Source organism: Anaeromassilibacillus senegalensis, assembly GCF_001261775.1.
Classification (GTDB): domain Bacteria; phylum Bacillota; class Clostridia; order Oscillospirales; family Acutalibacteraceae; genus Anaeromassilibacillus; species Anaeromassilibacillus senegalensis.
On sequence record NZ_LN868536.1, the window covers coordinates 227,851 to 285,521 of the forward strand.

Annotated in this window: 33 protein-coding genes (2 of these 33 only partly in view); 21 read left to right on the forward strand and 12 right to left on the reverse strand. The window is 54.6% G+C overall.

Features of this window, described 5'->3' with window-relative positions:
* Together cysS and ybaK are read left to right on the forward strand one after the other, a co-directional pair.
* Positions 1-615, forward strand: partial view of a cysteine--tRNA ligase gene (gene cysS, locus BN2106_RS03510; protein WP_050697190.1) — the 3' portion only. The gene continues 792 nt to the left of window position 1, outside the view; only the last 615 of its 1,407 coding nucleotides appear in the window; its start codon lies beyond the left edge, outside the window; it ends in the stop codon at positions 613-615.
* A gap of 53 nt (positions 616-668) precedes the next feature.
* Positions 669-1,160: a Cys-tRNA(Pro) deacylase gene (gene ybaK / locus BN2106_RS03515; RefSeq protein ID WP_050697572.1), complete on the forward strand. Its 492-nt coding sequence runs from the start codon at positions 669-671 to the stop codon at positions 1,158-1,160.
* A 371-nt stretch (positions 1,161-1,531) separates the two neighbouring features.
* Here the strand turns inward: ybaK and BN2106_RS03520 are convergent, their stop codons facing one another.
* Entirely contained in the window at positions 1,532-3,004 is a 1,473-nt protein-coding gene (locus BN2106_RS03520; RefSeq protein WP_050697191.1) for a helix-turn-helix domain-containing protein, read from the reverse strand.
* A 155-nt stretch (positions 3,005-3,159) separates the two neighbouring features.
* Between BN2106_RS03520 and BN2106_RS03525 the strand changes: the two genes are divergently transcribed.
* The 6 genes from BN2106_RS03525 (at position 3,160) to BN2106_RS03550 (ending at position 7,545) form a co-directional block, all read left to right on the forward strand.
* Positions 3,160-3,900, forward strand: a complete 741-nt coding sequence (locus BN2106_RS03525; protein WP_050697192.1) for a coiled-coil domain-containing protein — start codon at positions 3,160-3,162, stop codon at positions 3,898-3,900.
* Between the two features lie 88 nt (positions 3,901-3,988).
* On the forward strand, positions 3,989-4,192 hold the full coding sequence (locus BN2106_RS03530; RefSeq protein ID WP_050697193.1) for a DUF6514 family protein: 204 nt from the start codon (positions 3,989-3,991) through the stop codon (positions 4,190-4,192).
* Between the two features lie 441 nt (positions 4,193-4,633).
* Entirely contained in the window at positions 4,634-6,166 is a 1,533-nt protein-coding gene (locus BN2106_RS03535) for a cytochrome c biogenesis CcdA family protein (protein ID WP_050697194.1), read from the forward strand.
* Positions 6,167-6,172: 6 nt separating this feature from the next.
* Complete coding sequence (locus BN2106_RS03540) at positions 6,173-6,502, forward strand: hypothetical protein (RefSeq protein WP_154666415.1); 330 nt, start codon at positions 6,173-6,175, stop codon at positions 6,500-6,502.
* A 173-nt stretch (positions 6,503-6,675) separates the two neighbouring features.
* Complete coding sequence (locus BN2106_RS03545; RefSeq protein WP_050697196.1) at positions 6,676-7,041, forward strand: hypothetical protein; 366 nt, start codon at positions 6,676-6,678, stop codon at positions 7,039-7,041.
* A gap of 300 nt (positions 7,042-7,341) precedes the next feature.
* A complete protein-coding gene (locus tag BN2106_RS03550) occupies positions 7,342-7,545 on the forward strand; it encodes a DUF6514 family protein (RefSeq protein ID WP_050697197.1) in 204 nt (67 codons plus the stop codon).
* A gap of 347 nt (positions 7,546-7,892) precedes the next feature.
* Here BN2106_RS03550 and BN2106_RS03555 read toward each other — a convergent pair whose 3' ends face one another.
* Positions 7,893-11,726, reverse strand: coding sequence for a carbohydrate-binding protein (locus tag BN2106_RS03555; protein ID WP_050697198.1), 3,834 nt, complete (start codon positions 11,724-11,726; stop codon positions 7,893-7,895).
* Positions 11,727-12,535: 809 nt separating this feature from the next.
* Between BN2106_RS03555 and BN2106_RS03560 the strand changes: the two genes are divergently transcribed.
* Together BN2106_RS03560 and BN2106_RS03565 are read left to right on the forward strand one after the other, a co-directional pair.
* Positions 12,536-21,262 (forward strand): NPCBM/NEW2 domain-containing protein, encoded by an 8,727-nt coding sequence (locus BN2106_RS03560; protein ID WP_050697199.1) that lies wholly within the window; start codon positions 12,536-12,538, stop codon positions 21,260-21,262.
* A gap of 308 nt (positions 21,263-21,570) precedes the next feature.
* Entirely contained in the window at positions 21,571-27,162 is a 5,592-nt protein-coding gene (locus BN2106_RS03565; RefSeq protein ID WP_050697200.1) for a glycoside hydrolase family 2, read from the forward strand.
* Positions 27,163-27,383: 221 nt separating this feature from the next.
* Here BN2106_RS03565 and BN2106_RS03570 read toward each other — a convergent pair whose 3' ends face one another.
* The 6 genes from BN2106_RS03570 to BN2106_RS03595 all read right to left on the reverse strand — a co-directional run bounded on the left by BN2106_RS03570 (position 27,384) and on the right by BN2106_RS03595 (position 36,911).
* On the reverse strand, positions 27,384-28,226 hold the full coding sequence (locus BN2106_RS03570; protein ID WP_050697201.1) for a carbohydrate ABC transporter permease: 843 nt from the start codon (positions 28,224-28,226) through the stop codon (positions 27,384-27,386).
* Positions 28,223-29,095: a carbohydrate ABC transporter permease gene (locus BN2106_RS03575; RefSeq protein WP_050697202.1), complete on the reverse strand. Its 873-nt coding sequence runs from the start codon at positions 29,093-29,095 to the stop codon at positions 28,223-28,225. The genes BN2106_RS03570 and BN2106_RS03575 overlap by 4 nt, the downstream gene beginning before the upstream one ends.
* Positions 29,085-30,308 carry an ABC transporter permease gene (locus BN2106_RS03580; RefSeq protein ID WP_050697203.1) on the reverse strand — a complete coding sequence of 408 codons (1,224 nt, stop codon included), beginning with the start codon at positions 30,306-30,308 and terminating at the stop codon, positions 29,085-29,087. Before BN2106_RS03580 ends, BN2106_RS03575 begins: the two co-directional genes overlap by 11 nt.
* Positions 30,305-32,083 (reverse strand): HlyD family efflux transporter periplasmic adaptor subunit, encoded by a 1,779-nt coding sequence (locus BN2106_RS03585; RefSeq protein ID WP_050697204.1) that lies wholly within the window; start codon positions 32,081-32,083, stop codon positions 30,305-30,307. The genes BN2106_RS03580 and BN2106_RS03585 overlap by 4 nt, the downstream gene beginning before the upstream one ends.
* An 86-nt stretch (positions 32,084-32,169) precedes the next feature.
* Complete coding sequence (locus BN2106_RS03590) at positions 32,170-34,437, reverse strand: extracellular solute-binding protein (protein ID WP_050697205.1); 2,268 nt, start codon at positions 34,435-34,437, stop codon at positions 32,170-32,172.
* 209 nt (positions 34,438-34,646) lie between these two features.
* Positions 34,647-36,911 carry an extracellular solute-binding protein gene (locus BN2106_RS03595; protein ID WP_050697206.1) on the reverse strand — a complete coding sequence of 755 codons (2,265 nt, stop codon included), beginning with the start codon at positions 36,909-36,911 and terminating at the stop codon, positions 34,647-34,649.
* 923 nt (positions 36,912-37,834) lie between these two features.
* On the opposite strand from BN2106_RS03595, the gene BN2106_RS03600 reads away from it, so the two are divergent.
* Both BN2106_RS03600 and BN2106_RS03605 read left to right on the forward strand, forming a co-directional pair.
* On the forward strand, positions 37,835-38,506 hold the full coding sequence (locus BN2106_RS03600; protein WP_050697207.1) for a response regulator transcription factor: 672 nt from the start codon (positions 37,835-37,837) through the stop codon (positions 38,504-38,506).
* A gap of 18 nt (positions 38,507-38,524) precedes the next feature.
* Entirely contained in the window at positions 38,525-39,838 is a 1,314-nt protein-coding gene (locus BN2106_RS03605) for a sensor histidine kinase (protein ID WP_050697208.1), read from the forward strand.
* Between the two features lie 125 nt (positions 39,839-39,963).
* Here BN2106_RS03605 and rbr read toward each other — a convergent pair whose 3' ends face one another.
* The 4 genes from rbr to BN2106_RS03625 form a co-directional block, all read right to left on the reverse strand.
* Positions 39,964-40,506: a rubrerythrin gene (gene rbr, locus BN2106_RS03610; RefSeq protein WP_050697209.1), complete on the reverse strand. Its 543-nt coding sequence runs from the start codon at positions 40,504-40,506 to the stop codon at positions 39,964-39,966.
* Positions 40,507-40,824: 318 nt separating this feature from the next.
* Positions 40,825-41,859: an ROK family transcriptional regulator gene (locus tag BN2106_RS03615; protein ID WP_050697210.1), complete on the reverse strand. Its 1,035-nt coding sequence runs from the start codon at positions 41,857-41,859 to the stop codon at positions 40,825-40,827.
* Positions 41,860-41,871: 12 nt separating this feature from the next.
* A complete protein-coding gene (locus BN2106_RS03620) occupies positions 41,872-42,753 on the reverse strand; it encodes a PHP domain-containing protein (RefSeq protein WP_050697211.1) in 882 nt (293 codons plus the stop codon).
* Between the two features lie 869 nt (positions 42,754-43,622).
* A complete protein-coding gene (locus BN2106_RS03625; RefSeq protein WP_195891773.1) occupies positions 43,623-49,520 on the reverse strand; it encodes a glycoside hydrolase family 97 N-terminal domain-containing protein in 5,898 nt (1,965 codons plus the stop codon).
* Positions 49,521-49,929: 409 nt separating this feature from the next.
* Between BN2106_RS03625 and BN2106_RS03630 the strand changes: the two genes are divergently transcribed.
* From BN2106_RS03630 to BN2106_RS03670, 9 genes are all read left to right on the forward strand, one after another.
* On the forward strand, positions 49,930-50,520 hold the full coding sequence (locus BN2106_RS03630; protein ID WP_050697213.1) for an HD domain-containing protein: 591 nt from the start codon (positions 49,930-49,932) through the stop codon (positions 50,518-50,520).
* A 29-nt stretch (positions 50,521-50,549) separates the two neighbouring features.
* On the forward strand, positions 50,550-51,239 hold the full coding sequence (gene vanR, locus BN2106_RS03635) for a VanR-ABDEGLN family response regulator transcription factor (RefSeq protein WP_050697214.1): 690 nt from the start codon (positions 50,550-50,552) through the stop codon (positions 51,237-51,239).
* Entirely contained in the window at positions 51,229-52,386 is a 1,158-nt protein-coding gene (locus BN2106_RS03640) for a sensor histidine kinase (RefSeq protein ID WP_050697215.1), read from the forward strand. Before vanR ends, BN2106_RS03640 begins: the two co-directional genes overlap by 11 nt.
* Positions 52,383-53,396, forward strand: coding sequence for an ABC transporter substrate-binding protein (locus BN2106_RS03645; RefSeq protein ID WP_050697216.1), 1,014 nt, complete (start codon positions 52,383-52,385; stop codon positions 53,394-53,396). The genes BN2106_RS03640 and BN2106_RS03645 overlap by 4 nt, the downstream gene beginning before the upstream one ends.
* On the forward strand, positions 53,380-54,381 hold the full coding sequence (locus tag BN2106_RS03650) for a FecCD family ABC transporter permease (protein ID WP_050697217.1): 1,002 nt from the start codon (positions 53,380-53,382) through the stop codon (positions 54,379-54,381). Before BN2106_RS03645 ends, BN2106_RS03650 begins: the two co-directional genes overlap by 17 nt.
* Positions 54,329-55,099: an ABC transporter ATP-binding protein gene (locus tag BN2106_RS03655; RefSeq protein ID WP_050697218.1), complete on the forward strand. Its 771-nt coding sequence runs from the start codon at positions 54,329-54,331 to the stop codon at positions 55,097-55,099. The genes BN2106_RS03650 and BN2106_RS03655 overlap by 53 nt, the downstream gene beginning before the upstream one ends.
* 26 nt (positions 55,100-55,125) lie before the next feature.
* Positions 55,126-56,079, forward strand: coding sequence for a (4Fe-4S)-binding protein (locus BN2106_RS03660; RefSeq protein ID WP_050697219.1), 954 nt, complete (start codon positions 55,126-55,128; stop codon positions 56,077-56,079).
* Between the two features lie 195 nt (positions 56,080-56,274).
* A complete protein-coding gene (locus BN2106_RS03665; protein WP_050697220.1) occupies positions 56,275-56,976 on the forward strand; it encodes a response regulator transcription factor in 702 nt (233 codons plus the stop codon).
* Positions 56,961-57,671, forward strand: partial view of a sensor histidine kinase gene (locus BN2106_RS03670; RefSeq protein WP_050697221.1) — the 5' portion only. 1,089 nt of this gene lie beyond the right edge of the window; 711 of the gene's 1,800 nt are visible here — the first part of the coding sequence; its start codon is at positions 56,961-56,963; its stop codon lies off the right edge, out of view. Before BN2106_RS03665 ends, BN2106_RS03670 begins: the two co-directional genes overlap by 16 nt.

The window sequence follows — 57,671 nt, forward strand, 5'->3', positions numbered from 1 at the left end:
AAGATGAGCAAGTCGTTGGGGAATTTCTTTACAGTGCGCGATGTGGCAGCGCAGTTCGGCTATGAGCCGGTCCGTTATCTGATGGTAGCTTCCCATTACCGCAGCCCGATCAACTACGGTGTGGAGGTCATTGAACAGTGCAAGGCAGGGCTGGAACGATTGTACAACTGCCGTGACAACCTGGAATTCCTGCTGAAAAATGCCCCCGAAGGCGAAAAAGAAGGGGAAAAGGAAATCCGCCGCCGGTTCAGCGGCCATCAGGACCATTTCATCGAGGCGATGGAGGACGACCTGAATACCGCCGACGCGCTGTCCGCGCTGTTCGATCTGGCGAGGGATATCAATTCCAGTCTGAATGCCCAAACTGCGCCCAGCAGGGAGCTGTGCGCCTATGCGCTGGATTTGTTTAATGAACTGGCGGGCGTGTTGGGCCTGCTCTACAATAAAAAGGAAGAGCTGGTCGACGAGGAGATTGAGGCGTTGATTGCCAGGCGCAACGAAGCCCGCAAGAACAAGGACTGGGCGACGGCCGATCAGATCCGCGACGAGCTGAAAGCACGTCACATTGTGCTGGAAGATACGCCGCAGGGCGTCAAATGGAAGATCGAGGAATAAAAAATCCGCCCCTGCCGGCAGGCGGGGGCGTTTTCTTTGAAAGGGTGGGAACGATGGCGAAAGAAAAAGAGATCAAAACGAATGTGATGCGCATTCTGGACAAGGAGAACGTGCCGTACCGAGCGTATTTTTACGAACATGAAGACGGTGCGATCGACGGTGTTTCTGTGGCGCACAAGCTGGGGCAGAACGTGGAGCAGGTGTTTAAGACGCTGGTCACGCGCGGTTCCAGCAATGATTTCTTTGTGTTCGTCGTGCCGGTCGCAAAGGAGCTGCAGCTCAAAGCGGCGGCGAAAAGTGTGGGAGAAAAGTCAGTGGAAATGATCCATGTGAGCGAGATCAACAAGGTGACGGGCTATATCCGCGGCGGCTGTTCACCGGTCGGCATGAAGAAGCAGTATCGGACGGTGATCGACAGCAGCTGCGAGACGCTTTCCACCATGATCGTCAGCGGCGGAAAAATTGGCACGCAGGTGGAGCTTGCGCCGCAGGACCTGCTGCGGTTGGTGCGGGGCAGGACGGCGGAGATCACCACGGAGGGATAAAGCGGGACCTGCGGTCGGCATGGCCCACCCTTTTCTTTTTGCGGGGTCGGCTCCGCGCAGTGGTGGGACGGACGAGACAAGCTCCCGGGGCTTATTTTACCTTGCAGGTCATGATCTCCGATGTGTTTTTCCGCTTTTCAGAAAAGCGGCGGGATGAAAGGGCAGCGGACTTGCAGTCGGCATGCGCCTCCGGCGATAGTCGTTTAGAACTTCGAGCGAGGCTTTCGCCTCAAGCGAGCGTCACGACCGGAGGTCAAGAGCGAGTGAGAACGAGTGAGATTGTTCTTTACAGACCTTTTGTGCTGCCAAGCAAATTTCCAAGGCCGTTGCAGAAAAAACTGCAACGGCCTTGGTTTTATATTGATACTGTTTTATGGATTCACGTCAAACTGCTTCAGCTTTTCCCGGATGCGCTCGATGCTCCAGTCGACGGGATGGACCATGTCGGTGGATTCGATGGATTCGAGAAAGTCCCAGATAGCATAGGAAACGCTTTGTTCGTTCAGCAGGAACAGCATGGCGCCATGTTTCGTATGGTTGTATGTAAAAATCAAATTGGATTCATCAAACGCCGTAATTTCCAGATCAGTGGAAAAGCGGAATTTGGATGGATTGACGATGTGTGGGATATACTTGCCGCTTTCCGCCATTTGTAAGATATTTTCCAGCATTTCACGCCGGATCCTGGGCGGGAAAGCAAAAGAAAACTGTGCGGGTACCTCATGCAGGCTTCCGGTGGAGAGAAAGTCGTCTAACCCCTGTTCTGTGAAGTAGCAGATAACCTTGGCGTTGTTGGCGAGGCAGGCCTCCGCCTGTTTGGCGCGTGCGGCAAAATATTGGCGGATTTCTTCAAAGCCGGGGGCCTCCGGCTTTATGATGCGAAGCAGCAGCTGTTCATTGTAAAACATTGCCATGCACGGCTGATTTTGCAGGGTGTAATGGGCTGGACACGGCGCATTCTGGCTTTTTTCGCTGCACATAAATGCGGACAGAAATTCCAAAGGGGAATTGGAACGCGCCACGGCGCTGTGGCAATTTTGCAGCAACCGGTCAAACGTAAGGTTATAAAACGTGATCGCATCCGGGTCGAACAGGATCAGCGCCGATTCATCGTCATAGGAAGTGAGCATAACGGCGTCGCGCGTCAATAAAAGGTTGGGCGAAATCGTCGTGCTGTTGATATGTGAGGAAATTGTATCGTAGTAAAAATAAGGCTGATAACAGCAGCCGCAAAAAATTAACGGAATAATTGCGTTGATGTAGTCCACGTTGAAGGTGTCGTCCTCCCGGTGCCGGGGTGTGCTGTTCAGGCAAAAAATATGCTCGATCTGCAATTCGGGGTGGCATCGGCCGGTAAGCAGCAGGTTTTCCATGGGAACGTTGCAATCCGGCTGGACGATGATGCGGATGCGTGGCGTTTCCCGTGCCAGCTCCGCGTCCAAAAGAGCCTTTCCGGCGGTGGTGATGTCGTTTTTGCCGTAGACTGCACAGACCGGTTTGTTCTTGTCCAGCTTGCTGCAGGGAATTTTAATCGCGGTTGTCTGCGGGGTGGTGCAGAGCGCCGCAACGTCCTCCAGCATTTCTTTGATGTGCCGCCGGCGATAGTAGACGGCTTCCCCAATTTTAACGATGTCATACTTGGTCAGCAGATCCCGCCCCTGCTCCACCGTCAGCATCAGCGCTTTGGAAAGCTGCTGCACGGTTTCCCGCTCCGCCGGAAAGCGGTTGCCCGCCAGAATTTTTTGCAGATAGCTGCGCTCAATGCCCGATGCTTTGGAGAGCACGGTGATTTTGATCCCCGATTCAGCTACATATTCTTGCAATTTTTCTGAAAAAATGGACATATCCACTCACACCTTTGTTGATTTATACTTTATTATAGCATAATAATTACCAATTTGGAATATCGTTGCAGTAAAAATATAATTGGGGAAGAAAAATTTGCAAAGCGGCGGACAAGCCAGTATAATAAAAAAGATAATAACAAGGAGGGAACGGTATGACGGAAACTTCGCTGTTACAGGCGATTGAATCGATGATAGACCGGAAGCTGGAGCCGATCCGGGAGGATTTGTCCCGCGTCAAACAGGACCTTTCCGGAACGCGGCAGGACATGCTGGTGATCCGGCGGGATATTTCTGCAAACGCGCAGGGCCTGACGGGAATGAAACAGGACCTGGCGGAGGTCAAACAGGGACTTGCCGCAGCCAAACAGGAAATGAACGGCTTAAAGCAGGGAATTGCGGAACATAAGCAGAAGCTGACAGGGCTGGAGCAGGATTTCTCCGGCGTCAAGCAGGCGCTGGCAGCACTGCGCCAGGCGGCGATCGATCAAAAGCAGGAAATCGGCGGCATCGGGCAGGATACGACGGGTATTAAGCAGGGTGTTGCCGGGGTTAAGCAGGAGATCGCGGGCATCCGGCAGGAGCAGGTTACAGCAAAGCAGGCCCTGGCAAACCTCGACCAGAATCTGGCGGCGGTGGTGCAGGAAATCACTGTGGTACGGCAGGATATGGCGAAGGAACGCAAGGCGATCGAGCTGTTGGCGCAAAAGGCTGTGCAGGCGGAAGTTACGCTGGAGAACCTTACCAATCCGAGGCTGCAAGACGTTTTGGAGGGGCAGAAGGCGATGCGTGACCGCATGGAAGCCCTGAGCGTGCTGGACGACAAATTGGAAAAAATACAGGTTACGGTAAACGTGCTCAAGGCGATCAAAATCAACCCGCAGTATATGGGATAGAAGCAAAAAACTTTTTTACGGTCGACAGCGTTCGGACCCTTTCTTTCTTTCCGTATGGTAAAATAGCGGAGCAAAGAAGGGGAGAGCCATGCACTATGAAATCTGCTCTGCGTACTGTTCCAACGCGGAGCAAAAGCAGTATCTTACATACGGGATCCAGGCGGACGGCTGCCGCATCGACGATATCTCCACCTGCCGGCAAACGGTTCAGCGGCTGGAAAGCCTTTTGAACCGGAACCAGGTCCTGCCGGAGCACCTGTGGGATATCGTGGATGACTTTTTAGCAGAATAAGCACGGAACGGCGGGGGCGCGTTGTGTCCACTTCCTGGGGGCGGTGGGAGCCCCTCGCTTCGCCACGGCGGCTTGGTGGCAGGCGTGGGGGGGGGGTGGGTGGGGGGCGGGAGGTGGGTGGGGGGTGGGGGTTAGGTTCTTTTGTAATGAAAAGAGGGAGATAAAAAAAAGATACAGAAAGGGGGGGGGGGGGGGGGCCCCTTTTATCAGAAGTGGGGGGGGACGGGCGCCCCCGCCTCTTTGCGGCAGTACGGGCAGAAGAAACGTTTATGGGAGAAAAATATTGGGCATGTTGTGCGCATAAGTTCTAGATTGGATTAAAATGTAAGGCAATCTTGTTTATAATGTGAATAGTTTTTGCCGGTGAAGGTGCAGCCTTGCCGGTTCAGGAGACGGCGCCGATTCAGAGGACGCCGGGAGGGAATTTGAAGGAGGAAACGAATGATGTCCCAAAAAAATGCGCGGGCGGGAACCGCTCTGATTCTTTTGCTTTTTTTATGCAGCTTGTTTGGCGTGCCAGCTGCCGCAGAGCAGCAGCTGGCACAGCGGCAGCCGATCCAGATTACATATTACTATGTTTCATCCTGTGAAAGCTGCGAAGACGACGAAATCTATATGGCCTCTATGGAGCAGCAATGGGAAGATGTCATTGACAAGGACGAATACGAAATCCATATGAAGGACATCTACGACGACGGGGTGTTGGAAGAATTTACAGAACGAACCAAGGATATGGCGACGGATGATTTTACGCCTGCGCCACCGCTGATGGTCATCAATGACCACTATCTATTTGGGATCGACGATATTACGGAAAAGGCGCGCGCTGTCCTGGTGGAAGAAAAGGATAAATGGATTGACAGCGCGGAAAAACGGGTGGAGACCTTCCAGAACATCCCGCCGGATCAGTCATATTTCGTCTATTTTTATATGCCTTCCTGTGACAGCTGCGAAAAGGTGCAATCCTATTTGACCCACATGGACAAGTCCTTTGTCGTTGAGCAGGGACAGACGTCCAAGCTGCAGATCAATTATATGAATATGGGGGACTTGGACAATGTGCCGCTGGCGCAGTGGTTCTTTGAAAAATACGAGGTGCCGGAGGGCCGCCGGAAGGCTCCGATTGTATTTTATCAAAACGGCTATTTTCAGGGATACGAGGAGATTGTCTCCGGCATGCCGAACGCCATTATAAATGGAGACGCCATGCATTGGGAGAACATTGACTATCGACCGGCGTCCTCCGGAAGCTTTGATTGGAAAGACTGGCTCTTCCTGATTTTTACCGGTTTTGTCAGCGGATTCAGCCCCTGTGGGATATCGATCCTGCTGCTGCTGTTCTCCCTGCTGTTGACCAAGCAGGCGGACGTGTTAAAACTGGGCGTTACGTTCATTCTAGCGAAGACGCTGACCTTTTTCCTGTTGGGGACCGTGTTGTACTCCGTCTTTGAGCAGATCGGCGCGATACTGGCTCCGGTGGGGAAAGCGTTGCAGCTCCTCATTGCCGTGCTGGCGCTGGTGTTTGCCGCGCTGAATTTTTTCGATTACTTTATGGCAAAGCGGAGCGAATACGGCAAAATCCGTTTCCAGCTGCCCAAACGGCTTCGCTCGTTCCAGCAGAACTATATGCAAAAGGCGATGAACAGCGGCGGCAAATACCTGGTGGGAACGGTATTTATAACAGGGATCGTCGTTTCCGTAGGCGAGTTTCTCTGTACCGGTCAGCTGTATCTGGCATCCATCCTGTACATGATGCAGCGCCAGACGGCGTGGGATTTGCAGGTGGTGCTTCTGTTCCTGCTGTACCTGCTGGCGATGGACCTGCCCTTGCTTTTGCTGACGATTCTGGCAAAGAGGGGATCCCAGGTGCTCAAACTTTCGGAATTGACGCGCGGGAAGCTCCCGTGGATCAAGCTGCTGTACGGATTGCTGTTCCTGGTGTTCGCCGTGCTGCTGTTCCTGTTCCTCTTGTGATTCGATATGTTTAAAAGAAGACAAAAACCAGCGAAGCCTGTGGACTCCTTTGGCTTTGCCTTATATGACGAACAAAAAAATCTGCTGGGCCGGTACGAGGCGGCGTCCCTGCCATTGCGCCGGGAAGCGGTGATTGCAAAAAGCATCGAGTTCTTTCAGGACCCCAACCCGTGCCTGATCCACGAAGGTGCGGTCAAGGTCAGAATGCTGAGCGAGCTGGAAGCGTTTTTAAAGGGGCGGGAAGAGCCGGTTCCTCTGGAACAGCTGCCGGATGCTTTGCGCGCTTATTTGGAGACGGACTGTGCTTCCATACAATATGTATCTCAATGCCGTTGATCCAGCATGTCGTTACCCGTATGGTGGTCCTTTTAAAGGACGCCATACGGGCCTTTTGTTTCCTTATGTACTGTTTGTGCGAAAAAACCTTTTAAAACTTTCCTCCTGGTGGCAAAAAAAGGTGCGATCTTCCCGGTAGGTTGAGGCAAAACCTTTTGAATGGAGGGAATCATATGATTTTCGTTAAAAGCTGGACGGTCGACGTTCCGGAAGAGGAAACGCTGCTCGGCTATGTGGGGGAGAACAGTGTGCGCACCGTCGTCTTTCAGATGGATTCCGCAGCTTACAGCGAGTGGGAATTCTACCTGGATATGGAACTGGAGGAACAAAAGAACACCGTCCTTCTGGACAAAGAGATAGAAGGGGACGCGCTGTTGCTGCGTTTTGCCGTGTGCGGGGAGCTTCTGCACACAGCAGGGCATATGAACGCCCAACTTCGCGCTTTGGCACAGGATGGGCGCATCAAGCTCAGCAGTTTGTTTGGCTTTGAGGTGGGAAAGTCCATCCATCCTGTGGCGGCGGTTCCCGCCGCTTTGTAAACAACCGCCTGTTCGGCTGAATTGGAATGAAGCGTGTATCCTGCGATGAAAGCGCGCTGTGTGTTGAACGGTGCATATCTGACGGAGCAGCGGAATGGCTGGATCAAGCTGTGAGGAAAAGTTTCAATGAAAACAAGGAAGAAATCATCACCGATCTTTCCTTGTTTTGGCTGCAAGTGACAAACATTTGGTTATGCATCCAAATACAGCCACACCAGCTTGGTAATTTTTCACAAAGCGCATTATGTGCTTTTCATTTCCCCGTACCTGTCTTATAATAGAAGCAAGGAGGGGAGAAAAATGCATTACGAACTCATTGAGGAAACAATCATCGATCCGGAGCTAGGGAATCGCCGTACATATGGTATTGCAGTTGTCCCCGGAAAGATCAGCGATATATCCAGTGATCGGGAGGCCATTGAACAACTAGTGGAATTGCTGAACGTGAGGCACATTCCTCTTGTGCACTTTAAGGAACTGGTTGAAGATTTCCTGGCAAGATGAAAGAACCCCAAAATTGTGGGTAGTACTCTGAAAAACGGACGGTGAAAAAGGACCTCCTGTTGTAGTTTTTATACTGCAACAGGAGGTCCTTTTTTGATTATCTGTTTTGTTGTGTTTCGATTGTGCGGACTTGCAGCACACACGCGGACACAAAGTATTGAACACATCCATGACGTTTTTCAGTGGCAGCCATCAGCCGATGGTTACGGTATAGTGCTGTTGTGAACGTTCAGCGTCGTCCGCGGACACGAAGTATCTAACACACCTATGGTGCTTTTAGTAGAAGCTTCTTAAAGCATGGCACATTTAAGCTCTATTCGCAAAAAGACGACTTTCAGTGACAGTAATTAGATAACTGTAACCGTGCAGTGCTGCTGTGCGTTCTGGCCTTTCAGTGTGGTGTATACGCCAGTGCTCTGGCCCGGCGCGCCGGTTGCCCATACCCTGTAATAATAGTCGCTGCCGATTCGCGCGACGAATTGCGTTTTCAAAACATCGCCGTTGCCAACAGTAAAGCTCGGTACAAGGGCGTCACCATTGATTACGGTCATCTTAAAGCAATATGCGCTGCCTCTCTTGAGGGGAAAGTTTACGGTTGTGTCGGACTGTACGCTTGCCCGCGCCGCGTTTACAGCGGCGATTCCGGCCTTTCCGTATGTGTTATCCGCAGCCGGGGTCGGTCTGCTGCTACGGGTGGAGGGCTTTGGAGCAGGCGCGGCCTTCACCAGATGGTCATAACAATCTTCCGCCTGGATAAACACCGCATTGACTTCTTCCTGTGCGGGGGCTTCCATAGCGAGAATGTCTTTTACAAGGCTGATGGACGCTTTATACGCCGCATAGCTTGCGGGGGTATAGTCCGCCGGGTTTACGGTTTCAAACTTGGCGACCAGGTCTTTCAGCGCTTCTGCGTCCGGAATCTGACGCAGTGCCATGATCGTTTTGACCAGCGCTTCCGCCGCGTTGTCCACCTGTTTCTGGGTCGCACCCTTGTCGTCCACGACGGCCCGCGCCGCTTCCAATGCCTGAGTAAAAGCGGCCTTGCTGTCGCCAGTATCCAGATAGTCATCCAAGTTGATCTGTTCCGCATAGGCAATGACGTTCTCCAGGCCGGACTTGTCGGATACGCGCACCAGGTTTTTCTCTGCGTTGTAGAGTTTGTCGTATGCCGCCTGGACATCGGCCATCAGGGCGTTTTCGTCGGAGATCACTTCTCTGGCGGCGTCCGCCGCCTCGGCCAGAGCGCTCCAGCTGGTGCTGGTATATTCTGCTTCCTCCAACAGGCCGACTGTGTCCAGAAGGTGAATCAGTTCGGTCTTGTCGCCCTCCGCAAAACGCAGCATGTGGATGGTCTTTATCATCTTTGTCCACGCGTTGTCGATTTCTTCCTGTGTCGATTGCCGGTTGGTATTTACCGCCTGGGCATGTTCCAATGCCTTATTGAATGCACTTTTGACTGCCGGAACGGCTGTGTTGTATTCTTCGCCTTCTTTGAGCTCCTCTGCTATGCCAATAACGTTGCGCAGAACCAGCTTGTTTACAGTGGTGAAGGCAATGTCCAGCTTTGTGCTGGTCAGGCCCATCGTGCCTTCATAGGTAAAGGTGGAGTTGTTTTCCTTGTCGAATGCGATTTTCGCTGTCTCGTCTTTGCCGTTTACGGTGACCGCGGAGAACTCTCTGCCATCCACCGCCGGGGCAAAGCGCAGGGTAAAGGCGTCGCCTGTTTTCAAATCGGTTTTATAGACGCCGGTGATGTTTGCCAGACCAGTGTCGCCTTCCGCTTCCAGCCGCGCCAGCCTGGCGGGGAAGTTCACAGTAAGACTGCGGGAAACCGGCTCAGCGGAATCGGCCATTTCGATGTCGATTGTATGGCTTCCGGTCAGATCGGCGGGGATAAAAGCGGTATCCTGCTCGATTCCGTCCAATTTAAAGGTGCGGATTGTACTGCCGGCTCCGGTGAGGTTGACGTCCAGCGTCATGTCGCGGTAGGGAATACCCGAAAGGGAAACGTCGCCCCAATCGGAACGCAGGTAAGGAGCAAATGCAATTCCGTCCGGACTAAACCGCATGCCGAACATACCCTCATAAACCATGCTCAGATAGCCGGTGGCGCTCCAGGCCTGATTGTCACAGGATCCCCATTTGCTGCCCGTTTGATAGCCACCGTCTGCTTCGCCGGTCACTGAATTATAAATTTCACGGATGTTGTCCGGATGTTCCAGGAAGAGCTTGGTCATGTTGTCAAACTCATTTGCAAATGCTTCAACAGAGCCTGTATACGCGGCGGATTTTGCATACAATGCGTTGATTTGCGGCCAGATCAAGTTGTTGTGCCGGCCCGGTTGATCTTCCGAAAATTCTGCAAAAGTCGGCCATACGGAGGGAAGGCCATACGGCTGGATATGCGCATTTTCTAAAATGGTTTCTGCTTTTGCATCGTCTGCAACACCGAAGAGAATTGCGAACGCCAGACCCGCGCCCTCCTGATAATCTTCCAGTGTTCCGGTGAGTTCGCCCATACCGTCCCCGTGCATAAAGTAGGCATAACGGTTTGATTCCGGGATCCACAAAAGATCGTTGATTTGTTTTTTCAGGTTGTCCGCTTTTTGACTGAAGCCATCGATGACATCCTGGCTTTTATCCAGCTCCTTGGCCATTGCCGCCGCCACCTGGTAAGCATTGTAGTATAGGCAGTTTGTACTCAGGCACATCAGTTCGCTGGTGCCCTCGTGATCCAGCACGAAAGAGGAGCCGGTATTGTCATTGTACGGCGCAGGGTACCCGGCGATGCCGTCATTGAAAAAGGAAGGTCCTTTAAATAGGCCGTAGGTGGAATTGAAATGCTCGTTTTGCATTTTTTGGAGGGTATTTGCCGTGGCGTCATAGGCAAGGGCTAAGAATTCGGCGTCACCGGTCGCGATGTATTGGTTCCATGCGGCGGTGGACCAAATAATCATATCCCACCATTGGCGGTTTCCCTGATCGATGATGGTGCCATAATCGGGGTCAGTTTTCACCAGCTTCTTCAGGGTGTTGAGCGCAACGTCGCGCTCGATCAGGCTGCCGGCACCCCACGAATTCAGCGAGCCGTCCCTGGTCCATGCATCCAGCTTGTAGCCCGATCCTGCCTGAAAAAAGGGAGGATTTCCAACCGTATTGATCGCACTGATATTATAAAGCGCGTCATTGTAAATTTTTCCGTAGGTTTCCTGCTTATCCGGATTTTCAAAGCGTAAAACGGGAGACAGTACCTTATCCTGCGGGGGATTGCTGCCCCCACTTAGGTACAACTTAAACCAGTTAAGATTCCATCCGCCGATCGTGGTTTGGATTCTCATTTTACAGGTGCCCGCATCCAGCCGCACGGTGTCAAAAACCGAGATCCAGTTTTGCCAAGCACCTGTAGCCGCAAACTCCGTGGTTGCTTTTACGGTTTGCGTGACTCCGTCGGAGGTGATGAGGCTGATTTTGCCGGGCTTGCTTAGAGCCGCCACCCGGTATTCAATGTCGTATACGCCGGACGTGGGAATGGTCACATCGTATTCCATCCAATCATCCGCATCAATGCTGGAAACATTTCTTCCACCGCCCGCATCCTGACAGTTTTCGGTTCCAATCGCATACATATTGGAGTAGTCTTCTCCCTCGATCCATATGGATGGCTCGTCCCCTGTTTGAGCCAGCGAGAACCAGTCGAAGTTCATATTTCCGGTTGCTGTTGGTACAATTCTCAAAGTATGCGTTCCCTTGCTCAAGGGAAACTCCACCGATCCCATCAGCAGGGTTCCGGTGTTTGCAAGGGCGGGCGCGATGGTCCCAACGGTGTCCTCTCCGTCTATTTCTACACGGAAAGTTGGCGCCGACCCGGCCGGAGGCGCGGTGGACGGCCATGCGGTGTACACATAAGTGAACAGATATTTGCCGTCACTGGGGATTTCAATTCCGCTGTACTCCATGTAGTCTCCGGTGTGGATGTAACCGACACCCGGATTTCCGGCCACGTCTGCCTTTTGCACGCCCAATTGATCGGTAAAATCCTCCGCTTCCACTTTGATGGAACGGCTTGCCGCGGATTCCCCGGCGGTTTCTGCCGCAAGTGCAGGGATGGCTGCCGCTGTGGCGCTGCTGAACAGCATCGTCATGCCGAGCAAAAGAGCAATTGCCTTTTTTGTCTTTTTCATCTTCCTACCTCCTGATTTTTCATGTGTTGGAGTGCCCTGAAGCTTTGTTTAACCCAAAAATGAACCCCCTCCCCTTTCCTCAAAACAGTGTTTTTATCATTTAAAATACCGCGGTAAAGCATGTGCCTTATCCCAAAGAAGATCCGATTGAATGCATAAGATTGACGAATAATCATTATTTACAATCATAATATATGAATATATTTTTTATTTAATTGTGGAAGAATTATGGTAATAATTAGATAAATATTTATCCAATTTCCACTTTTTATAAAGTGTGTTCAAGTATAAAACAGCTTAATTCCCGTTGCAATCCATGTTGTAAAGCATAGCGCGGCCATTTTCACTGCTGGGGCTTATACTTTGTATTCTATTTAACAAAATTTGCACTTTTAGCGAAGTAAAGTGCAAAAATATAATTGGATGTAAAGAAATTGGTACATATTGCCATATAATGTCGTTGAATTTTCAGATGTTACAAGTGAATTTGTAATAAAACACAAAAAGTTATGACTGTGTTTGCATTATTGTGGATTTTACGGATACGAATGAGTAATTTTACAGTAGCTTTCTTTTGCAGATATAAGGCTTTGTTAAAGATGTTACAATACGTTTGTATATATGGAAAATATTTTATTTATTATTTGTTATATGTAAAATATTTTCCACATACAAGCCAAATAGGGGCTTATTTTATGGATAGCATTTGGGCCCGAATTGGCTTGAGAAGGGAGGAACACATTGAGGAAAGGACTCTGACAGGAATCTGAAGAAGAAGAGAAAAGAGTATCACGAAGGAGAAAGAGGTTATGAAGAAAGCGCTCAAGATGATCGTATCCCTTGTTCTTGTGCTGCAGATGATGGTTGTGCCGTTTGGCACGCTTGCAGGCGCACTGGAAGCTGCGGACGCAGTGGGAACGATAATCGATGTAACGGATTTTGGGGCGGACCCCAGTGGAAAAGGCGACAGTACCATTCCGATTCAGGAGGCTTTAGAAGCCGCCAAAGAAGTGGATGGGCCTGTTACACTGTCTTTCCCGAAGGGCGAGTACCACGTTTACAAGGATTTTGCCAGCAAACGTGTGTACCACACATCAAACACCGGAAGCCTGAGCTTCCCGGAAAAGAGCATCGGTATCCTGATTGAAGATCAGGAAAACCTGACAATCGACGGCAACGGGTCCCTCTTCATGATGCATGGCGACATCATGGCAATCGCCGTTGTGCGCAGCAAAAACGTGACGCTGCAGAACTTTGTATTGGATTATGAAGTTCCGAACACAATGGATACCACCATCGTTGGCACAGGCACCACAGAAGACGGCAAACCCTATATGGATATGTACATTCCCGCAAACTACCATTACAGCATCTCCAGCGACGAAAAGCATATCGACTGGACCAGTGAACTGAGCCCCTATACGGGTAAGCCCTATTGGACGGAGAGGGACCGCCTCGGCCCGTACCTCGTCATTTATAAGGGCTACGACGAAACTGTACGCAGACATACAACCCAGACACAATATGAAGGTGCTGGTGTGCTGGATGCGGACCCGTTCATCGACGTGCAGCACATCCGCCCGCAGGGCGACAATGTAGTCCGTTTTACCTATAACAGCCGCAGGCCGGAGGCGCAGGAACTGGGCAATGTTTACCTGTTCAGCAATTCTGTTACCAGAAAGACGGCAGGCGCCTTCATCTGGGAAAGCGACACGACAATGGTCAAGGACATCGACGTCCATTATCTGGCCGGCTTTGGCTGGCTGACGCAGATGAGCAAAGATACCGAGTTCAATGGCATCAATTTCCTGCCCCGTCAGGGCACTGGCAAATATACCACCAGTAATGCCGACCAGATCCATGTGGCGGGCGCCGCGGGATATTTTAATGTCATTAATTGTAATTTCTCCATGGCCCATGACGACCCAATCAACATCCACGGAAGCTATCTGCGTGTGGAAGAAGTGATCGACAGCAAAACGCTGCGCCTGGCCTATATTCATGGTCAGCAGGGCGGCTTTACCGCCTATCATCCGGGTGATCAGGTCATGTTCTACAGCAGAACGCATCTGGAGTCCGTGGCGCATGTGGACGAGAATGATACCTTTACCGTTGCAAGCACGGTCAATCCGGGCGAAGCGTACAATGGTTCCAATCTCTCCATGAAGGAAACCATTGTGACCTTTGAAGAGGATTTCTCCCAGGAGGTTCTGGATGCGCTGAAGGTAAAGATCAAGCGCAAGGCGAGCGATCCTGAAGAACCCCTCTATGTGGCGGAAAACGTGACCTACGCGCCGACCGTACATATCAAGGGCAACGTGATGCGCTCCATCCCGACCAGAGGCATCCTGTGTACCACCCGCAATCCGGTTATCGTGGAAGATAACATCTTTGAGAACCTGGCAATGGCCGGCATGTATCTCTCCAACGACGCGGACTACTGGTATGAATCCGGTCCGATCCGCGACATGACCATTCGCAACAACAAATTTTATGTGCGCACGACCGGACAGAGAGAATGGGATGCGGCAGGTCCGATTTATGTGGACCCGGTTATCATCCGCAGCTATATCGTTTCGAGCGGCGTTGAGCCGACCCCGAAGGGCGATCCGGTACACCGCAATATCAACGTCGTGGATAATGAGATCCATATGGGCGACTATCAGATTATCGTGGCGGAAGGCGTTATGGGCATGCGCTTCGAGGGCAACACCGTAGTGCGTGACAACCCGAACGTGAACATCCAACTGATGCCGAATAAGACGGACCTTGGCATCGGTGAAGCGGCTATCATTACGCCCCTGGTGACGGAGCAGACCTTGCCTAAGGACGCGTTTGTCTTTAAAAACTGCAGCGATGTTGTGATTGACAACAACACTTACGACGACGGTTTCAAGATGAACGTCAAGGTTACAAAGAACAACGCCGTTGTACCGCCCAGCCAGCTGGAAGGCATGGTGAGCGTGGGCAATGACCCGCTTCAAATCAACGGCACAAATGTGGCTATTGCCTCTTCTAAAGACAAGATCCAGTATGCGTCCAGTAACCCGGCGGTCGTACAGGTGGATGCGGAAGGTAATGTGCGTGCCGTTGCAAAGGGCGAAGCTGACGTGTATGCGTTCTATGAATTAAACAGCACCATTGTGAAGTCCGAGCCGGTCCACTATACCGTGACAGGCGACGGCGAGCTGTGGGATTCGATCGCCATCAATGAGGCGGACGACCAGCTGATCACAGAGGAAGGCAAAACAATCGCCTTTACCAGTGATCCGGCGGGAGCAGACTGGAGTGTCGTTGATGCGCGCACCGGAGCGGCTACAAACGCGGCAACAATTGATGCAAACGGTGTCCTCACCGGCCGCGAAGACGGTGTTGTCAAAGTTATTGCCAGCAAGTACGGCGTCTCCGACAGCCGCACGGTCATTATCAGCACAGAAACCAGCTACGGCGCAGAGCCGAATACCGCGAAGACCAGAATGGCGGCCCGTGCACTGGCAGCCGGAGACGGTCCGCAGCTTTCGGACGGCTTCAGCATTAAGCCGGGAACAGAAGTCCCCGCAAATATCAGCAGCACCAAGGATACGGAAATGACGCTGACATCCGATCAAAACGGCCAGATCACCGATTCTGGAAACGGTGTCACACAGAACCTGGTGCTGTATGAAATCCCGTCTGATATCGCCAAAAATAATTTCCGCGCGCAGGTGACCATCGACGGCCTCCCGCAGACCCCATGGGGCGGCGCGGCAATGATGCTGTACACCGACGACGACAACTATGTCAGCATTGGCCAGAAGGGTCATCTCGGCGTCGTGTCCGTCAATGAAAAGGGCGGCAGTTACGTAGAGAAATCCGGCGCAGTATCCGCAAAAGTGGAAAAGGGTACCTTTGAAATTGAGAAGAACGGCAGCATGGTATTCCTTCGGTACAATGATAATGGAAGCTGGCGTGTCGTTTATGGGTATTCCCTTGGAGAAGTCGGCTTAGACGACGCCAACCTGAAAATTGCATTCTATGTCAATCAGCAAAGCGGCGGAGCAGTAAAGGCGACCTTCTCCGACTTCCGCATCGCGGACGCTTCCGTCAATTCCAACGATTTGTCCCAGCAGGAGCCGGTTAAATTCTTTGGCGCGGCGTCCGCTCCGGCGTTTGCAACCGGATTCAGCGTAAAGGAAGGCACAGAAGTTCCGGCAAATCTCAGCCAGGTCAGCGATACGGCTGTGAAGCTGGTTGCAGACCAGAACGGTACCATCCGTGAAGCGGGCGAAGGCGCCACGCAGAATCTGATACTGTATGAGATTCCGAAAGAGATCGCTGCAAACGATTTCCGCGTACAGGTTACCATTGACGGCCTGCCGCTGCGGGACGACAGCAGTGCTTCCATGCTGGTTTATACCGACGATGACAACTATGTTGGCGTAGGTCAGAAGGGAAGCAATGGCGTTACTGCGATCAGCGAAGACGGTGGATCTTATGCAGAACGTGCGGATACCTCCGGTTCTAAATTGATGAAAGGCCAGTTTGAAATCGAAAAGACCAGCAGCATGGTCTTTGTGAAATTCTGGGATGGCAGCCGTTGGAAAGTCGTTTCCGGCTACTCGGCATCTACTACCGGCCTGGACGATTCCAACCTGAAGATCGCGTTCTATGTTAGCAAAATGGGTGAAGATGCTGTTGAGGCGACCTTCTCCGATTTCCGCATTGCTACCGCAACTGCAGTGGATTCTGACGCATTGTCCGCACAGGAACCGGTTGCTATCTTTGGAAAAGCCGCTTCTGGTCCGCGTTTGGCGAATGGATTCAGTTTTGCAGCAGGAACAGAGGTTCCGGCAAACTGGAGCAGTGAAAAAGCCACGGAAATCAACCTGATTTCCAACGCAAACAGCCAAATCAGCGGAAAAGATCAGGGCACCCCGCAGAACCTGGTACTGTATGATATCCCAGCGGATATTGCAAAAGATAATCTGCGTCTGCAGGTCACAATTGACGGTTTGCCGCAGACTCCCTATGGCGGTGCGGCTGTTATGCTGTATTCCGATACCGATAACTATATCAGTGTTGGTCAAAAAGGTCATTTGGGTGTCGTAGCGGTCAATGAAGTGGAAGGGGTTCTCAATGAAAGACCGGATACTTCTGGAACAAAGCTGACTAAGGGACAGTTTGAAATCGAAAAAACCGGCAGTATGGTCTTTGTGAAATACTGGGATGGCAGCCGCTGGAAAGTGGTGTCCGGTTATTCCACCAGCACGATTGGTTTGGACGATTCCAACCTGAAGGTAGCATTCTATGTGAACCAGCAGGGATCGGATGCGGTCAATGCGACCTTCTCCGATTTCCGCATTGCAAACGCTTCTGTCAATTCCGACGATTTGTCCCAGCAGGAGCCGGTCGCGATTACAACGACTGAGGGCGGCGAAGAACCGGATCCTGGTCCTGGTCCAGACCCGAAACCTTCCGTTTTGGAAGAAGGCGTAAACATCTGGCAGAATACCGAGAATTGGTTTGCGACAGGTAAGCGCGACGAGCTCGGCGTACATGCGGAGGTCGGCGACCTGTACAACAACCAGGCCACCGCGAAGAACACTGTGACAGTTGACGTCCCGGCCGAATGGGCGGACGACCTGCGCGTGCAGGGTACGATTGCCATGGATAACCTTAGCAGCCTGGCCAACTATGCAAATGCCAGCATGGCGCTGTTTGCCGACGGCAACAACTACATTTCCGTTGGACAGAAGGCCCATATGCCGGGCATTGCGGTTGCAAACGAAGAGAAGGCTGTGACTGTGGAGCCCAGCTACCCGGCAATCTCCAAATCCCGCGTGATGACCTACGAAATGGAGAAGCGCGGCAATACGATCTATCTGCGCTGCAAGCCGGAGGGCGGCGAGTGGCAGAACGTCAATGTGAGCAGCATGCCTTTGGTCAATGAATCTCTGGGAAGCAGCTTTAAACTGGCGTTCATCACCTGGAACAAGGGCGCGGCGTATCCGCTGACCTGTACCTATTCCGGCGTGAAGATGGCAAAAGCTTCCGAGTCCACCACGGAGAGCTTGGAGCAGCAGACCTCTAAATCCCTGGTAAAATCATATCCGAATGCGGCCCCGACAGTTTCTGATATCCGCACGGATAAAGACACTTATGTGGTTGGCAGTTATGTCGGCGTGGTCGGTTACACCTATGCCGATGCGGAAAACCATGCGCAGGGCGCACCAGTCTATAAGTGGCAGTACATGAAGAACGGCAAGATGGTCACAGAGTACACGAAGGTTCCGGAAATCATTGCCGGAAGTGCGGGAGATCTGACTTGCTCTGTCTATGTGTTTGACCAGTATGGCAAGCCCTGTAAAGCACCGGCCCAAAAGACCGTCAGTGTGCAGGCTGTGGACAGTTATGCGCTGAAGTCTCTGCTGATCAACGGCAATAATCCGGTCGGCTTTAAGGCAGATCAGTTTGATTACACCTATGCGGTCCCGGATACCATGGAATTCTTCACCGTAGGATATGAAGAAATGAATCCGACCAAGGGTTCTACGGAAATTCAGGATCTGAGCGGCAACGTGATTACCGATAAAGTTCTGCGTATGGCAGACTATAAGGGTGTGAAAGTTGTCCGCAAGGAAGGAAACGCCGTACAGATGACCTACACGGTTACTTTCCGTCCGGTAGAAAGCAATAACACCAAGTCTGTTATCTCTGTGGATGGTACCGCCCTCACAGAAGAAATTAAGGCGGGTACGCACAGCTACTTCACGGCGCTGACCAACGATCAGAATGTGGTGGAGTTCGCCGTAGATATTCCGGATGATGCAACAGACGTCAAAGTATACCGTTCCTTCTACCGCGATGAAATCGTCAATGAAGCGACGGAAGGCAATGATTTCTCCGCAATGGTAGATCTATACAGTGGCCTGAACATCTTTAACATTGATGTAACGGCTGCGGACGGCCTTACAGTTACCCGCTACCGTGCGCAGGTGTTCCGTGCCGGATACAGCGACGCGTATGCGACCGACATCCAGTTTAACGGCGTAACCGCACCGGGATTTGATCCGGAAGTTACCGAATATAAAATTCCGATTACCTCTGAAGAGATGCGCAATTTGTCAGTCGACGTCGCGCCGGTGCAGGGCAAAGATACAACCACCAGCGTAACCATCAACGGCAGCCGCACCGAGGGAACAAAGGCGGAAGGCAAGCTGGATCAGGATACCAATACGATCGTGGTTGCCGTAAAGGCAGAAAACATGTTTACCGCCAAGTATTACAGCTTTACCCTGTACACCCCGGACGAGACCAATGCGTCTTTGGATCTTTTGGCGATTCCGGGCGAGACGGTCAACGAGCTGTTTGACGAAAACCGCACAGAGTACACCATGAGTGCCTCTGGCAAACCGATCACTCTGCAGGCGAGAACCTGGGAACAGGGCGCGACCATTGCGGTTACCGCCGAAAACGGTCAGTCCTACACGGCAACGGGCAGCATCGATCAGGAAATTCTTGTCTACAAGGGCGACAACTTGATCACGGTCAAGGTAACCGCGCCGGACGGCAAGACAGAAAAAACTTATACCATTGAAGCCAATGTTTGGGATGAGGTCAACCTCTCTGAACTGGAATGGCTTTCCAGCAGTTCTGCAGGTACTGGTGGTACTATTCAAAAGAATCTATCCAATGACGGTAATCCGCTGACTATGAATTTGAATGGTGAGGAAACCGTCTTTGAAACCGGATTTGGTACTCTTAGCAATGCGTATGTACATTACAACATTGCTGGCAGAGGCTTTACCAAAATGGTCGGCTATGTCGGCGTCGATAAGGAAAGCGCACCGGGCACCAAGGCCGGATTTGAAATTTATTATAATATAACTACCTCCACTCCTGCCGGATTGGGTGTCGGCGTCCGTTCCCGCGAGGGCGATGCAGGCAGATTTGAAATCAACATCCCTGAGGGCACCAATACGTTGGGCTTGTGGGCGTATGGTTCTGGCAGCACCGATGTGCATGTGGACTGGGCAGATGTTAAGTTCATCAACCCGGATGCCGTTGAGAATCCCAACCCGGGTCCGGCAAAAACCTATGAAGTAGCTGTCAGTTACGGCAAAAAGGTCAATCTGTTGGTCGACAACGAAAAACAGCCTCCGATCGGCTTCTTCAAAGACCGGTTTGAGCAGGGGACAGAAATTGTCCTTAACTTTGCCCCGTACGCGGAGGGCAGAGAGATCGGCGGCGTCAAGCTGAATGGCGAGACGATGGCGTTTACCGACTCCGCTTCCTATGAGTACACCTATACGGTGGGCAAGAAGGACGCGGCACTCGACTTCACGTTTGAGATTATCAATAAGGCTACCCTGCGCACCATGATCGAATACGCTGAGAAGTGCGAAGAAGACGGTGTGGTCGGCGAAAGTGTACCTGCCGTGCAGAAAGCATTCGGCAAGGCACTGGCCGCGGCGAAGAAGGCGGACGAAGCACTGGAGATCACCCAGGCTGAGATTGACCAGTCCTGGAAGGATCTGCTGAAGACCATCCATATGCTGGAATTCAAACCCGGCGATAAAAACGCCCTGCTGGGGTTGATTGAGCAGGTTGAAGCGTTTGATCTGGAAAGTTACACTTCTGCCAGCGTGGCGAAGCTCAATGAGATGCTGGAAGCCGCAAAGGCCGTCTATGACGATGAAAACAGCATGCAGGACGAAATCGACGAGGCGAGAGAAAATCTCTACAAGGCGTTTATCGACCTGAAAAATCTGCCGAATACGTCTGAGCTTGAAAAGGTCATTGCAGAGGCGGAATCCCTAGACCTGAACGACTATATCGACGCGGGTCAGGACGTATTCACGGAAAAACTTGAGGAAGCCAAAACTGTCCTCGAGAACTCCGAGGATCAGAAGGAAGTTACCGCGGCGGCAAATGCCCTTGCAGAAGCGATGGCGGATCTCCGCCTGAAGGCAGACAAGAGCAAGCTTAAAGAGCTGACAAAGGAAGCCAACGAACTGAACCTGAACGGGTATACCGCTTCCTCCGTTAAAAAATTCGAAACCGTCCGCGATCAGATGAACGCGCTGATGGCGAAACCGAACAACGAAGTTTCTCAGGATGAGGTCGACGCGCTGATCGAGAAGTACTATGAAGCGAAGGAGAACCTGTCTACTGGCGGTTCCTCCACCAGACCGTCCGGTTCCTCCAGACCTTCCGCACCGTCCAATAACAATGCGTACGGCGCATCTGGAACGGCTGTGGTTGGAGCAACGCAAAATGTGCTGACAGCTTCTGTCCGCTCCGATACCACCGTGGACTTTACCCTGAAGAGAGGCAGTGCGTACTGCTTCAAGATGACCGTCCTGAATGGCGACAATCTGACCCCGAGCTTCACCGTCGGTAACGGCGATGTGCTCAAGACCCAGTTTGTAGCAAGAATCGGCAACGATTATTACTACAGAGTTTGGGCGGTCGGTGCACCGGGCTCCAGCACAGGCGTGTATACCACCCTGCCGGGCCAGGATGCAACAAAGCATTGCACGGTAAAAATCGGATAATTCTGTTCGTAAGATTCTCTTTTCACAACAGATAGAAGCAGCCCCCGGCTCATTTGAGCCGGGGGCTGCGCTGTTTCTCAAGTGTATATGGATGAATGTTGCTAAAATATGTATAAATTACTCATTTGCACAGACCTTCTTGTTTGTCAATGAAAAGTATGTTAGCATGAAGCAATAAAATAATATATCTGTGTTGCCTGATTTTATCTATATATTATAAATAAGACAAACAGATAAATGTAAGCAGAGGAGTGAAAAAGAGACAGGGAAGAGGAGCATTTGAAATTGAGTTTGGAGAGGAGAAAAAAATGAAAAGACACAACAAATGGATGGCGCTGGCGCTTTCCGTTTCCATGTTGTTTACAAGCATGGGAAGCCTGCCTGCGCAGGCAGCGCAGAAATACGCACCAGCCAGCCAGACCGCGGAGGCGGAGGCCCCCGGAAGAACGGTTTTAAACTTCAACAGCGATTGGGGGTTCTATCAGGGCGACCTGGAGGGCGCACAGGCGGTGGATTTTGACGACGCGGCATTTGCCGCGGTGACAGTTCCGCACACCATGCGTCTGGAGAAAAAGAATGCGGGAGACGCCGGCAGCGTTTACCGTGGAATTGGCTGGTATCGCCGGTATTTCACACTGGATGAGCAGTATAAGGGCAAAAAAATCAACATTGATTTTGACGGTGTGATGATTGACAGCGACGTGTATCTGAACGGGGAAAAGGTGTATACCCGCAATGGTGGTTACATCGGTTTTTCCGTAGATATTACCGATAAAGTCAAATGGGACGGACAGACGAACGTCCTTGCCGTCCGCGTTTCCAATCTGGACAATCCGGATACGCCTCCGGGAAAACCGTTGGCCAATCTGGACTTCCATTATTACGGCGGAATTTACCGCGATGTGCGGATGCGCATGACAGATAAGCTGTACATCTCTGATGCGCTGCAGGCAGACGAAGAGGCCAGCGGCGGCGTGTTTGTGACATACACGGACGTTTCCGATGCGTCGGCATCTGTAAATGTCAAGACCCATGTGGTCAACGAGGAAGAAACCACAGAAGAAGCAACGGTCGTCAGTACCCTGGTGGACGCGGACGGCGAAACCGTGGCGGAGACTTCCTCCATGGAAACGGTTCCGGCGGGAGGGGCGATCCAGTTCAGCCAGAAAATGGATGTGCAGAACCCGAACCTCTGGCATCCGGACCATCCCTACCTGTATGACCTGGTCAGTGAGGTGCAGGTGGGCGGAGAGATAGTGGATACGGTCACGACGCGGATCGGTATCCGCACCATCGATTTCCGTGCGGACGGTTTTTACATAAACGGTGAAAAGCTGTATCTGCGCGGTGCGAACCGCCACCAGTCGTACGCCAATGTCGGTGACGCGGCCTCCGTTTCCATGCAGAAGCGCGACGCGGTCCAGATGAAGGAAAACGGCTTTAATTCTGTGCGCGCCACACACTATCCGCAGTCCCCGGCCTTCCTCGATGCGTGCGACGAATTGGGGATCCTGGTCATTGAATGCCAGCCGGGTTGGCAGAATTTTACCAATACACAGACGTTCTACGACCGGACGCTCCGCGACACGCGCGAGATGATCCGGCGCGACCGCAACCGTCCGAGCGTCATCCTGTGGGAGACTTCCCTCAACGAGACGGGGTATTCCCGCCAGTGGGCGCAGGAAGCGACGGCAACCGCGCACCGCGAATACCCCGGTAACCAACTGTTTACCGCTTCGGATTACGGCTACCACGGCGATCTGTACGACGTGTGCTATAAAGTGGTGGACCGTAATAACGGTGTTGAGACCGATTACAACCCGGACAAGCCCTTTTTCACCCGCGAATGGGGCGATTGGGGCGGTATGGGACAGGCGAGCCGTAAGAACGGAGAGGCCGCCCTGCTCAACAATGTTGTCGTGCGTGAAAAGCAGCTGGAGGGCGCCGGCTATCCCGACTGGGGTGGCCTGGACGCCAACGAGCGCATCGGCGGCTATTTCCTCTGGAGCTGGAACGACTATGCCCGCGGCAGCGTGGCGTCCACGCTGGCGAACGGTACGGTGGACATCGACCGCTACGAGAAATACAATTTCTATTGGCTTAAATCGATGCAGTCTGCCCGCAATCCCGTATATGGGCCTATGGTCTTTATCGCGAGCACCAATTCCGAAAGCTCCGCGCGTGAAATTACCCTGTACAGCAACTGCGACAGCGTGCGGCTCTACCAGAATGACGTGTTGATCGGCGAACAGACACGCGACGAAGCGTTTGCCGCAAACAGTTCGGTCGGCGCAAATTCCAACATCAAGAAGAAGGGCGGCAGCCCCATCTTCAAAATCACACTGCCCTCTTTTGTGGCGGGCGAACTCCGCGCGGAAGGCGTTCTGGACGGAAAAGTTGCCGCAGAGCATCTGGTTCGTACGCCGGGGACACCGGCCCGCATCGAGATCGAAGTGCGCGACCGGGAGATTCAGCCGGTCGCGGACGGTTCCGACCTGGTGCCGGTTTACTTCAAAGTTGTGGATGAGAACGGGACAGTCATTCCAGACTACGGCCAGAAAATCCGCATCTCTGTAACAGGAGAGGGTGAACTGGTCGGTGAGAACATCCCGCGCATCGGCGTGGAGGAGCAGAAACTGGAGGCTGGCGTCGGTCATGCCTTTATTCGTACCAGCGGGACGGCGGGCGACGTGCATATTGAAGCCGTTGGTATGACGGACGAGCTGGCCGGTTCCATCGATTTTGTGACAGCGCCGTACACAGGCGCATTCGTTCCGGACGGCGATCATGTCGCATGGACCAACGGAATGGACGCGTTTGAACAGGCATATGAAACCTACGACGACCTTGCGTACGGTAAGCCCGCAACGGCTTCTTCCACGCAGGAAGACCGGGGCAACTGGCCGAAGAATGCGGTGGATGACGACGAAGGCACCAAGTGGTGCGCAAGCGGCGGCAGCTATCCGCAGTGGCTGCAAATTGATCTGGAGAAAATTCAGGCGATCAGCGGCTTCCAGATCAACTGGGAGAGCAAGGCAAACACCTATGCATACCGCATCCAGACTTCCTTTGACGGGGTCAATTGGAATACCGTGGTGGACAGTGCGGACAGGCAGCTTCCGGACAATCGTTTGGACACACAGATGGCGGACACAATAGGACGCTACGTCCGGGTGATGGTTGATTCCGGTTCCGCCGGATGGGCCTGCCTGTACGACTTTAAGGTGTTTGCTTCCAATAAGCCGCTGGCAGAGCTGCTCCCGGCGATCGGTGACGAGGCGGTGCTCGACCTGACTGCGACGGACGCGTCACCGGAGGGCAGAGGGGTGGACACCCTGCGCGACGGGGAAACGCTGATTGGAACCGGCTGGCTTGCCGCGTCGAATACGACGCCGCAGTCGGTGACGCTCTCCTTTAAAGAGCCGCAGACCGTTGCGGCCAACCAGATTTACTGGGAGAAGGACAGCAGCCAATACACCTATTCTTTGGAGCTTTCTGAGGACGGAAAAATCTGGCAGCCTGTTCTGACGGATATTACCGTGGGAGGGCAATCCTTCCAGCCGGTCCTGTTTGAGCGGGCATACAGCGGGATCCGCTATGCGCGCGTAACCATTACCAATATATCCGCGGGTGGTACGCCAGTGGTTGGTATGGCGGAATGGATCGTCTACGGCATGGGAAAAGAAGAGGAAGTCAAACCCGTAAAGGGCTTTGATTATCTGAGCGACCTGGCATGGACCTCCGCAAAGGCCGGGTACGGCAGTGTTGCCAAGGATCGCGCCTGCAACGGTTCCTCCATCTCTCTGCGTGTCGATGGGGAAGTGCGCGAGTTTGCCAAGGGCCTCTCCGGTGACCATCTGGAATCCGGAACCGAACTTGTCTATGACATCGCGGGCAAGGGTTACAATAAGCTGGAATCCTATGTAGGCATTGACAGCAATGCCGGTAAAAACGAAGCCCGCACCATTTTTAAGGTCTATGTGGATGGAGAAAATGTGTATGAAAGTCCGGTTTTGACCCGGGATGGAAACGGCGCCTTTATGGAGGTCGCCCTTCCGGAATCCGCGAAGGAACTGAAATTGGTTGCAGAGTGGGACGGCGTTACAGAGAACGGCCAATACAATGCACATGCCTGCTGGGGCGACAGCAAATTGATCCGTATGGTGAAAAACATCGTTTCCGTTGAAGCGCTGCCAGCGCTGGCAGTCGAGGTGGGAACCCCCTACTACCGTTTGGCGCTTCCGGAAACAATTACTGCTACACTGGAAGACGGCAATACGGTCGCTTTGGCAGTAAAATGGGCAAAGGGCGGTTTTGACGGTACGAAGGAAGGCACCTATTCGCTATCCGGCACATTGATTTGCCCGGACGGCATCATCAATGCGTCCGAGTTGACAGCTTCAATCGAGGTGAAAGTCGCACAGAAGAGTACGGAGCCGGAAGAGCATACCCTCAGCATCGACTTCCCGGCAAAGAACGCGCAGCTTTCCATTGCGGGAGAAGACCTCAAGCTTGCCAACCTGATTGGAAAATACGAAGCAAAGGTTATGGCAGGCGACGATGTAACATTGACCTTTATTCCCACAGTAGAAGGCAGAGAGTTCGCGGGCGTGACTGTCAACGGCGAACCGGCAACCCTGAGGGATACGGAATCCTATACCTACACCGGCAAAATGCCGAACGCGGATACCGATCTGCACTTTGCGTTCACCGTTGTGAACAAGCAGGTGCTGCGCACCGTGATCAATATTGCGGAAGGCCTCAAGGGCGGCAGCGAATACAACGCGGCGGTACCGTCCGTACAGAAACTGTTCGACGCGGCGCTTGATCAGGCGATTGCAGTCGAGGCACAGGCGGACGCATCGCAGAAGGACATCGACAACGCGTGGGCAAAGCTGCTCAATGTTATCCAGCATCTGAGCTTTGCAAAGGGCGACAAGACCGTTCTGAAGGAAGCGTTGGATACCGCGGCGGCCTTGGAACAGGACGACTACACAGCCGGAAGCTGGGCGGCATATGAGCTGGTTCTGGCGGCGGCGCAGGAGGTCTATGACGACGCGGACGCGATGGACAAGGAGATCCGGGAAGCGGCGGCGGAGCTGAACGCGGCGATGATCGCCCTGGTCTACAAGGCGGATTGGGAGACGCTGGACACGGTACTTGCACAGGCGGAGGAGATTGAGAAGGTCCTGGAGGAAGAGTACCTTCCGATTGGCCAGGAAGCCTTCCGCAATGCGCTGAACGCGGCAAGAGAACTGGATGCGGAGGCATCCCAGAAGGAGATCAACGCGGCGGTGGATGCGCTCACAAAAGCAATGCTGGTTCTGCAAAGAATCCCGAACAAGAAAGCGCTGGAGGATCTGCTGGGCGAAACGGAAAACCTGAACCTCAGCAAATACACCGCATCCAGTGCGAACCAGTTCCGCTCCATGCGGAATGCGGCGCTGGCAGTCGCAAACGATCCGGATGCGACGGAGCAGGATGTGGAAACGGCTTACAAGAATCTTCTGGCGGCAAAAGCGGCTCTGGAAGTGAAACAGCCGTCCGCCGTCAAGAAGAACGGCAATACGGCGAAGATTGCCGACAACACCTATGGTGCGGCGGGCAGAGTGCTGGTCAATCCCACAGCGGCGAATGTCCGTTCCGATGTAACCGGCGCACTGACGCTGAAGAGAGGCCAGTCGGCGGTGTTCCAGATGACCGTGGTCAATGGAAACGGCTTTGCCCCAGCCTTTACAGTGGGCAACGGCAGCGTGTTGAAGACACAGGCCGTTTCCCGCATCGGCAATCTGTACATTTACAAGGTCTGGGCAGTGGGCGCGCCGGGCGAAAGCACGGGCGTGTGTACCCAGATCTTGAATGGGGAGCCGCAACAGCAGTGTGTTGTTACGATTGCATAAAATGGTGCTCGCTGTAAGTGCGCCCCGACCGGAGATTCAGGGCGAAAAGCCCGGGGGAACACTTGGCTGAAAAGGATGGCTGGTTGGGAGAATCGCCGTTGTAAATCAGCCGCACTTTCAGCATTTGTGTGAAAAGGCAGTATACCACATACGATTTGGACAGAAAAACAGCAGCAGAAGACTTCCAGATGGAAGTCCCATGCTGCTGTTTTTTTGCCGGTTCAGTCCTTGAGTCCGGAGGCGGCGATGCCCTGTTCCAAATACTTTTGTCCAAAGAAAAAGATCAGCAGGGCGGGAGTGAGCATCAGGACAGAGGCTGCCAAAGAGATGCCCGCATTGTCCGTGGAGATCTGCGGCAGGTAGAGGGAGAGCGGCCAGTTCGTCTTGGTCTTGAGGAATGCCAGCGGTTGTTCCAGCGCGTTCCACGATTCCAGGAAGCCCAGCACCACAGCGGACAGAATGCCCGGAGCGGCGAGCGGCAGCCCAATGCGGAAAAATACCTGAAACGGACCAGCACCGTCCAATTCCGCCGCTTCGATGACAGATTTGGGAATTGCGGCGAAGAAGCGGTTCATAATGAACACCGGGAACGTGGAGAATGCGCCCGGCAGGATGATCGACCACATCGTATCAATCAGGTTCAGGCTGTCCAGCACCAGATAGTTGGAAACCATCGTCACCTGGAACGGCATTAGCATCAGCGCGATGTACAAGGAAAACAGAAGCTTCTTAAAACGGAATTCATAGCGCGCAAACGCCCATGCCGCCGGTGCGCCGATTACCACCTGCCCGATCAGGATGGGGAACACCTGCAGGCAGGAATTCCAGAACATGGCGAAAAATTCGGGTGTGTCCAGCAACAGCTCCACAAAGGGCTGCAGAGTCGGATACATCGGCAAAAGCGGCCATGCGGCAAAGCCAACCGCCCCGGTTTTCAGAACGGGGCCGAGGCTTTCCACCACCTCGCGGGTGCCCATCAGCGAGCCCGTCAGAAGCATCCAGATCGGCATCCATGCGGTCAGGGCAACCACCACCAAAAACAGATAAACCAATTTTCTTCTCATTCGTCGTTGCTCCTTCCCAAAAAGAATTGCAGGATCAGGATGACTGCGAGCACGGTGACGGCCATGACCGTAGCGGCGGCGCACATTTTATCGATGTCCAGCGTTAAAAACCAGTTGTTAAACAGGTGCTGCAACATGTACATGCTGTCGTCCGGGTAATCGCCCGCCACCAGATACGCTTCCCGGAACACCTTGAAAGAGTTCAGCAGGGAAAGCACCGTGATGGTGAACAGCGTGGGTTTCAGGTTGGGCAGGGTGATGCGGAAAAAGGTCTGGAACGCGTTGGCGCCGTCCACCTGCGCCGCTTCAAACAGGCTGCCCGGGATGCTGCTGATGCCGGAGAGCCATAGGACCATGTCATACCCGCTGTTTTTCCACAGGTAACTGATGATCAGCAGAAGAAAGGCCCAGCTGCTGTGCAGCCAGTCGATGGGCGTGCCGCCCATCGCGACGGCGGCTTTATTCAGAAGGCCGTTTTCGTGGAACAGCACTTTCCAGATCAGCACGATGGAGGCGACCGGAATCGCCATGGGGATTAAAAAGCTGGTTTTGAATATGCCGCGCCGCTCCTTGCAGGCATGGACCAGCAGCGCCAGCGCCAGGGAGAGCAGGATGAGCGCCGGAATACACAGCAGGGTAAAGCGGATGGTGTTCCATCCGGCGAGCTGAAACGCCTTATTCTGGAAAATGATCTCGTAGTTTTTCGTTCCGACAAATTCACCGCTCATTGCGGAGAAGAAGGAACGCCGCACCGCGTCGACAAAGGGAACCACGACAAAGATGCTGACACAGAGCAGGCTTGGCCCCAGAAACAGCCACGGAAGGACCGCTTTGCGGAAGGGCAGCTTTTGGTACGCGTCACGTTTCATGGAACGGTTTCCCCTCTCCTAACAGATAATATCCCCATGCGCGGTATGCAGACCGGCAAAGCGCCGCAGCGGGGAGCGCCAGCCAGAAGGCCCGCGGCAACTCCACCGCGCCCTCCTGTGCCAGCCATAGAACCAGCAGATAGGCGGACAGTAAAACAGCGGCGGCAAAGGGCATTGGATTGCGCACCGTATGCAGCCGCTCTGCCGTCAGGACAAATAAAAAGCACGACAGCAGGCAGAACAGCGCACAGGCCAGCACCTGCCCCAGCAAAGCGGCTTCGCGCGAGGTAAACGTCAGACGCATCAGGCCGGAGAGGTCGGAAACAGCGCTTTCCCACAGGCGGGACCAGAAGGAAAAATCGGACCATTTTCCGGGAATAAAGCGGACCGGCGGCAAGGTGTTCATCTGTACCGCCCATAGGACGGCTCCACCAGCAAGAGCGGATGCAAATGCCGCCAGCGCGCAGAGGGCCGGAGAGCGCCGTGCCGCCAGCACGCCGCGCAAAAGGTATGCTAGTGCGGCAAATCCCAGAACCCAGCCGGGCAGCAGGGCGAGTAGCCCTGCCAGCGCGGTCCAGAGACCGCCGTCGAGAATGCCCTCCGGCGGCGGCAGGCTGTAACTGGTCAGGAAACTGCGGGTTTGATCGGCGGAGTTGACGCCGTCCTCAAAGGAAAGCTCCAGATTGGGGAACGAGGTTTTCTCGTCTGTGGTCTGGAACATGGCGCTGGGGGCATCATCTTCATATACGCCGCGCACGATGAAGGGCCTGCCGCCGCGGAGCAGAGTTTTACCGATGACGTCCGTGCCGCCCCAGAGGGCATCCGCCAGTCCCATGCTGACCGCACAGCCGGCGGTATCGCCGCGCGCGGGAAGGGAGCCGTGATGCATTGGATGGGAGAGAATCAGTTCCGGATTGCCGGACAGCTCCAGGATCTCCGCGAATCCGTTTTTCAGCCTGGCGCTGTCCTCCAATGATTCCCCGGGAAGCTCCCGCCAGAGCGTCGCGTCAGGAAGAAGCGCCTGTTTCTTTTCCGCCGCCTTCTGCGCGTTTTCCCAGTCCCCGAGTGTGACGCCGCCGTCCGCCTGGTAGCGTACCCCGGCGGCGGGCATGGAAAGAATGCGGTTGGACTGCGATACGGAGAAAAACCAGCAGGCCAGCGCGGCCAGCAGACAAAGCCAGAAGCCGACGCGGCGCTTTCTCGCGGCGGTCAAGGCTGTTCGAGGCGCACGCGGTCGCCCGCCTCCAGAGGACGGTTACTGCCGGTCACTACCTTATCGTCGGGAAGGAGCGATGCGTTCAGTGCCATGGACGTGCTGTCCTTGTCCTGCACGTCGATACCAACGTGTTCGATGTAGGTTTCCCGTCCCAAAACGCTGTCCCGTTCCCTGACAACGTAGATGAAATCGCCTTTACTGTCGGACCGCAGGGCGGTCAGCGGCAGCCGCATGTTGTACCGTTCGCTGTCCTTTTCCGACTCCATTTTGCTGGTTTCGCCGGAAAGATAGGAGCCCTCCGGCAGTGCCACGGTCACGGGGTAAAGGCCGTTCTCATTTTCAAAACCGATGGATTGCACGGTGCCTTCCAAATCCTTTTGTTCGCCGTTGCGGCGCAGGTTGAGTTTTACGCGGTCTCCGATGGACAGCCACTTGGATTCCTCCTGTGAAATTTCTGCGATAAAACGGTACCCTTCCTGGTTGGTGCTGAGCACCACAGGGGCTTTGCCGTCCGTCTGCGCGCCCGCCTCGCCGTTGACCTCCATGACCACGCCGTCTTCCGGCGCGGACAGGAGATAATTACCGGCTTCCAGCGACTGCAGGCTGGCAAGCTCTTTTTCTTTTTGCTGGATTTCCCATTCACCCGCGTCCAGGGAGGCGTCTGTCTGCGCACCGCCCGCCAGCGCGGATTCGTATTGCAGCCGGGCGGCGTCCAGCGCGGCCTGTGCGTCGTCCCGTGCGGTAGGCAGGGCGCGTTTGGCGTCCGCCAATGCGCGTTCTTTTGCCGTGACATCCTCCTGCGCGGCGGTCAGGGTATTTTTAGCCGCCTTGATGTCCGGTTCATCCTCCAATGTGGCGGAGTCCTTCGCCTGGTCCAGCTTTGCCTGTGCGTCGTCCTGCCGTTCCTTGGCGCGGCTCATGGTCTTTTCCGCCTCGTCCAGCAGGTACCAGCGGTCTTCCTTGGCGCGGGCCAGCGCCTTCTTTGCTGCCTCTATGTCCTCCTCAATGCCGATATCCTTGGCTTCCTCCAGTGCGATACGGGCGTCGTCCACAGTGCGCTTGGAAGTGGCGTCCGCCTTTTCATGGGCGGTTTTTGCATCCTGGTACGCCTGCTGTGCGTCCTTGAGCGCGGCTTCCGCATCTTTCACCCGGTTTTCAGAAGTTTTCTGGTAGACTTTGGAATACTCCGTCTGTGCCTTTTGTGCTTCGGCCTTCGCTTTATCCAGATCGGTCTGCGCGTCGTTTGCCTGTTCCACAGCGTCCTGTTCCGCTGTCAAAAGCTTCTTTTGCGCATCTTCCACCGCTTGCTTTGCCGTCGCAAGGGAAACCTTTCCGGATGTGTTGGTGACCGACTGCTTGGCTTTGAGGTCTGCCAGCTCGTTGCGCAGCTTTTCAAGCTGCGATTTGGTATCTTCCGGGTCAAATTCCACCAGGGGATCCCCCTTTTTTACGGTATCTCCCGCGGAGACATACCATTTGACAATGGTCAGCCCCTGTATGGCCTCCATCGGATGGCGGCCCATTGCCTCCACCTTTCCGGATGCCGAGAGTTCCTTGCGGACCGGGCCGGTGGTATACACCTCCGCCGTGACTTCCGCCACGGTAAGCCCGTTTGCCGCGCGGGACAATACGGTAAAGACCAGCATCAGTGCAAAAAACCAGGCGAGCAGCTTTGCCGCCGTGCGCTGTGTGGATGGACCCTGGACGGGCGTGCCTGCCGCGGCGCGCGCCCGTTCCCGTTGCAGAAAGCTGTGGATGGATTCCCATTTCATTTTGCTGCCCTCCTGTTGATCTGCTTGTGCCGGTTGACCGGCTGGTTTATGCTATCAAATGGATCTCTAAAGAATCTGTAAACATTTTATTCCGCCAGGTAAAGCTTGACCTGCTTTTCAATTTCAGCGGCAGCTTCCTCCGGGGATTTTTCTCCCTGCAGGCAGGCGGTTCCCTCTGCCAGCACAGCATCCATCAGGACGGAATCCTGCACGGACGGCGTGGAAAGCTGGCTGAAAAACTCTGTAAAATCGATCGGGATTTGATATTCTATTTGGTCTGCCATCTCCTTCGCGGAGGCAATTTCCTTTTGAATGGAGGCGTTGTTGACGGGCAGGCCGTCGGAGAAGGTGTAGTTCTGCACCTCGTTGGAAAGCATGGTCTGGATAAACTGCTGTGCCAGTTCCTGCTGGCTTCCCGCCGCGTTGACGCCTGCCAGAACGCGCGGAATGTAGACCTTCTGCATTTGTCCGGGCAGCAGGCGCAGCGTTGTGGTGTCAGCATCCTGATTTCCTCCCATACCGCCGGCGGAACCGGGCAGCGCCAGCAGGGTATTCATATCGGAGGGGAACATGCTGCTTTCTCCGTTCAGGTAACTCATCCCCATATTGTTAAAGCTGTAGCTGCCGCCATCCGTCATGATGGCCATGCCGCCGCCGCTGCCGTCCGGCTTCCATTTTTGCTGGTCGTTGGCGGCGAAGACCGCCTTGGCGTCGGTCAGAAACTGTGTCAGGGACTGTGTGTCCAGCGTGCTGTCCTGAATCCAGCCGGACGCGCTGGTGCTTGCAAGCAGTTCCAGCAGTTCCCGCGGTTCGCTCACCATCATCAGGGGCTTGCCGCCATTCTCAACGGAGAGGTCGGACAGCTGATGAATGCTGTTGATCGCGTCTTTATCGCCGATCAGGACAGGCACGGTAAAGCGCGCGGGAATCGCATAGGTCTTGCCGTCCGTTTGATACGTGTTTGCCACGTTGGAGAGCAGGTCTGCGCCGCTCAGCAGGGCGGAGAGATCCGCCAGAACGCCCTTTTCCATGTAGGAATCGACGGGCAGGCCGTCGAGAATAAGAACATCCGGTCCTTTTCCCGCCAGAATTTCCGTGTTCAGAGAACGTACCACATCGGAAGCGGTTACGTTGTTGCTTCCCTCCGGGAGGCCGACGCGATAGTTGACATGCACATTTGCGTGACTGTTTTGAAAAGCGCTGATTGTCTGCCGTACCGTCGGAAGCTCGCGCAGGGAATAGACGGTCAGTTCCGTGTCCGGTACGGTGGGCGTATCCTTGCTGTAGGTAAAGTGAAGCAGCTTGGAGCCGATGGACTGCACATAAACGCTGACATAAAAGCCGCCGCTGCCGTCCAGGTACAGCCCCGCGGGAGTAACGGAGGGAGAGGTCAGCGAGGTAAGAGAACCGTCCACAATCGTTTCCCAAACGGTGCCGCCCGGTGTCAGACGCTGGATGCCGTTGGAATTGCAGTAGTAGAGATTGCCCTCCCCATCGGAAATCAGGGGGCCGTATCCGGAGGAAGGAGAGGCCAGGTTCCGGATTTGCGAGCCGTCCTCCAGGCTGTACTGGATCAGGCCGCCGTCGTAATCTATGGTGTAGAGCGACTTGCCGTCCGTTGCAGAGCCGGAACTCTGTATCGGATATTCCCGCACTTTTTCTCCTGTGGAGGTGTAACGGTAGTAAGCGTTATAGTCTCCCAGCAGTAAGTCTCCGTTTTCAAGAACGTCCAGACTGACTGGCATCAGACTCTCGCCCACGGTCTTTATCTGGGGCGCTGTTGTCTCGCCTGAATCCGCCTCCTCTTCCATGCTGGGTTTTATGTCGTCGCCGTCGTCTTCAACGGTCGCGCTTTTGTTTCCGCTGATAAAAACGCCGCGTTCGCCCTCTTCGTCTTTAGCAGGCTCGTCCCAGGAGGGAACCGGAATTTGTTCCGCTGTTTTGCCGTCTGCGGAGTGCAGCAGGTGCAGCTTGTTTTCCGCATCAAAGGCAACGGCGTAAAACCCGCCTTTGCCGTCTTCCGCGAGTACCACGCTGGTGTGTCCGCTCAGCCATTCCACCGGCTCGCGCACCCATTCCCCATCGGCGGGCTTTGTGTACCGGTACAGGCCCGGCGCTTCCGGTTCGTTTTCCGGATAGAGTGTGGCGTAGACGGTGAGATTCTCTGAACCGTCGGAGAAGACCGCGTTAATCGCCGGCTTGCCTTCCGGCATTGCAATTTCCTTTTCTATGTAGCGGCCCATGGCGGGCGCCTGGGTGTTCTCGTTTTCCGGCGTTCCGGGGTTGCATCCGCTGAAAATGCCGCCGATGAGAACAAAGGAAAGCAGCATACATAAACCCTTTTGAAGCTTCATAAATGGATTCCTCTCTTTCAGGCGCTAAAACGCCTTTGTTTGACTTGCTGAACTGAGTATATCAAAACTTTCTCTAAAGTTTCTATAAAATGGTTCTCATTTTGTGATGGCATTCTGAATCTGTGTGAATCCTTCATCACATAAAAATGGCGCGCCGCAGAATTTTCTGCGGCGCGCTTTATGAAACCAGAAGATGGTAGGGGGGCAATTTATTCGGATAGATAGATACGGGTTTGTTCGTTGATTTTCTGTACGGCCTCTTCCGGCGACAGTTCCCCATTCAAACAGGAAATACCCTGCGCGATAACGACGTCCATCAGGACGGTGTCCGGAAGGACGGGGGTGGAGAGAGACGCGACCAGGTCACGGTATTCTTCAGAGAAGTCAATATCCGGAACCATTTCTTTCAGATCGTCCACAGCTTTGTCAAAAGAGGCGCTGTTGACGCAGATGCCATCGGTAAACATGTAATCCTGCACCTCGCGAGCAAGCATGGTTTGGATAAATTCCTTCGCAAGGTCCTTTTGACTGCCGGCTGCGTTGACGCCTGCGGAAACACGGGGCATAAAAGCATTTTTTACCTGTCCAGGAATGGATTTTACCATCGTATGCTCCTCATTTTCCTGGTTGGATACGCCAAACTGCATGGCATACAGGCTGCCGGCGTTGGTCATATACATATCTGTTTTTTTCTGGACATATTGCATGCTCATAAAGTCGGATTCGACAAAGCTTGCCCCGCCCATGCTGGAAGTGATGATCATGGAAGCGTTCGGATCCTCGCCTTCGTTATAATGGTAAATATCATAAATGGATTTTGCCTGCGACAAAAACTCCGTGAGCGCCTTGTCGTCCAGTGTGGAAGCGTCTTTTTTCCACGCGGGGAAAGAGGCGTTGGCCAGCGCGTTTAACAAAAGATCCGGTTGGTTCACCAGGAACATGGAGGCGTGGTCCTCCTGCGCGGTGAAGTCCGATAGGCTATTCAATTTGTTCAGCACATCTTTATCGCCAACCATGACCGGGATGGTAAAACGGGTCGGAACAGCATAAGTTTTCCCATCCTGCTGGAAGACGTTTGTAAGATGATTCAGCAGGTTTTCCCCCTGCATAATAGAAGAGATGTCCTCCAACACGCCTTTTTCAATATAGGAATCATAGGGTAGCCCGTCCAGAATCAAGACGTCCGGACCTTTGCCGGCGAGAATTTCGGTGTTTAAAGAGCGTATCACGTCGGAGATCGTGACGGACTCCTCCCCGTCGGGCAGGCCAACGGTGTAGTTGACATAGACGTTTGGATGATTCTGCTGGAAAACGCCGATGGCCTGGCGGACGGTCGGGCTTTCCTTCAGGGAGTAAACCTTCAATTCCGTGTCCGGAACGGTGGGAGTGGAGTCGCTGTATGTACAGTGTATAATTTTGGAGCCGCCTGCGATGGAATTCAGAAGGACATAGAAGCCGCCGTCCCCATCCAATACAAGGCCCATGACCATGACGGAGGGCGTGCTTATGATGGAAAGAGAACCGTCCATCAGGGTTTCCCAGACAGAACCACCGGGAGCGAGCTTTTGGATGCCGTCTGCGCTGCCGTAATAGAGGCTGCCGTCAGCGTCCGTGACAAGATTGCCGGAGGAAGTGGTGGCGGGCATGGAGATGGTAGAAATCTGGCTGCCGGATTCCAGGTCGTATTGGGTGATGTTTTTCTTGTAATCAATCACAAAAAGGTCTTTGCCGTTGGCGGTACTTCCCATGGATTCCCCCTTAAATTGTCTGATCAGCGTGCCGTCGGGCGCGTAGCGCAGAATGCCCTGGTTCAGGGTGCTGACCAGCAGGTCGCCGTTATCCAACAGGTCCATCGATAAAATTGTAAGCGACTGTCCGTAACTGGGAGAATTTTGAGAGGAATCGCCGCCGCCTTCCTCACCGTCCTCCAAGGAGACGCTGCCCTGCTCGCCGACGACAACGGACCCGTCACCCATGGAAAAAGTCATGGAGCCGTCTCCTGCGGCGCTGTCGTTCCAGGAGGGAATGGAGATTTCCTCCTGTGTTTTGCCGTCCGCGGTGTGCAGCAGGTGGGGCGTGTTGTTGTCCTCGCAGACGATGGCGTAAAAACCGCCCTTGCCGTCCCCACAGATGGCCCGCAAATTTCCGTTCGGTACCGTTTCCAGCCAGGAGACGTCCTGTTCCTCCCAGGTTTTTCCGTCCGAGCTGCTGTAATGCCGCGGCCGGGAGGTTATGTTATCCGGGGAGTAGGTACCCCAAAAGTGCAGGCTGCCGTCCTCATTCCGGATCAGCGTCTTTGGCTTGGTGTTGTCTTCCGGCAGGCCCAGGTCCTGTTCAATGTAGCGGCCCATGGCGGCGGTGGGGGTTGCGTCCGGACCACTGGAGGAAGGATTCCCGCCGCCGGTGCAGCCCACGATGCCTGCTGCAAGGCTGAGCGTTAAAATACCGCTGAGAAGCTTTTGCATGATACGCATGAATGTTCCCTCTTTTCTGTGCTTTTTCCACGGAATCGCGGTGGAAATATCGCATACTGTTTTTGACAGTTTTGAGTATAGCACGGAAATCTCTAAAGATCCTATAATCCGGCTTAGAGATAAAATAAAGAATAACAGGATAAGATAAGGGCAGCTGCTTCGCGCGCGTGCGCGGTATTTATGAAGTCAAATAGGGCTTTCAACAGGCTGGGAAAACATTATACCGTTGTGATGAGGCTTCGCCTCTTTTATGCTATAATAACCTCACGCCGTGACCGGAAGCAGAGCTTCCGACGGCTGAGAGAACATTGAATCGTTCCGGCTAAGCTGCATGTTTTTACAAAGATGGTCTGATGAAAGTTGAGAGAAAAATGGAACGATTGAATAACCTCACGCCGTGACCGGAAGCAGAGCTTCCGACGGCTGAGAGAACATTGAATCGTTCCGGCTAAGCTGGATGTTTTTACAAAGATGGTCTGATGAAAGTTGAGAGAAAAATGGAACGATTGAATAACCTCACGCCGTGACCGGAAGCAGAGCTTCCGACGGCTGAGAGAACATTGAATCGTTTCGGCTAAGCTGGATGTTTTTACAAAGATGGTCTGATGAAAGTTGAGAGAAAAATGGAACGATTGAATAACCTCACGCCGTGACCGGAAGCAGAGCTTCCGACGGCTGAGAGAACATTGAATCGTTTCGGCTAAGCTGGATGTTTTTACAAAGATGGTCTGATGAAAGTTGAGAGAAAAATGGAACGATTGAATAACCTCACGCCGTGACCGGAAGCAGAGCTTCCGACGGCTGAGAGAACATTGAAGCATGCCAGTCATGTGGAAACCGGTTGTTGATCGGTTAAAAATATCCCGTTGATTGTATACGGGCATGCTATAATAAAAACAACGTATTGACAGGGAGGAATCAACATGCGGATCCTGATGGTGGAGGACGACGAAGAACTGAGTGAGGCGGTCCATGTTTCGCTCTCGGAAAATGGCCACACGGTGGACGTGTGTCATACCGGCGACGACGGCCTGCATTTTGCCCGTCAGAACGCCTACGACTGCATCCTGCTGGACCGGATGCTGCCCAATATGGACGGGCTGACCATTTTGCGGGAAATCCGGCGGGCGGGCGTGACCGCGCCGGTCATTCTGGTGACGGCGATGAACGGGATTGGGGACCGGGTAGACGGGCTGGATACCGGCGCGGACGATTACCTGGTCAAGCCCTTTGCCATGGAGGAGCTTTTGGCCCGCATCCGCGCGCTTTCCCGCCGCCCGCAGCAGTGGGAAAGCGTGCAGGCACTGGTGCGCGGGGATCTGACGCTGGACACGGATATCCTCACGCTGACGGGCCCTTCCGGCCGGGTGACGCTTTCCAAGCGGGAGGCGCAGCTGCTGGAATTTTTCCTGCGCAATCCCAGTCAGATTTTACCGCGCAGTCTGCTGCTGTCCCGCGTGTGGGGGCCCGACGCGCCGGTGGAGGACGGCAACCTGGACAATTATATCCATTTTCTGCGCCGCCGCCTGCGTACCGTGGGCAGCGGGCTGAAGATTGAGACCATCCGCTCCGTTGGATACCGGTTCAACCTGTAACGCGAAAGGAGAAGGGCCATGCTGAAAAAACTGCGCCTGCGCCTGACGCTGCTCTGCTCCCTGCTGACCGGGCTGGTCCTGTTGTGTATGGCGGCGGCGGTGATCGCCGTTTCAGAGGGGCAGACAAAGCAGGCGAATGCGACCGCGTTCCAAAGCAGCATTAACACGATTGTTTTTAAGCTGCAGAGTGACCAGTCCGTCAGTATTACCTGGCTGGCGCAGCTGGAGTCCAGTGAGCGCCTTTTAATCCATATTGAGGACAACGGGACGCCGCTGTTTTTCCGCGGCGCCTGGAGGCCGCAGACATCGCGCAGCGAGCTGGTTGCCGCCGCCAAAGAAAGAGCGGGGGAACTCGGCGTCAACGCCGCGGCGCCGCCGGCCTCCCGGCTGGAAACCAGCTCCGTGCAGTTTGAACTTCGCGGGGAACAGGGGGAGCGTTATCTGGCGGCGGTAGTGCAGATTCCCACCAACCGCAGCTGGCAAAGCCTGACCCTTTTGCGCGACATGACCGATAAGGACGCGGAGATGCAGCGGCAGCGCTTTTTGTACCTGGGACTCGCGCTGCTGTCCATGCTGGCGTTGTTTGGCGTCAGTTGGTGGTTTGCGGGCCGGTCGATCAAGCCAATTGAGGAAAATACGCGCAAACAGGTGGAATTTGTAGCGGCCGCTTCGCACGAGCTGCGTTCTCCGCTGGCGGTCATCCAGGCCAGCGCCGCCGCGATGAAAGCCGACCCGGAGAAAGGGGAGCACTTTCGAGGCAATATTGAACGCGAATGCACCCGCATGGGCCGTCTGGTTAGCGACCTGCTTTTATTGGCGGGCAGTGACGCAAAGACATGGAGCATACAATTTTCCCCTGTGGAGCTGGACACGCTGCTCATTGAAACGGTGGAGTTGTTCCGCCCTCTGGCCTGGGAGCAGAAACAAAAGCTGACCTTGGAGCTGCCGGAGGAAGAGCTGCCGGAACTGCGCGGCGACGCACAGCGGCTGCAGCAGGCGCTGTGCGTGCTGATCGACAATGCCCTGCATTATACGCCGGAGGGCGGCAGGGTGGTTGTACGGGCCATCAACGGACAAAAATCCATCCGGCTTGAGGTGGAGGACAATGGCCCCGGTATCCCGCCGGAGCATGCAGCGCATATCTTTGACCGGTTCTACCGCGTGGACAAATCGCGCAACGATAAAAGCCATTTCGGCTTGGGGCTGAGTATCGCGCAGGAGCTGGTCCGGCTGCACAACGGGAGGATTTCTGTGCAGGCGGCGCCGTCCGGAGGCGCGCTGTTTGTTGTTGAGCTGCCCGCCGCAGCGCGCAGAAGCGGGAAAGAAGCATAGGAAAGGGCCTGTATTACAATGCATGTCTTGCATAAAATTTCAGCAGTATAAGAGTGAATCCCCCCGCCGTCGGCGGGGGGATTCGTTAATTTAGCCAATTGTGATACAGACCCATGGAAAGTGGATCAATAGTTTTTGGCGAGAAGCTGGAAATAGGACTGCGGATGTGCACAGACCGGGCAAACCTCCGGTGCTTTCTTGCCGACGACGATGTGACCGCAGTTGGAGCACTGCCAGATTGCGTCGCCCTCTCTGGAGAAGACGAGGCCTTCCTCTACATTTTTCAGCAGGTTGAGGTATCTCGCCTCGTGCTCTTTTTCGATCTTGCCGACCATCTCAAACAGCGCGGCGATGCGGGTGAACCCCTCCGCACGGGCGTCTTCAGCGAACTGTGCGTACATATCGGTCCATTCGTAGTTTTCACCGGCGGCCGCATCCTTCAGGTTGGTTGCGGTGTCTGCGATTTCACCGTCGTGGAGCAGCTTGAACCAGATTTTGGCGTGCTCCTTTTCATTGTTGGCGGTTTCCTCAAAGAGGTTGGCGATCTGTACATAACCGTCCTTGCGTGCCTTGGACGCATAGTAGGTATATTTGTTTCTGGCCTGCGATTCCCCTGCAAATGCTGTCTGGAGATTGGCTTCCGTTTTTGTTCCCTTAATATTTTCCATCCTGTATTCCTCCTGTAAATTAAATATAATAATTGTTATTGATTTTGTGTCTATATATTACCACCACAGGAAGAAGTTGTCAAGGCATTTTCTGAAAAAATTAAGAATGATTATCAAGTTTTAGATAAGCCGGAAGTGCATATCCAAATAACGGCTTTTGTCATCCGAACACACAGTCTCGATACAATCTGTAAGCGAAGACGGCTGTACGGCCCAGATCTCCGGGGCGTACAGCCGTTGTGAAAACAGGGGGATAGAGGCTTCATATATTTACAGGCATAAAAGCAAACTGTGCAGATTCAGCCGCCACCGTCGGGATCACAGGGGAAACTGCGGAATCAGGGTCTCCACGGTCAGATGATGCAGGCCGGAAAGGTAATCCTCCCGGAAATGGCAGGAGCTGACCAGTTCCGGAAGCATCAGGTCCGAAATGTGTTTTTTTAGGTGGAGGGACAGCGCGGATAGGTCCACGGGCTTTTCCAAAAACCAATCGCCGCCCACTACGACCAGCGCGGGATTGATTACACAGCAGAGGGTCCCGATTACATAGGCAACCGCATCCCAAAAATCGTCTTCCGTTGGGGCGTTCGTCAAAACACTGTTTAATGTGCTGCCTCCCGGCATAGGAAGGAAGCCCAGCTCCCCGGCGAACTGCCGCGCACCGTGGACAACCCGTCCGTCTGCGATGATGCCGGCTCCGGCGCAGGCTTTGTTAAAATGGATATAAACCATATTCATCTGTTCCATGCTGTAGGCTGGTTCCTGCTTCCCATACCGCAGACAAAAGCCCAGCGCGGCGGCATTCAGGTCGTTTTCCAGTATAAAGGGCCTTTGGCAAACCGCTTGAATCTGCTTTCCCACATCGCTGATCTTCCAGGAATTGCTGTCCAGGTTGGTGAGATAGCGGCTGCTTTCCACGATTCCCGGTACGCCGACGCCCACCGCGCTGACCGGATGCTTTACTGTGATTTGGGATAAAAAGCTGGCGACGGCGGCCTCCGTCCGGCTTTTGTCGATCATGAAAAAGCCTTCTTCCAGGCAGGCGCCGGTCAGACTGCAAACACGATAGGGCAGAGCGCTTTCTTCCAAATAAAAAGAGAGAATGGCGTGCTTTTGCGGATTCAGCGCATAGCGCTGTGCCCGACGCCCACCGCTGGACTGGTCCAACTGTGTTTCAATAATTTCCTCTTTGGCTGTCAGCTCTTCCAGCAGGGCACGCACGGTGGTGATGCTGATCCGGGTTTCCTCCGCCAACTCCGCGCGCGTAGCGGTCTGCATGGAAATCAGTGCGCGGTAGAGCAGGGCGGTGTTCATCCGCTTCATGAGTTCCGGTTTAGCAGGTATGCTATGCATCGGTTTTCCTCCTCATCGGGGTATTTGGCATTCCAGCCCGCGCAGCAATTCTGCTTCATGCCCGCCGCACTCTGTGCCGCCGAGTCGAATGCTGGGCTTGATTTTACCGTGGAAATCGCTGCCGCAGCTGACGGCAAGAGACAATTGAGCCGCCTGTTCCAGATAGAAGGCGGTTTGCTCCGGCGAGTGGTAGCTGCTGTAAGCTTCCAAACCCTTTACGCCCCGTGCGGCAATGTCCGCCAGCAGTTCGGCATTTTCGTGAACATTGTTGCCCGGATGTGCTAGGACGGGCACGCCGCCTGCAGCTGTAACCAGTTCGACAGCTTCCTTCAGGCTCATAAAGGTGATCGGTACATAGGCGGGTTTTCCCTGCGAAAAAAAGTCCCAATAAAAATTGACAAAGGGATTGTCGCTGCGTGCGCCGCCGGGCTGGTAAGGGGCCAGCAGGGGATTTTCCGGGTCCTGCTCCAAGGCGGCCTCCGCGATCATTTCGCCAGTGACCACGCCCTGTTTGGCAGAAAGCAGGGCATCGCAGGTTTTGAATTGAATGCCCAATGCCTTGGCAAGCTCGATGCGCTTGCTTCCGGCGCGCTGTTCCTGCTCCCAGATGTCCTGTTCTGCTGCGGCGAAGCCGGGGTGCATGGGGTCGATCCAATAGCCGAGCAGGTGCAGATCAACGCCCTGATGGGTGCAGTCCAGCTCCACACCGGAAATACAGGTGATGCCCAGCGCTTCTGCGCGTGTCTGTGCCCGTTGGACCGCGCGTGTGGAATTGTGGTCCGCGACGGCGGCAGTGCGCACGCCGTTCTGTACGCAGAGTTCCATCAATTCCTCCGGCGTATATTCTCCGTCGTCGCTTTGATTGGAATGCATGTGTAAATCCAGCCAGCTCATAACAGCTCCTCCTTAATATCGGAAACTTATAAAAGATATCGATAAAAGTATAGCGAACGATCAGGCGTTTGTCAACTGAGAAATGGGGGAGCGATTCCATTGGCGGGAATCAACTGTCCAGGGACGCAAGACAAACAGAATGGCAATCCCGTGTAAAAGAAAATCTGCGGCCGGGCAGTCTGGGAACAGCATGCAAATCGCAACGATTTGGCGGCTGTAAAATCAGCGTTTTTGCAGCAGTATTTTAGAGAGTTTTTGCCAAGCTCCAATGACAATATGTTGGATGCTGTTGATTTTGAGTGATACCCGGAAAATAACAGGGCGGATTGTTTTTGTGAAAGATGGATACCGGGAAAGAAAAAGTAGTACGATACGGCAACTGAGCATGTGACACAATGCGCCTGAACGGCTGAAATAGCTGCTTATGCAAAAAGCCCCGCCATACCCGAAGAGGGGTATGGCGGGGACTTTTTTTTTGCTGTTTTCCAAAGAGAAACCTGTGAATTGGATCAGCCGATTTTTTCCGTGCCATTTCTCACCGCAGACGTGCAACGTCTTTCACCCCCGCCGTGGCTTTTTGTTGCAACTCTCAGCGCGGGAGGTGTTGGCCCCTTTCCCACCAACCCTTTCTCTTATCCCATTTTTATTTTTTAAAAGATACAGCCATGTAACACAGTGCCCCAGACCGCTTGAAATAGCTTTTAATGAAAAACCCCCCGCCATACCCGAAGAGGGGTATGGCGGGAACTTTTTCTATGCTGTTCTCAAACGAGAACCTTGTGAATGGAATCAGCCGATTTTTACCGTGCAATGTCTCACAGCAGACGTGCAACGTCTTTCACACCTGCGGTGTCTTTTGGTGGCAACTATCAGCGAATGGTCACGATGCAATGCTTTTGTGCTGTCTGGCCCGGCAGGGTGGTGTAAACGCCTGCGCTGGAACCCGGTGCACCGACGGCCCAGACTCTGTAATAATAATCGTTGCCGATCTTCGCCACAAACTGGGTCTTGAGCACATCGCCGTTGCCGACGGTGAAGCTCGGAGTCAAGTTGCTGCCGTTCATGACGGTCATCTTGAAGCAGTAGGCGGCGCCTCTCTTCAGGGTGAAGTCCACGGTGGTATCGGAGCGGACAAACGCCGCCAGCGCACTCTGCGCCGCGCCGACTACAGCCGTTCCGGACGCGCCGTAGGTGTTGTCGTTGATCGGGGTGGGTCTGGAGGTGCTGGACGGCTTGGAGGTGCCGCCGTTGGAAGCCAGACCGTTCTTCGCTTCGTAGTAGCGCTCAATCAGAGCGTCCACTTCATCCTGAGAAACTTCGTTGTCGGGTTTCGCCAGCAGCGCGTTCATCTGGCTGCGGACGGCTTTGAAGGTTTCAACGGAGGAAGCGGTGTAGCCGTTCAGGTTCAATTCGTTGGCTTCCTTCGTCAGCTCTTCCAGCTTGCTCTTGTCTGCCTTCAGGCGAAGATCCTTCATCGCATTGTTCAGGTTATCCACCGCGTCGTTGATTTCCTTCTGGGTAGCGTCCGGATTATCGTAGACGTCGTTGGCTTTCTTCAATGCTGCTTTAAATGCATCCTTGCCTTGTTCCACATACTCATCCAGGTTGTAGGATTCGGCCTCCTGGATCACCGTCAGCAGAGTGTCCTTGTTGACGATGCTGTCATGGATGGTCTGGATAGCCTCGTCCAGCTTCTCGTATGCTTCTGTGATCTCCGGCTGCATGGCGTCGCGGTCGTCAATAACATCCTGCGCCGCTGCGATTGCGTCGTCAAGAAGCTTCTGGAGCTTCTCGCTCAGGACGCCGGATTCGGAAATTTCGATCGCGCTGTTCAGCAGCTCCTTCAGATCTTCCTTGTTGCCGGGCTTGAACTGCAGGTAATGAATGACATTCAGCAGGTCGCCCCACGCGGCGTCAATTTGATTCTGTGTGACCGCAACGGTGTCCGCAACAGTCTCTGCGTTCTCGAGTGCGGCAGCAAATTTCTCCTGGATGCTCGGAACAGCACCGGCGACTTCTGCTTCCAGGGTGTTTGCATAGTTGATCATGGTATTCAGGATGCTCTTGTTGACCAGCGTGAACTGGAAGTCAAGCGCAGCGCCTTCCTTGTCCATGGTCACATCGTAGGTGAATTCTTTCGTATCGGTGATGTCGAGTTCCTGGCCGCCCAACATGACCTTGCTGAACTCCCTGCCCTCGACGGAAGGCTTGAAGGCTAGGTCGATCGCGGTTTCTTCTTCATATGTGCCGGAGAATTTGCCGATCAGGTTCGCGAGCTTCTGCTCCTCGTCATTGACATAAAGGTTGACGCCCTTGTTGTAAGTGACAACCAGCTTGCCTTCTTCCACCGGCGGTTTCTCAGCGACGAACGGAACTTTCGTGCCGTTGATTGCGAAGTCGGAGAAGGTGGCCGGGACCGCGCCGGGCTTGTTGGTGCCGTTGACAGCGTAGAGTCCAACCTGCACACTGTCCGCGCTGCCGATGGCATCGATGGTCTCCGATTTGCCGATCTGCGTCCAGGCCTCGTTATCCATGCTGTAGGAAGCGGTCAAAGTGCCGCCGGCCTTCTCCAGCTTGAGGTAAACCGGTGCATCCGAATCCGGGTCCGCAACGCTCTGCTCGGTCAGGCTGCTGCCTGTGGTGCCTTTGATGCCGACCGTTGCAAGGATGTTGCCGCCGAAGTGGGAGTGGTATCTTCTGTAAGCGCCGAACATCGCCTGGTCGTTTGCATAGATCGTTAGGCCCGCGCTCTGGTAGTCGCCGGTGGGAGTGAAGTCGAGCTTCGTCGTGAGAGTAAAGTCGTCCTCGCCAGCCGGGGTCAGGATGACGTTCTTTGCCTTAATGCTGCCCGGATAGTTTTCGCCCGCCTGGGTGATAATGGTGACGGAGCCGTCCGCATTGACGGTACGGTTGAACGGATCGTCGCGCACAACGTTCCAGTTGTCCGCCAGAACCATGTCCGCCTCGGTGATGATGACCTTGCAGTCCGCGGTGACGGCGTTGTTAAAGCCGGTCATGGCGGTGATGGTCACGGTGCCGGGCTTCAGTGCGGAAATCACGCCGTTTTCAACGGTGGCAATTTCCGTATCGCTGGACTTCCAGGTGATATCGTCGTCCGCGTCCGCCGGTGTCTTAGTGGCCGTCAGCGTCTCTCTGGTATACTGGACCATATCCAGCTCAGTAGCGCTCAGCTCGATGCCGGTTGCCTCGGTGTACTTGGTTGCAAACGGTACAACCTCGCCGTCGATGGTGAAGTTCTCAAAGGTGGCCGGGAGAGAACCGCTCTTGCCGTTGCCGTCTACTGCATAGAGGCCGATCTGGAGGCTGTCGCCGCTCAGGCCGGACACATCCCACGGGTTGGCGATCTGGGTCCAGTCCTCGTTGTTGTAGCTGTAATAGGAGGTGAAGGTTGTGCCGGATTTAACAACTTTCAGGTAAACCGGCGCATCCTTATCCGGGTCAGGCGTGGTGTGCTCGCCTGCCTTGCCGTTGTTGAGGGCAAAGTCGGTGAAGATGTTGCCTTTATAGCCGGAATGGGATCTCTTATATGCGCCATACAGGTTCTTTTCGTCCTTGTAGACGATGATACCCGCGGTCTGATAGTCCGCACCGGGAACAAAGGTCAGTTTTGTTGTAGCGGTGAAGTCACCGGAAACCGGGGTCAGGAAGACGTTCTTCGCGTTGTTGGTGCCGCTGTAGAACTCGCCGGATTCGGTGGTGATGGTGATGGAATTGACATCGTTGAGCTTCCAGTTTTCCGGATTGCTGCGGATGATGGACCAGTCGTTCGTCAGGGAGAATTCCGGACGGCGCACGGTCACTTCGCAGGTGGCGGTGATATCGCCGTCAAAGCCGGTCGCCGCGGTGATGGTGGTGGTGCCGGGCTTGAGGCCGGTCACTTTGCCGTTGACAACCGTTGCGATTTCCGGGTTGCTGGAGCTCCAGGTAACGGTCTGGAAGTCCACGTCCTCCGGAGAGAGGGTTGCGGTCAGTGTCACAGACTCGTTCGGCATCATGGTCAATTCGGATTCACTCAGGGTGATGGAATCCGCTTGGGACGGCAGGCCCTTGACGATCTTGATCATGGCGCCGCCATGCAGGGCCATTGGGATGGTCAAAGTGGTGTTCTTGTCCACCTTCTGGGTGCGTGCGTTGATATCGTCGACGGTCTCTCCATCTTCATAGATATAAGCGAAATAGTCGCCGTCATCGAGGAAGTCGAGTTTGAATTCCGCGGTGCGCGCTTCGTTGCAGATCAGGCCCAGATACCAGTTGTCGCCGCTTCTGCGTGCGGTGTTGACGTATTCACCCGGCTCGCCGGCGATGATTTTGCCTTCGTCCCACTGCTTCGGGAAGCTCCTGAAGAAGTCGCAGGCCGGGCTGTCCAGATAAGCTTCCGGACGGTCTGCGAAGCACTGAATACCGGACTCATAGGAGACGGTCAACGCGCCCATCTGTGCAATGGTCATCTGCTTGCGGGTATTGGTGCGGTGCGAGAACATCGGCGTGTAGTCCGCCGGGCCAACCGCGGCGCGCATGAACGGCAGCATGCAGTTGTGGAATGCGCTGACGTCCGCGGGACGGAACAGATCCTGCTCCGCGCCGAAGATGCCCTCACGGGACAGAGCATTCGGATAGGTTCTTCTTTCACCCGTTGTCTTATTGGCGCCGTGGATATTGATCCACATTTTATTATCCGCTGTGACCTGCATCAGCTTGATATAGAATTTGATGTAATCCTGAGACTGAGAGTTGAAGAAGTCCGGCTTGATACCCGCAAAGCCCATATCGGCCAGTTCTTTAATGCGGCGCTCCGCTTCTCCTTCTTTCTTCAGGTCATTGTGATTCTGCCAGGCGATCAGGCGGATGCCCTTGTCCTTGGCATACTGCAGCAGGTCCTCGGTCCAGTCAAAATAGCCCCAATAGGCGAATCCGCTGTGGCCGTTGGTGCTGCCCTTCGGCTGCCAGCCTTCGTCCAGCAGCACATACTGCCAGCCCATCTCGGCGGCAAAGTCTATGTATTTTTTGTAAACATCCGGGTTGCTGGTGGACTCGCGGTTCAGCCAGGTCCACGCCGTGACGCCCGGCTCAACCCAGGAGGTGTCTCCGATGACGTTCGCGGGGCTGAGGTTTTCCGCCATGGTGTTCATCGCAATGGCATTGGTATCACCCAGAACAGCGAAACGCCACGGAGAGACAAACGGCGCTTTTGTGGTGATCGCTTTGCTGCCCTGTTCGTTGGAGAACACAATATCCAGACGGCCGTTCGGGTTGCCGATGATGTCCGCGCCGCAGTATTCCTCGTTCAGAGCGGCCTCGGAAATCAGGGCATACTTGCCGGTCGGCGTCTTGTACAGCAGCGGCATGCAGTAGCGCTCGTTCAGCTCGCTGAGCTGACGCTCCTCTTCCACCTGCTCGTTATGCGCGATATACGGCATCACGTAGGCGGTGGAACCCTGCGGAATCTGCAGGCTGGTGTTTTCAGAACGGATGGTAATGGCCTTGCCTGCCTCTTCCGCGTTGATGGCATAGCGGAACGCGATGCCGTCATCATATGCACGCACGACTACGCTGAAGGTGACGCCCTCTACGCCTTCCTTAGTGAAGTTGAGGGTGGTTTCGTTGGCTTTGTTTTCCACCTGTGTGACCTTTGCACCGACCAGTTCGTACGGATCGTCGATCACAGCGGTGGTGCTGTCCTTAAAGCTGAGGCCGGAGAAATCGCCGAGGCTGGTGGTCAGGCCGACCATGGAGTTGTCAACCATGATGTCTCCGTCCTTAAAGGAGGAGTAGCTGACCTTGCCGTCAAACAGGCTGAACAGCGCCTTGACGCTGCCATCCGGGGACGCGACTTCCCATGTGGAGTCCGGATCGCCCTTGCCGACGATGATATTGATGGTTGCTTCCTGAACAACGTCGCCCTGTGCAACCGTACAGGTGATGGTCGCGATGCCGTCGCCGGTACCGGTCACCAGGCCGTCTGCGTCGACGGTTGCAATGGCTTCGTCGGAGCTCTTATAGGTCACGGTGAGGGTGTCGCCCGGAACCTGCGCGCCGCCGATGGAGTAGCCCTTGACGGAGAGCTGCGCGGTTTTGCCGATCTGCACCACGGACTGGCTGGCAAGCGCCTCAGCGGAAGCCAGTACGGTCTGCACCGCTTCGTCGCAGAGAATCTTTGCTTCACACCACAGGCTGTGGTCGCAGGTGGTGACGCCGTTGGTGCCGTTGGTGGTCTTCAGAACCAGCTCTTTGGCGCCCTCGGGAATTTCGATGTCCAGGAACTTCTGTGCTTCTGTTCCGGAAAGATCCGCGAGATTGTATTTTTCCACGCCGTCGATCTCAACGATAAAACCGCAGTTTCCGTACTCGCCGCCGTAGACGGAGTCCGCCTGTACGCCGATGTATGCCTGGAAGCGCTTAGCGCCCTGCTTGGAGATATCGTAACGGATTTCAGACGCCGCATGCGCGCACAGTCCTTTTGTGTATTCCACAATTTTCAGGTCGTTGTCGCGCAGGCGAAGGGGTTTATTGTCGATGTCCTTGTCGATGCCGAGGCTGCCGAATCCTACTTTTGTGTAGGTGGGTTTCAAATCGCTGAGATACAGCGCAACGTCGCCCGCCTCAGTTACCTCCGTGGCAGAAACGGCGTATGCCGGCGTCACAGCCGCCGCGTTGGTCTGTGCCGCAAATACGGGCACCGCACCGGCCGCCGCCATTTGCAGCGCCAGAGCGACTGCGACAAATGAGCGTAGTGTCTTTCTTTTCATTTTTTCCTCCATCCTCTTCTTCATGTCTTTACAAATTTGATTTTACTACTTTAACAAGAATAGTCGATGAACCTCCTTCTTAAACTTGTCTTTTCGTAAAGTAAGACAGGAATTGGAAACAATGGCTTCAACAATGGAGATTGTCCATTTGTAAATTAAAAATTATTATAATTTACCTAAAAAATACTGCCATTGTCATCCCTTCTTAGCGTTATATTAACATGAAGCCTTTTGGAAATCAATATTCCTTCGTTGGAATGACACAAAAATACATAAGATTGCAACGAAAATCCATGGAAATTTACTGTGGAAGAACAATCGGTGAACATCCTTTACACACGGCAACCAATCCAGTATAATAAATAAATTAATAAGAAGATCGGTTGAACATCCGGAGTAAGGAGGAACTATGGGATATAAAGAAGAATTTGAGGAAATTTTCCGCAGCAAAATTACGCGGGACGGAAGCGAGGCGCTTTTTGAGTGGCTGAGCCGCACGGATTTTTTCACGGCGCCCGCCAGCACCAAATTCCATTGCGCCTGTCTGGGCGGCCTGGTGCAGCACAGTGTGAACGTGTACCGCACCATGATGGAAAAGCAGTTTGACCCGGAAACGGACAATGAAGAAAGCTTTGCCATCTGCGGCCTGCTGCACGACGTTTGCAAAGCGCAGTTTTATAAAGAGGGCACGCGCAATGTAAAAAACGAACAGACCGGTGCATGGGAAAAGAAAGCCTATTATATGGTGGAGGACAGCTTCCCGTATGGGCATGGGGAAAAGTCGGTTTTCCTGATCGAGCGCTTTTTGCGCCTGAAAACCAGCGAAGCCGTCGCCATCCGTTGGCACATGGGCGGTTTTGACGATGCGGTGCGGGGCGGCAGCTTTGCGCTGAGCCAGGCGTATGAAAAATATCCGCTGGCGGTCAAGCTGCATCTGGCGGATCTGGAGAGCACCTATCTGCGGGAAAAGGGTACATCGGCGGTGCGCGCGCGAAAGTGAGCCGCGCGTTTCTTGAGGGGGCGATAAAAATGCCGGAGATCCTGGTGGTGGACGACGAAAAAGAAATTGCGGACCTGGTGGAGCTGTATCTGAAAAATGAGGGATATACCGTCTGCAAGTGCACGGACGGCACGCAGGCGTTGGCTTATATAAAGGAAAAGGAGCCGGATATTGCGGTGCTGGACGTGATGCTGCCGGATATCAGCGGGTTTGACCTGTGCCGGAAAATCCGGGAGGCGCACACCTATCCGGTGATCATGCTGACCGCCCGCGTGGAGGACATGGACAAAATTACGGGGCTGACCATCGGTGCGGACGACTACGTGACCAAGCCGTTCAACCCGCTGGAGCTGGTGGCGCGCGTCAAGGCGCAGCTGCGCCGGTACACCCGCTACAACACGGAGGCCCGGGAGGAAAAGAGCGAAATCGACTTTTCCGGCCTGGTGATCAACAAGGACACGCACGCATGTACGTTGTACGACCAGCCGGTGGACCTGACGCCCATTGAATTTTCCCTGCTGTGGATCCTCTGTGAAAACCGCGGCAAGGTGCTGTCCTCGGAGGAGCTCTTTGAGACGGTTTGGAAGGAAAAATACCTGGAATCCAACAACACGGTGATGGTGCACATCCGCCGCCTGCGTGAAAAGCTGCATGAACCCGCGCGGCATCCGAAGTTCATCAAGACGGTCTGGGGGGTCGGCTACAAAATTGAAGGATAGATATACGCGCCTGAAGGTCAAAATGCTGTTACAGATTGCCGGTATCGTCCTGCTGGCGGCGCTGCTCGGCGTAATTTTTATATACACCATGGTGGATGGCGCGCTGCAGGTCCCGTTTGCGGACGCGTTCCTTTCGTTCTGTAGATTTTTTGGCATGGATTACGACAATGCCTTGGTGTTTTACCACGAAGTCATCCGGAAAAATAAGACCTTCTGGCTGGCGTTTGGCTTTACACTGTTGCTGGCGCTGGCGGTTTATCTGGCGATGTCCCGCATCAGCCGCTATATGAACCAGATCAGTGAGGCGGTGGACGAGGTGCTGAGTCAAACGGACGCCCCCATCAGCCTGCCTGTGGAGCTGCGCCCGATGGAAATCAAGCTGAACGCAATCAAAACGACACTGCGCCGCCGGGAATATGAGGCGAAGGAGGCGGAGCAGCGCAAAAACGACCTGGTGGTCTATCTGGCACACGACCTCAAAACGCCGCTGACCTCCGTCATCGGCTATTTAAACCTGCTCAATGACGAAAAGGAAATCTCCCCGGAGCTGCGCGATAAATATACGCATATTTCGCTGGAAAAATCTGAACGGTTGGAAGAACTGATCAACGAGTTCTTTGAGATCACGCGTTTCAACCTGCAAAACATTGAACTGGAACAGACCCGTGTCAATGTGACACACTTTTTGGCCCAGCTGACGGAGGAGTTTTATCCGCTGTTCAGCGAGAAAGCACTCAGCTGCCGGTTGGATGTACAGCCGGATCTGGCCGTCTGGGGCGATGCGGACAAGCTGGCCCGCGTGTTTGACAACCTGCTGCGCAACGCTATCAATTACGGCACGGAGGGAACGGAAATCGAGGTCCTCGCGTTCCGGCGGGAGGACAAGGTGGTTCTGCAGTTCCGCAACGCGGGTGCGCAGATTCCAGAGCAGCAGCTTCAGCGCATCTTTGATAAGTTCTACCGCGCGGATGCTTCGCGCTCCAGCCGGACAGGCGGCGCGGGGCTGGGGCTTGCGATCGCAAAGGAGATCACGGAGCTGCACGGCGGGACGATTTCCGCCTTCAGCGACGAACAGTTTACAACCTTCCAGGTGGTTCTGCCCGCGGCGGAGCGCCCTGTGGAAGAAAGAAAGGAAATGGAAGCATGAAAAAAAGAATGTTGGCGCTGCTGCTTACGGCGGCGCTTTTGTTTGCCGCAGTGGGCTGCACAGCCAACCCAACGGAGGAAACGCCGCAGTCGTCCCCGTCCTCACAGGAGGGCGCTGTGGATACCGGAACAGGCCTGCTGAAAAATGTCATTGAGGAAACGGGGGATACCATCACGCTGAACGATGTACTGGCGGGAGAGGTGACCATTCAAAAGCGCCCGCAGCAGGTGCTGGTTCTGCTCAATTCCGTGTTGGACCTCTGGTACATGGCGGGAGGCAGCGCGGTGGCCCGCATAGAAGGGGAAGACAACATTCCGGATGCGGCGAAGGACCTGCCGACCATTGGCACCATGAGTACGCCCAGTGTGGAGAAGATCGTCGGCTACCAGCCGGACCTGGTGATTCTGGTCAATACGCTGACCAAGCACCGGGAGATTCAGCCGGCCCTGCAGCAGGCGGGTGTGCCGAATATCTCCGTCAGCTACAAGGACTACGACGATTTCCTCTATCTGTTTGAGCTGTTCACCCACATCACGGACCAGTCCGGGCGCGGCGGGGAGCTGGGCGAAATCAAATCGAAGGTGGACGCGGAGATCGCAAAGGCCCAGGGCAAGCCGAAGCAGAAGGCGATGATTCTTTACGCGACCGCCAGTTATGTCAAGGCGGGCGTGCCCAAAAGCGTGGTTGGCGATATGCTGGAACGCCTTGGCGCGGAAAATATCATCGACGCAGAGGCTGCCCACGGCGAGTCCATGGTGGACTTCAGCATGGAAAAGGTGCTGGAAAGCAACCCGGACGTGCTGTTCATTCAGATGGCGCGCGACGGAAAGAAAGCGGAAGAAAACGCGATGAATGAAATCCAGAGCAATCCCGCTTGGCAGGAGGTCAACGCGGTGAAGAACAACCGTATCTATGTGGTGCCGCGCGAGTTTTCCACATTAAAGCCGAATGCGCGCTACCCGGAGGCGTTCGCGTTCTTTAATGAAAAACTGTATGGCGATGAAGCTTGATACCGGCCACCGCACGGCGGCGCGCTTTGCCGCGCTGGGGTTGTTGGCCATTTTCTGCGCGGCGGCGTTTTTTCTCAGCATCGGCGGCGGTGCGGTCCAGATTTCCCTGCCGGAGATCTGGCGCGCGCTGTTTTTGGAAAACAGCGGTGTGCAGCACCAGATTGTCGTAAACCTGCGGCTGCCCCGCGCACTCTGCGGCGCGATGGTAGGGGCGTGTCTGGCGGTTTCCGGCGTTCTGTTACAGGCGGTCATGCGCAACCCGCTGGCCTCACCCAGCGTGATCGGTGTGTCGTCCGGCGCGGGTTTTTTCGGCATGCTGGCGATGGTGCTGTTTCCCGGAAACCTGTATGCAATCCTGCCGCCCGCCGCGTTTGCGGGCGGTCTGCTCACCGCGCTGGCGATTTACCTGCTGGCGTGGCGCAATGGAATCAACCCCACGCGGATGATTCTGGCGGGCGTGGCGACGTCCACCTTTCTGCGCGCGGGCGTGGATGCGCTGATGGTGTTTTTTCCGGACCAGCTCACGGGATTTGTCAGCTTTTCCGTCGGCGGACTCAGCGGTGCCACCTGGCGCCACGCGCAGATGCTGCTGCCGTATGCGGCGGCGGGCCTGATCCTGGCGGTGCTGCTCTCCCAGCGGCTGGACGTGCTCCTGCTGGGCGACGAGGCGGCGACCGGGCTGGGACCTGGCTCTTATCCACATACTGAGTATAAGGTGGGCCTGATCGCCCCGCATCTGATCCGCATGCTGGTCGGCTCGGATGAACGGTACCTGGTGCCGGGCGCGGCGCTGGGCGGCGCGGCGCTTGTGATGTTCTGCGATACGCTGGGGCGCATCCTTGCGCCGCCCATCGAGGTGCCGGTGGGGATCATCCTGGCGGTGCTGGGCGCGCCGTTTTTCCTGTATTTGCTGAGAGGGAGGACGAAGCGCGATGTTGCAGGTAAAAAATATTTCCATCAGCTACGGCGCAAGGAACATCCTTGAAAATATTTCACTCACGTTTGCAGAGGGGTCCCTCACAGCGGTGATTGGACGCAACGGCTGCGGGAAATCGACGCTTTTAAAGGCGATGTCGCGCAGCTTGTACCCGGCAAAGGGGGACGTCCTGCTGGACGGGGTATCCATCTATCGTCAGAATACCAAAAAACTGGCGCGGCGGCTGGCGATCCTTTCCCAGGGGGTAAAGTCCCCGGAGGATTACACCGTACGGCGGCTGGTCTGCTGCGGGCGGTATCCCTACGCGGGTTTTGGCGGGCGGCTGTCCGCCGAGGATTTTGCGGCGGTGGAGCGCGCTATGGCGGATGTGGGCGTCGATGCGTTGGGCGACCGCCCGGTGGCGACGCTTTCCGGCGGAGAGCGTCAACGCGCGTGGATCGCGATGCTGCTGGCACAGGAGCCGGAAATTATGCTGCTGGATGAGCCGACCACCTTTCTGGACGTCGGCTGTCAATACGATATTTTGCGCCTGGTGCGCAGGCTGAACCGGGAAAAGGGTATCACCACGGTGATGGTTCTGCACGATTTAAACCAGGCGGCGCGCTATGCGGACCGCATCGTTGTCATGCGGGACCACGGCGTGTTTGCGGATGGACCGCCTGCGGCCATTTTGACGCCGGAGCTGCTGCAAACCGTGTTCGGCGTCCAGGCAAAGGTTTTGCGGGACGATACGGCCGGTGTGCCGTATTACATCCCGGCGGAATAAACGGGAAGGAAAGTAAGAGGGAAAATATGAAGATTACAGAAGCAGACAAAAAGCGGGTCAAGGCGATGGGCTGTTTGTTCAACCGCGAGAGCGAGGACGAATTTAACGTCCGTGTCATCACGGAGAACGGCACGCTGACCGGTGTGCAGCTTGCCAATATTGCTGAAGCGGCGGACCGGTTCGGCAGCGGTACGGTGGCGTTCACCACGCGTCTGACCGTGGAAATCTCCGGGGTCAAATATGAGGACATCCCCGCTTTGCAGGCGCATCTGGCGCGGGCGAATCTGGAGACCGGCGGGACCGGCGCAAAGGTGCGCCCGGTGACAGCATGCAAGGGGACCACCTGCGTCTTCGGACAGATCAACACACAGGCGATTGCAAAACAGATCCACAAGCGGTTTTATGAGGGCTATAAGGACGTCGCCCTGCCGCACAAGTTTAAAATCGCGGTGGGCGGCTGCCCAAATAACTGCATGAAGCCCGACCTGAACGACTTTGGGCTGATCGGGCAGAACAAGCCGTTGGTCAACTGGGATAAATGCCGCGGCTGCAAGAAGTGCATTGTGCAGGAAGGCTGCCAGCGCGGCGCCGCCAAGGTGGTGGACGGCAAGATTACCATTGACAAGGACCGCTGCAACGCCTGCGGAAAATGTATCCGCAACTGCTACTTCAAGAGCCTCAGTTCGCAGGCGCACGGCGTCAAAATTGTGATCGGCGGGCGTTGGGGCCGGGAGGGCCGCAAGGCGTCGGAATTGCCGGGCATTTATTCCGCCATCGACGCGATGGATATTCTGGAAAAAACGCTCCTAGCATACCGCCACTATGGGCGTCCGCGCGAGCGGTTCGGCCTGATGGTGGAGCGCTTGGGCATGGACCGCATGGAGGAACTGCTGCTCACGGACGAGGTGCTCCGGAAGAAGGAACAAATTCTGGCGGAGCCGGTTGGCGCGGGCGCGGACCTTCAGCCGGGACGCGCCTAAGGCGAGGATCAGTTTCACCTTGCGGACAATGTTTAAAAGGTCTTTCTACGTTTTCCGGGGCCGTTGCAGAATACAAGCTGCAACGGCCCCGTTGTCGATTCAGGCAGGATACAAGCCCGTATGATAAAAGAACCCGAAAGGACACAGAGAGGACAAACGGCGCGTCTACAATACAGACAGAAAGGGGAGAGCGGAATGGCAGACCGGTTGCTGATCGTGGAGGACGAACCGCGCATGCGGGAAATCATCGCCGACTATTTTGGGGAAAAAGGGTTTGTGGTGACGGGCGCGCGGGACGGTGTGGAAGCGCTGCAAAAACTGGAGGAGTCGGAGTTTGACATTGTACTGCTGGACATCATGATGCCGGAGCTGGACGGTTTTTCTGTCTGCCGCCGGATCCGGAAGACCAGCGAGGTGCCCATTGTCTTTCTGACAGCGCGCAGCGATGAGGACGACAAGCTCTTCGGCTACGAGCTGGGAGCGGACGACTATGTGACAAAGCCCTTTTCCCTTGCGGTGCTCTGCGCGAAGGCGCAGTCGTTGATCCGGCGCGCCAAGGGGCAGGTGCGCGGCGGCGCGGTGCTTTCCATGGGCGGCGTGACGCTCAACTATAAGACGCGCAAGGTGCTGGCGGATGGGACGGAGTGCGTCCTCGCACCAAAGGAGTTTGAGCTGCTGGCGGCACTGATGGAGAACCGGGACTGTGTGCTGACACGGGAGCAGCTGCTGGCTAAGGTGTGGGGATTCGATTATTTTGGAGAGGACCGCGTGGTGGATACACATATCAAGAAACTGCGCGCCGCTTTGGGTGAAAAGGCGGGTTACATCAAAACGGTGATCAAAGTGGGGTACTCGTTTACAGCGGAAGGGGGGGACGGACCATGTACGATAAAATGACCGGGCTGCGGCGCAGCGTATACCGGCGCACGGCCATCCATTTCTGCATTTTTTATCTGCTGATTATGCTGTTTGTCACGGTGATTCTGGCCGCGTCCCACCGCGGCGAGCTGATACGCGCGCTGGAGCTGGATTGGAACGACGTGTCCCGTCAGGCCGGCGCGGTTGTGGACGGCAAGTCTCCGGATCAGCTCACGGTGGAGGATCGGGTGGAGCTGAACGGGATACTGGCGGACTTTTGCGGGAAACAGAGCTACCGCAGCGCCTATCCGGACGCGGTGCTCTGCTGGTCGGATGGGGAGACCCTGCATCCGGTCGCGCGCGCCGGGTTTGGAACCATCTCCTTTTCCGATCCGGAGGACGGGACGGTCAAACATCTCTTTATGGATGATTATATGGATGTGAAAGAGATTTCCGACCTGCTGCGGAATGCAAAGACAGAGCGTTTCAGAGGACAATGGAAGGACGATCGAACCGTCAACACGGTGCGGGGCTATGAGGATGGGAACCGCATCATCCCCAAAAGCCTGGAGATCGATTGGGTTGGCAGTGTGGAGAGCTGGCGCAAGGAATTTCAGCCGGAGCATGTGGACGGTTTGGAGCTGCGGGAATATCGGGACGTCGTGTTTTACATGCCAAATTTCCACTGGGTGGAGAACTATGATGAAGCGCAGCCCTACCAAAAAGGGCGCGAA

Excerpts from the sequence above, each read along its gene's own strand:
- BN2106_RS03560 (WP_050697199.1), top strand. The coding sequence starts at position 12,536 with ATGAAGAAAGCGCTCAAGATGATCGTATCCCTTGTTCTTGTGCTGCAG.
- BN2106_RS03550 (WP_050697197.1), top strand. The coding sequence starts at position 7,342 with ATGCATTACGAACTCATTGAGGAAACAATCATCGATCCGGAGCTAGGG.
- ybaK (WP_050697572.1), top strand. The coding sequence starts at position 669 with ATGGCGAAAGAAAAAGAGATCAAAACGAATGTGATGCGCATTCTGGAC.
- BN2106_RS03525 (WP_050697192.1), top strand. The coding sequence starts at position 3,160 with ATGACGGAAACTTCGCTGTTACAGGCGATTGAATCGATGATAGACCGG.
- BN2106_RS03540 (WP_154666415.1), top strand. The coding sequence starts at position 6,173 with ATGTTTAAAAGAAGACAAAAACCAGCGAAGCCTGTGGACTCCTTTGGC.
- vanR (WP_050697214.1), top strand. The coding sequence starts at position 50,550 with ATGCCGGAGATCCTGGTGGTGGACGACGAAAAAGAAATTGCGGACCTG.
- BN2106_RS03620 (WP_050697211.1), bottom strand. The coding sequence starts at position 42,753 with ATGAGCTGGCTGGATTTACACATGCATTCCAATCAAAGCGACGACGGA.
- BN2106_RS03535 (WP_050697194.1), top strand. The coding sequence starts at position 4,634 with ATGATGTCCCAAAAAAATGCGCGGGCGGGAACCGCTCTGATTCTTTTG.
- BN2106_RS03625 (WP_195891773.1), bottom strand. The coding sequence starts at position 49,520 with ATGAAAAGAAAGACACTACGCTCATTTGTCGCAGTCGCTCTGGCGCTG.
- BN2106_RS03530 (WP_050697193.1), top strand. The coding sequence starts at position 3,989 with ATGCACTATGAAATCTGCTCTGCGTACTGTTCCAACGCGGAGCAAAAG.
- BN2106_RS03600 (WP_050697207.1), top strand. The coding sequence starts at position 37,835 with ATGCGGATCCTGATGGTGGAGGACGACGAAGAACTGAGTGAGGCGGTC.
- BN2106_RS03595 (WP_050697206.1), bottom strand. The coding sequence starts at position 36,911 with ATGCGTATCATGCAAAAGCTTCTCAGCGGTATTTTAACGCTCAGCCTT.
- BN2106_RS03665 (WP_050697220.1), top strand. The coding sequence starts at position 56,275 with ATGGCAGACCGGTTGCTGATCGTGGAGGACGAACCGCGCATGCGGGAA.
- BN2106_RS03585 (WP_050697204.1), bottom strand. The coding sequence starts at position 32,083 with ATGAAATGGGAATCCATCCACAGCTTTCTGCAACGGGAACGGGCGCGC.
- BN2106_RS03650 (WP_050697217.1), top strand. The coding sequence starts at position 53,380 with ATGGCGATGAAGCTTGATACCGGCCACCGCACGGCGGCGCGCTTTGCC.
- BN2106_RS03630 (WP_050697213.1), top strand. The coding sequence starts at position 49,930 with ATGGGATATAAAGAAGAATTTGAGGAAATTTTCCGCAGCAAAATTACG.
- BN2106_RS03555 (WP_050697198.1), bottom strand. The coding sequence starts at position 11,726 with ATGAAAAAGACAAAAAAGGCAATTGCTCTTTTGCTCGGCATGACGATG.
- BN2106_RS03545 (WP_050697196.1), top strand. The coding sequence starts at position 6,676 with ATGATTTTCGTTAAAAGCTGGACGGTCGACGTTCCGGAAGAGGAAACG.
- BN2106_RS03605 (WP_050697208.1), top strand. The coding sequence starts at position 38,525 with ATGCTGAAAAAACTGCGCCTGCGCCTGACGCTGCTCTGCTCCCTGCTG.
- BN2106_RS03655 (WP_050697218.1), top strand. The coding sequence starts at position 54,329 with ATGTTGCAGGTAAAAAATATTTCCATCAGCTACGGCGCAAGGAACATC.
- BN2106_RS03520 (WP_050697191.1), bottom strand. The coding sequence starts at position 3,004 with ATGTCCATTTTTTCAGAAAAATTGCAAGAATATGTAGCTGAATCGGGG.
- BN2106_RS03645 (WP_050697216.1), top strand. The coding sequence starts at position 52,383 with ATGAAAAAAAGAATGTTGGCGCTGCTGCTTACGGCGGCGCTTTTGTTT.
- BN2106_RS03615 (WP_050697210.1), bottom strand. The coding sequence starts at position 41,859 with ATGCATAGCATACCTGCTAAACCGGAACTCATGAAGCGGATGAACACC.
- BN2106_RS03590 (WP_050697205.1), bottom strand. The coding sequence starts at position 34,437 with ATGAAGCTTCAAAAGGGTTTATGTATGCTGCTTTCCTTTGTTCTCATC.
- BN2106_RS03575 (WP_050697202.1), bottom strand. The coding sequence starts at position 29,095 with ATGAAACGTGACGCGTACCAAAAGCTGCCCTTCCGCAAAGCGGTCCTT.
- BN2106_RS03570 (WP_050697201.1), bottom strand. The coding sequence starts at position 28,226 with ATGAGAAGAAAATTGGTTTATCTGTTTTTGGTGGTGGTTGCCCTGACC.
- BN2106_RS03660 (WP_050697219.1), top strand. The coding sequence starts at position 55,126 with ATGAAGATTACAGAAGCAGACAAAAAGCGGGTCAAGGCGATGGGCTGT.
- BN2106_RS03565 (WP_050697200.1), top strand. The coding sequence starts at position 21,571 with ATGAAAAGACACAACAAATGGATGGCGCTGGCGCTTTCCGTTTCCATG.
- rbr (WP_050697209.1), bottom strand. The coding sequence starts at position 40,506 with ATGGAAAATATTAAGGGAACAAAAACGGAAGCCAATCTCCAGACAGCA.